The sequence below is a fragment of the Parendozoicomonas callyspongiae genome (genome assembly GCF_023502345.1).
Lineage (GTDB): Bacteria > Pseudomonadota > Gammaproteobacteria > Pseudomonadales > Endozoicomonadaceae > Sansalvadorimonas > Sansalvadorimonas callyspongiae.
In genome coordinates this window covers 57672-115047 of the sequence record NZ_JAMFLX010000015.1, presented here as the reverse complement: position 1 = coordinate 115047, position 57376 = coordinate 57672, and the positions used below count along the sequence as shown (strand labels likewise).

General features: G+C 48.2%; 57 protein-coding genes, 3 tRNA genes and 1 riboswitch (2 of these 61 only partly in view). Of the genes, 23 read left to right on the top strand and 37 right to left on the bottom strand.

Going from position 1 to position 57376, the window contains the following annotated elements; all coding sequences use genetic code 11:
* The 3 genes from M3P05_RS12300 to M3P05_RS12290 form a co-directional block, all read left to right on the top strand.
* Positions 1-64: the 3' end of a lysophospholipid acyltransferase family protein gene (locus M3P05_RS12300; protein ID WP_249699972.1), read on the top strand. 551 nt of this gene lie to the left of the window's left edge; 64 of the gene's 615 nt are visible here — the last part of the coding sequence; the start codon falls outside the window, past its left edge; its stop codon occupies positions 62-64.
* 106 nt (positions 65-170) lie between these two features.
* Positions 171-848 carry a response regulator gene (locus tag M3P05_RS12295; RefSeq protein ID WP_249699971.1) on the top strand — a complete coding sequence of 226 codons (678 nt, stop codon included), beginning with the start codon at positions 171-173 and terminating at the stop codon, positions 846-848.
* Between the two features lie 161 nt (positions 849-1009).
* Positions 1010-1510, top strand: coding sequence for a hypothetical protein (locus M3P05_RS12290; protein ID WP_249699970.1), 501 nt, complete (start codon positions 1010-1012; stop codon positions 1508-1510).
* 16 nt (positions 1511-1526) lie between these two features.
* Here the strand turns inward: M3P05_RS12290 and M3P05_RS12285 are convergent, their stop codons facing one another.
* Together M3P05_RS12285 and M3P05_RS12280 are read right to left on the bottom strand one after the other, a co-directional pair.
* Entirely contained in the window at positions 1527-2471 is a 945-nt protein-coding gene (locus M3P05_RS12285) for a GIN domain-containing protein (RefSeq protein WP_249699968.1), read from the bottom strand.
* Between the two features lie 74 nt (positions 2472-2545).
* Entirely contained in the window at positions 2546-2893 is a 348-nt protein-coding gene (locus tag M3P05_RS12280) for a hypothetical protein (protein WP_249699967.1), read from the bottom strand.
* Between the two features lie 133 nt (positions 2894-3026).
* Here M3P05_RS12280 and acs point away from each other — a divergent pair, with 133 nt between their 5' ends.
* Positions 3027-4976, top strand: coding sequence for an acetate--CoA ligase (gene acs / locus M3P05_RS12275; RefSeq protein WP_249699966.1), 1950 nt, complete (start codon positions 3027-3029; stop codon positions 4974-4976).
* Positions 4977-5146: 170 nt separating this feature from the next.
* Here the strand turns inward: acs and M3P05_RS12270 are convergent.
* The 9 genes from M3P05_RS12270 to M3P05_RS12230 form a co-directional block, all read right to left on the bottom strand.
* Positions 5147-5223 (bottom strand) — tRNA-Met (locus M3P05_RS12270).
* A 43-nt stretch (positions 5224-5266) separates the two neighbouring features.
* Positions 5267-5343, bottom strand: a tRNA-Met gene (locus tag M3P05_RS12265).
* Positions 5344-5386: 43 nt separating this feature from the next.
* Positions 5387-5463 (bottom strand) — tRNA-Met (locus tag M3P05_RS12260).
* Between the two features lie 75 nt (positions 5464-5538).
* Positions 5539-6438, bottom strand: coding sequence for a DMT family transporter (locus tag M3P05_RS12255; RefSeq protein ID WP_249699965.1), 900 nt, complete (start codon positions 6436-6438; stop codon positions 5539-5541).
* 96 nt (positions 6439-6534) lie between these two features.
* Positions 6535-7362 (bottom strand): MetQ/NlpA family ABC transporter substrate-binding protein, encoded by an 828-nt coding sequence (locus tag M3P05_RS12250; RefSeq protein ID WP_249699964.1) that lies wholly within the window; start codon positions 7360-7362, stop codon positions 6535-6537.
* Positions 7363-7438: 76 nt separating this feature from the next.
* A complete protein-coding gene (locus M3P05_RS12245) occupies positions 7439-8092 on the bottom strand; it encodes a methionine ABC transporter permease (protein WP_249699963.1) in 654 nt (217 codons plus the stop codon).
* Positions 8082-9116: a methionine ABC transporter ATP-binding protein gene (locus M3P05_RS12240; protein ID WP_249699962.1), complete on the bottom strand. Its 1035-nt coding sequence runs from the start codon at positions 9114-9116 to the stop codon at positions 8082-8084. Before M3P05_RS12240 ends, M3P05_RS12245 begins: the two co-directional genes overlap by 11 nt.
* Before the next feature lie 105 nt (positions 9117-9221).
* Positions 9222-9302, bottom strand: a riboswitch (SAM riboswitch).
* Between the two features lie 191 nt (positions 9303-9493).
* The gene (locus M3P05_RS12235; RefSeq protein WP_249699961.1) at positions 9494-11800 is read right to left on the bottom strand and encodes a zinc/cadmium/mercury/lead-transporting ATPase; all 2307 of its coding nucleotides are present in this window, start codon (positions 11798-11800) and stop codon (positions 9494-9496) included.
* A 112-nt stretch (positions 11801-11912) separates the two neighbouring features.
* Positions 11913-13490: a DUF1810 domain-containing protein gene (locus M3P05_RS12230; RefSeq protein WP_249699959.1), complete on the bottom strand. Its 1578-nt coding sequence runs from the start codon at positions 13488-13490 to the stop codon at positions 11913-11915.
* A 586-nt stretch (positions 13491-14076) separates the two neighbouring features.
* Between M3P05_RS12230 and M3P05_RS12225 the strand changes: the two genes are divergently transcribed.
* Entirely contained in the window at positions 14077-14337 is a 261-nt protein-coding gene (locus tag M3P05_RS12225; RefSeq protein ID WP_249699957.1) for a hypothetical protein, read from the top strand.
* Between the two features lie 23 nt (positions 14338-14360).
* On the opposite strand, the gene M3P05_RS12220 is transcribed toward M3P05_RS12225, so the two are convergent.
* Positions 14361-14681, bottom strand: coding sequence for an ArsR/SmtB family transcription factor (locus tag M3P05_RS12220; RefSeq protein ID WP_249699956.1), 321 nt, complete (start codon positions 14679-14681; stop codon positions 14361-14363).
* A 27-nt stretch (positions 14682-14708) separates the two neighbouring features.
* Positions 14709-15806, bottom strand: a complete 1098-nt coding sequence (gene zapE, locus M3P05_RS12215; protein ID WP_249699954.1) for a cell division protein ZapE — start codon at positions 15804-15806, stop codon at positions 14709-14711.
* A gap of 340 nt (positions 15807-16146) precedes the next feature.
* Here zapE and M3P05_RS12210 point away from each other — a divergent pair, with 340 nt between their 5' ends.
* The gene (locus M3P05_RS12210) at positions 16147-16611 is read left to right on the top strand and encodes a YhcB family protein (RefSeq protein ID WP_249699953.1); all 465 of its coding nucleotides are present in this window, start codon (positions 16147-16149) and stop codon (positions 16609-16611) included.
* Positions 16612-16629: 18 nt separating this feature from the next.
* On the opposite strand, the gene M3P05_RS12205 is transcribed toward M3P05_RS12210, so the two are convergent.
* Both M3P05_RS12205 and M3P05_RS12200 read right to left on the bottom strand, forming a co-directional pair.
* Positions 16630-17991 (bottom strand): hypothetical protein, encoded by a 1362-nt coding sequence (locus tag M3P05_RS12205; RefSeq protein ID WP_249699952.1) that lies wholly within the window; start codon positions 17989-17991, stop codon positions 16630-16632.
* Positions 17992-18084: 93 nt separating this feature from the next.
* Positions 18085-18963 (bottom strand): DUF4097 family beta strand repeat-containing protein, encoded by an 879-nt coding sequence (locus tag M3P05_RS12200; RefSeq protein WP_249699951.1) that lies wholly within the window; start codon positions 18961-18963, stop codon positions 18085-18087.
* 204 nt (positions 18964-19167) lie between these two features.
* Between M3P05_RS12200 and M3P05_RS12195 the strand changes: the two genes are divergently transcribed.
* Positions 19168-19917 (top strand): TIGR00266 family protein, encoded by a 750-nt coding sequence (locus M3P05_RS12195; protein ID WP_249699950.1) that lies wholly within the window; start codon positions 19168-19170, stop codon positions 19915-19917.
* An 80-nt stretch (positions 19918-19997) separates the two neighbouring features.
* Here the strand turns inward: M3P05_RS12195 and trxB are convergent, their stop codons facing one another.
* A complete protein-coding gene (gene trxB / locus M3P05_RS12190) occupies positions 19998-20951 on the bottom strand; it encodes a thioredoxin-disulfide reductase (RefSeq protein ID WP_249699949.1) in 954 nt (317 codons plus the stop codon).
* A gap of 169 nt (positions 20952-21120) precedes the next feature.
* Here trxB and cysZ point away from each other — a divergent pair, with 169 nt between their 5' ends.
* From cysZ to M3P05_RS12170, 4 genes are all read left to right on the top strand, one after another.
* Positions 21121-21879 (top strand): sulfate transporter CysZ, encoded by a 759-nt coding sequence (gene cysZ, locus M3P05_RS12185; protein WP_249699948.1) that lies wholly within the window; start codon positions 21121-21123, stop codon positions 21877-21879.
* Positions 21880-22053: 174 nt separating this feature from the next.
* Positions 22054-22731, top strand: coding sequence for a hypothetical protein (locus tag M3P05_RS12180; protein WP_249699947.1), 678 nt, complete (start codon positions 22054-22056; stop codon positions 22729-22731).
* 170 nt (positions 22732-22901) lie between these two features.
* On the top strand, positions 22902-24620 hold the full coding sequence (locus M3P05_RS12175) for a proline--tRNA ligase (RefSeq protein ID WP_249699945.1): 1719 nt from the start codon (positions 22902-22904) through the stop codon (positions 24618-24620).
* 47 nt (positions 24621-24667) lie between these two features.
* Positions 24668-25222, top strand: coding sequence for a transglycosylase SLT domain-containing protein (locus tag M3P05_RS12170; RefSeq protein ID WP_249699944.1), 555 nt, complete (start codon positions 24668-24670; stop codon positions 25220-25222).
* Positions 25223-25241: 19 nt separating this feature from the next.
* On the opposite strand, the gene M3P05_RS12165 is transcribed toward M3P05_RS12170, so the two are convergent.
* From M3P05_RS12165 to M3P05_RS12150, 4 genes are read right to left on the bottom strand one after another with little or no spacing between them, the layout of a single operon-like run.
* Complete coding sequence (locus M3P05_RS12165; RefSeq protein WP_249699943.1) at positions 25242-25511, bottom strand: DUF5062 family protein; 270 nt, start codon at positions 25509-25511, stop codon at positions 25242-25244.
* 30 nt (positions 25512-25541) lie between these two features.
* The gene (locus M3P05_RS12160) at positions 25542-25814 is read right to left on the bottom strand and encodes an acylphosphatase (RefSeq protein WP_249699942.1); all 273 of its coding nucleotides are present in this window, start codon (positions 25812-25814) and stop codon (positions 25542-25544) included.
* 16 nt (positions 25815-25830) lie between these two features.
* A complete protein-coding gene (locus M3P05_RS12155) occupies positions 25831-26328 on the bottom strand; it encodes a TlpA family protein disulfide reductase (protein WP_249699941.1) in 498 nt (165 codons plus the stop codon).
* Positions 26325-27599 (bottom strand): YihY family inner membrane protein, encoded by a 1275-nt coding sequence (locus tag M3P05_RS12150; protein ID WP_249699940.1) that lies wholly within the window; start codon positions 27597-27599, stop codon positions 26325-26327. The genes M3P05_RS12155 and M3P05_RS12150 overlap by 4 nt, the downstream gene beginning before the upstream one ends.
* 71 nt (positions 27600-27670) lie before the next feature.
* On the opposite strand from M3P05_RS12150, the gene arsC reads away from it, so the two are divergent.
* Genes arsC through M3P05_RS12135 form a run of 3 tightly spaced genes read left to right on the top strand, consistent with a single transcriptional unit; the run spans position 27671 to position 28995 of the window.
* Positions 27671-28027, top strand: a complete 357-nt coding sequence (gene arsC / locus M3P05_RS12145; protein ID WP_249699939.1) for an arsenate reductase (glutaredoxin) — start codon at positions 27671-27673, stop codon at positions 28025-28027.
* Complete coding sequence (wrbA, locus tag M3P05_RS12140) at positions 28027-28620, top strand: NAD(P)H:quinone oxidoreductase (RefSeq protein ID WP_249699938.1); 594 nt, start codon at positions 28027-28029, stop codon at positions 28618-28620. The genes arsC and wrbA overlap by 1 nt, the downstream gene beginning before the upstream one ends.
* A gap of 6 nt (positions 28621-28626) precedes the next feature.
* Positions 28627-28995 (top strand): DUF2069 domain-containing protein, encoded by a 369-nt coding sequence (locus tag M3P05_RS12135; protein WP_249699937.1) that lies wholly within the window; start codon positions 28627-28629, stop codon positions 28993-28995.
* A gap of 53 nt (positions 28996-29048) precedes the next feature.
* On the opposite strand, the gene M3P05_RS12130 is transcribed toward M3P05_RS12135, so the two are convergent.
* The 4 genes from M3P05_RS12130 to M3P05_RS12115 all read right to left on the bottom strand — a co-directional run bounded on the left by M3P05_RS12130 (position 29049) and on the right by M3P05_RS12115 (position 34587).
* Entirely contained in the window at positions 29049-31232 is a 2184-nt protein-coding gene (locus tag M3P05_RS12130; RefSeq protein ID WP_249699935.1) for a hypothetical protein, read from the bottom strand.
* Between the two features lie 381 nt (positions 31233-31613).
* Entirely contained in the window at positions 31614-32321 is a 708-nt protein-coding gene (hda, locus tag M3P05_RS12125; protein WP_249699933.1) for a DnaA regulatory inactivator Hda, read from the bottom strand.
* Positions 32322-32363: 42 nt separating this feature from the next.
* Positions 32364-33428 carry an AI-2E family transporter gene (locus M3P05_RS12120; RefSeq protein ID WP_249699932.1) on the bottom strand — a complete coding sequence of 355 codons (1065 nt, stop codon included), beginning with the start codon at positions 33426-33428 and terminating at the stop codon, positions 32364-32366.
* A gap of 40 nt (positions 33429-33468) precedes the next feature.
* Positions 33469-34587 carry a DUF2066 domain-containing protein gene (locus tag M3P05_RS12115; RefSeq protein WP_249699931.1) on the bottom strand — a complete coding sequence of 373 codons (1119 nt, stop codon included), beginning with the start codon at positions 34585-34587 and terminating at the stop codon, positions 33469-33471.
* Between the two features lie 211 nt (positions 34588-34798).
* Here M3P05_RS12115 and purM point away from each other — a divergent pair, with 211 nt between their 5' ends.
* From purM to gloA, 4 genes are all read left to right on the top strand, one after another.
* Positions 34799-35851, top strand: a complete 1053-nt coding sequence (gene purM / locus M3P05_RS12110) for a phosphoribosylformylglycinamidine cyclo-ligase (RefSeq protein WP_249699930.1) — start codon at positions 34799-34801, stop codon at positions 35849-35851.
* Positions 35848-36531 carry a phosphoribosylglycinamide formyltransferase gene (gene purN / locus M3P05_RS12105; protein ID WP_249699929.1) on the top strand — a complete coding sequence of 228 codons (684 nt, stop codon included), beginning with the start codon at positions 35848-35850 and terminating at the stop codon, positions 36529-36531. The genes purM and purN overlap by 4 nt, the downstream gene beginning before the upstream one ends.
* Positions 36528-37292 (top strand): DUF3108 domain-containing protein, encoded by a 765-nt coding sequence (locus tag M3P05_RS12100; RefSeq protein ID WP_249699928.1) that lies wholly within the window; start codon positions 36528-36530, stop codon positions 37290-37292. Before purN ends, M3P05_RS12100 begins: the two co-directional genes overlap by 4 nt.
* 121 nt (positions 37293-37413) lie before the next feature.
* Complete coding sequence (gloA, locus tag M3P05_RS12095; protein WP_249699927.1) at positions 37414-37821, top strand: lactoylglutathione lyase; 408 nt, start codon at positions 37414-37416, stop codon at positions 37819-37821.
* 255 nt (positions 37822-38076) lie between these two features.
* Here the strand turns inward: gloA and M3P05_RS12090 are convergent, their stop codons facing one another.
* The 6 genes from M3P05_RS12090 to M3P05_RS12065 form a co-directional block, all read right to left on the bottom strand.
* Positions 38077-38517: a hypothetical protein gene (locus tag M3P05_RS12090; RefSeq protein ID WP_249699926.1), complete on the bottom strand. Its 441-nt coding sequence runs from the start codon at positions 38515-38517 to the stop codon at positions 38077-38079.
* A gap of 200 nt (positions 38518-38717) precedes the next feature.
* Positions 38718-39428 (bottom strand): purine-nucleoside phosphorylase, encoded by a 711-nt coding sequence (gene deoD, locus M3P05_RS12085; protein ID WP_249699925.1) that lies wholly within the window; start codon positions 39426-39428, stop codon positions 38718-38720.
* A 90-nt stretch (positions 39429-39518) separates the two neighbouring features.
* Entirely contained in the window at positions 39519-40745 is a 1227-nt protein-coding gene (locus tag M3P05_RS12080) for a phosphopentomutase (RefSeq protein WP_249699923.1), read from the bottom strand.
* A 236-nt stretch (positions 40746-40981) separates the two neighbouring features.
* Positions 40982-42304: a thymidine phosphorylase gene (gene deoA / locus M3P05_RS12075; RefSeq protein WP_249699922.1), complete on the bottom strand. Its 1323-nt coding sequence runs from the start codon at positions 42302-42304 to the stop codon at positions 40982-40984.
* A complete protein-coding gene (gene deoC, locus M3P05_RS12070; RefSeq protein WP_249699921.1) occupies positions 42304-43077 on the bottom strand; it encodes a deoxyribose-phosphate aldolase in 774 nt (257 codons plus the stop codon). The genes deoA and deoC overlap by 1 nt, the downstream gene beginning before the upstream one ends.
* 175 nt (positions 43078-43252) lie before the next feature.
* Positions 43253-44482, bottom strand: a complete 1230-nt coding sequence (locus tag M3P05_RS12065; protein WP_249699920.1) for a NupC/NupG family nucleoside CNT transporter — start codon at positions 44480-44482, stop codon at positions 43253-43255.
* A 589-nt stretch (positions 44483-45071) separates the two neighbouring features.
* On the opposite strand from M3P05_RS12065, the gene M3P05_RS12060 reads away from it, so the two are divergent.
* Positions 45072-46019: a LysR substrate-binding domain-containing protein gene (locus M3P05_RS12060; protein ID WP_249699919.1), complete on the top strand. Its 948-nt coding sequence runs from the start codon at positions 45072-45074 to the stop codon at positions 46017-46019.
* A 285-nt stretch (positions 46020-46304) separates the two neighbouring features.
* Here the strand turns inward: M3P05_RS12060 and M3P05_RS12055 are convergent, their stop codons facing one another.
* Positions 46305-47420 (bottom strand): protein kinase family protein, encoded by a 1116-nt coding sequence (locus M3P05_RS12055; protein WP_249699918.1) that lies wholly within the window; start codon positions 47418-47420, stop codon positions 46305-46307.
* A gap of 215 nt (positions 47421-47635) precedes the next feature.
* Here M3P05_RS12055 and M3P05_RS12050 point away from each other — a divergent pair, with 215 nt between their 5' ends.
* Genes M3P05_RS12050 through M3P05_RS12040 form a run of 3 tightly spaced genes read left to right on the top strand, consistent with a single transcriptional unit; the run spans position 47636 to position 51122 of the window.
* Complete coding sequence (locus tag M3P05_RS12050) at positions 47636-48334, top strand: hypothetical protein (protein ID WP_249699917.1); 699 nt, start codon at positions 47636-47638, stop codon at positions 48332-48334.
* A gap of 20 nt (positions 48335-48354) precedes the next feature.
* On the top strand, positions 48355-50394 hold the full coding sequence (locus M3P05_RS12045; RefSeq protein ID WP_249699916.1) for a fumarate reductase flavoprotein subunit: 2040 nt from the start codon (positions 48355-48357) through the stop codon (positions 50392-50394).
* Positions 50391-51122, top strand: coding sequence for a fumarate reductase iron-sulfur subunit (locus M3P05_RS12040; RefSeq protein WP_249699915.1), 732 nt, complete (start codon positions 50391-50393; stop codon positions 51120-51122). The genes M3P05_RS12045 and M3P05_RS12040 overlap by 4 nt, the downstream gene beginning before the upstream one ends.
* A gap of 171 nt (positions 51123-51293) precedes the next feature.
* Here M3P05_RS12040 and M3P05_RS12035 read toward each other — a convergent pair whose 3' ends face one another.
* The 5 genes from M3P05_RS12035 to M3P05_RS12015 form a co-directional block, all read right to left on the bottom strand.
* Positions 51294-51800: a GNAT family N-acetyltransferase gene (locus M3P05_RS12035; RefSeq protein WP_249699914.1), complete on the bottom strand. Its 507-nt coding sequence runs from the start codon at positions 51798-51800 to the stop codon at positions 51294-51296.
* Positions 51801-51910: 110 nt separating this feature from the next.
* Positions 51911-52408 (bottom strand): GNAT family N-acetyltransferase, encoded by a 498-nt coding sequence (locus tag M3P05_RS12030; RefSeq protein WP_249699913.1) that lies wholly within the window; start codon positions 52406-52408, stop codon positions 51911-51913.
* Between the two features lie 622 nt (positions 52409-53030).
* Positions 53031-53369, bottom strand: a complete 339-nt coding sequence (locus tag M3P05_RS12025) for a hypothetical protein (RefSeq protein ID WP_249699912.1) — start codon at positions 53367-53369, stop codon at positions 53031-53033.
* Positions 53370-53634: 265 nt separating this feature from the next.
* The gene (locus tag M3P05_RS12020) at positions 53635-54102 is read right to left on the bottom strand and encodes a GNAT family N-acetyltransferase (RefSeq protein ID WP_249699911.1); all 468 of its coding nucleotides are present in this window, start codon (positions 54100-54102) and stop codon (positions 53635-53637) included.
* A 12-nt stretch (positions 54103-54114) separates the two neighbouring features.
* Complete coding sequence (locus tag M3P05_RS12015; protein WP_249699910.1) at positions 54115-54537, bottom strand: VOC family protein; 423 nt, start codon at positions 54535-54537, stop codon at positions 54115-54117.
* 171 nt (positions 54538-54708) lie between these two features.
* Here M3P05_RS12015 and M3P05_RS12010 point away from each other — a divergent pair, with 171 nt between their 5' ends.
* The gene (locus tag M3P05_RS12010) at positions 54709-55857 is read left to right on the top strand and encodes an alpha-hydroxy acid oxidase (RefSeq protein ID WP_249699909.1); all 1149 of its coding nucleotides are present in this window, start codon (positions 54709-54711) and stop codon (positions 55855-55857) included.
* A gap of 201 nt (positions 55858-56058) precedes the next feature.
* Here the strand turns inward: M3P05_RS12010 and M3P05_RS12005 are convergent, their stop codons facing one another.
* Positions 56059-57376: the 3' portion of a hypothetical protein gene (locus M3P05_RS12005; protein ID WP_249699908.1), read on the bottom strand. The gene runs 1196 nt beyond the window's last position; the window shows 1318 of its 2514 coding nt (coding positions 1197-2514); its start codon lies beyond the right edge, outside the window; the stop codon is at positions 56059-56061.

Below are 57376 nucleotides of genomic sequence, written 5' to 3'. Positions count from 1 at the left end.
TGGCCGTCGCCAGGAAGAAGAGACTCCTCTCGTCACTACCCTGACCGCAGACCCTCAGCAATAGGGTTAAGGGCTATAGTCGAAGAAGATTGCGTAACGGCATGGAAGTTGTTGCGCCACTCTTTTGACCCAGAGCCTGTTCCAGCTCGCTTTCAGGGAAGACAAGCGCCATGGATACCCAGATTATCATTGCTGAAGACCACCCACTGTTTCGTACAGCTCTGCAATCGGCGCTGAACCAGGCGTTGGGAACTCCCAAAATCACCGAAACAGATTCCATTGCTTCTCTGCAGAATGCTCTGGATACAGCCAGCCCTGATCTCGTTCTTCTTGATTTGAATATGCCAGGCGCTCACGGCTTTTCAGGTCTGCTCTATATGCGTGGCCAGCACCCCAATGTTCCCGTTGTTGTGATCTCAGCCCAGGAAGATGAGTCTGTTATCCGCAAGGCCATTGGCTATGGAGCTGCCGGGTTTATTCCCAAGTCATCCTCATTAGACGTTATCAAGAACGCGGTTAAAGACGTCCTTCATGGTAAGAATTGGATTCCTTCCAATATTGATATGAACGTCAAGATGGAAGGTGCCGATAGTGAGATGGAAAAGCGTATTGCCTCACTGACACCTCAGCAGTTCCGGGTTTTAGGGATGATCAGCGAGGGAATGCTGAACAAACAGATTGCCTACGATCTGGATGTTTCCGAAGCCACTATCAAAGCCCACGTGACCGCCATTTTCCGCAAACTGGGTGTAAGAAACAGAACTCAGGCGGTTATTGCACTTCAGCAGCTGGAACTTGAAGAGCCAGGCGGAGCCAAATCTGATAACTCTGCCCCCACTTCCGAGTAACAAACTTCCAGCATCAGGCCCTGCCTGCATTGCCTGATGCTACCTGATAACTGTCTGGGCAGTGCCCTGCCTCAACATATTGATCCCGTGATAACATGCACGACAGAAAGCAAATAACTACACATGATGTGCACAGAACAACAGATCGGGGCAGATATGGTATGAAGCGAGTCACCAACCTGCTTGCCAAAATAACTTACCGGCTCACCAGCTTCCTGCTTCTCGTGGTTTTGACCGCTCTTCCAACATCTCTTTTTGCCGCATGGCAGGTGAAGTCATTTGCCACAGGAAGTTTTAAACACCATATCGCAGCTGCCGGAACCAATAGACACAATGCAGAACTGGACCTGTTCTGTGATAATTTTGATACCAGAATAGCTGCGGCTCTCTATCTTCCAGATCAGAGATTCATGCAGCGGGAAATTATCAAGGTCAATATGCGGGTTGATAAGCAACAACTTTGGTCATTTGACGCAATGCGTCATTCCATGTCCGTTGTCATTCCTGAAGTACCTGAGCAACTTCTTATTCAGCTTGCCAAAGGCAACCGGGTTTTAATTACATACCCCGTGGCGAAGAATAAAAACAAGACTGAGCAGTTCACCCTGAGGAGTTCAGCCAAAACGCTATCCTCACTCAAAAGCAACTGCAGCAGTCTTTGACAGGGCGTGTCACCTGTCATCTGGCAGCGGTTTCTTCTGAAACATCGTCACCATCATCCGCATCACTGGCCTCTTCCGACTGAGGACAGGGGCCTACGGTATAGCTGTTACTGGGAACCGGAATAATCTCTCCAGGCTTGCCTCCCGCGTAGCAGACATAGGCATGGCGATCCACACTGGGTTGAAGTACCGCACCTTCTGCATTCACTTTGACAACAGAGCCTCTACCCGCTCGAACCAGTAGTTCCTCATTAACCTTCAACTCTTCCAGGTTGACTGCCCCCCGATCCGCAATCAGGTTAAGAGTTTTAACCTTTCCTTTAACAACCAGAGAACCACTTTGATCATTGGACTTGATCAAACGTAACCTGTCACCACTGACACCACTGACTTCAACCTTGCTCCAGGTCTTGTGATGCAGCGCATCAAGTGCCGGCAGGGTCAGAGTCAATCTGATAGGTTCACCGGCTTCAACCTGATTTTTGAACAGGAACACCAGATCACCATTTTCTGCTATTGAAGGTTCTATCTGGGAAATAATATTACTCTCGCCCTGAACAGACACTCCCGGCACAGAATCAGGATCAACAACAACATCCAGCAGAATTGGCTGATCCAGTTTAACCCTTCGGGGAAGAGCTCCATCAGAAAGAGGCAGTGGCAAATTCAGAGTCACAACATCATGATTGCCATAGATCGGGTGACTGGCATACCGGAGCCCAGAAACAGGCTGGGGATCACAGCTGTCTTCCTCATGCACAAGCCTGCCATTCCTGAGAAAACTGAAGTGCCACTGATGAGTGGAAGTATCCAGATTACGTAATGGCTCCAGCCAGGAGTCCACCAGTCTCTGCGAACCAATATCATGATACCCATGGGCATACAAAGGCCCGGCAATCACTGACATACCGAAACATAAGGCCAGCAATTTCTGCCGGCCAGGTTTACTTTTTTGAACCATATGAGTACTCCTCCCCAAACTACCCACAATTACTTGCCTAGAATCACTGCCGCACCTGATTTAACTGAAAATCACTATAGACGGCTGAACCAGCTAATATCCGTTTCCGGGTTAAATCGAAGTTTCCCGGCCACAGGATCATAGTTGATATATCCGCCATAGAAGCCGTCAAAACGCCTTTGCCCATATCGGGAGTAAAACCTTAGTATGAAATGCGCATAATTGAAGGCCTGAACCTCGACATTGGTTTTTCCCTGACCAACTCCGGTATAACTTCCGATCCAGTGGGTACCACGCAGCCAGCCTGGCACATCACTCATGCCAGCCTTCCATACCATGTCGAAGACCAGCAAAACCAGCAGCCAAACCCGCTCTGTCAGACTGATTTCTGTAGACTTTTGTGAGCAGGAACTTCTGCTCAATCCAGGCGTCAAACTCTGTAATTTTTTTCACTGAGCCTGTTTCAGAGAGTGAGAATAGAAACACCAGATATTTGCCTCCACCTCCCCTGTCTATACTTCCCGACCCTGCCGTTCAGAGCATTCAGGTAGCGAGATGGCCGAATACAAAACAATTCCAGTCAGTGACGACCTTGCCAGCAACGCCTGGGCTGATGATGCCCTTTACAGAAAGATGTACCAGGAATCCGTTATTAACCCGGAAGGTTTCTGGCGTGAACATGGTGAGAGAATTCACTGGTTCAAACCCTATACCCGGGTGAAAGATGTTTCATACGACGATCACCGTATAGAAATTAAGTGGTTTCAGGACGGTACAACCAATGTGTCCTGGAACTGCCTTGATCGGCACCTGGAGGAGAAAGGAGATCAGGTGGCAATCTATTGGGAAGGTGATAACCCCAAACACAGCTCCCAGATCAGTTACCGGGAACTGCATGAACGGGTTTGTCGATTTGCCAACGTTCTGAAATCGCAGGGTGTGAGGCGTGGCGATGTTATTGCTGTTTATATGCCCATGGTGGTTGAAGCCAGTATCGCGATGCTGGCCTGCACCCGTATCGGCGCCATTCATTCTGTAATTTTTGCCGGTTTCTCACCGGAAGCTGTTGCGGGAAGGGTTATCGATAGCCATGCCAAAATCCTTATTACAGCTGATGAAGGCGTTCGGGGAGGGAAAACAATCCCCCTTAAAGCCAATGTTGATGAGGCACTGACACATACCGGCGTGAAATCCATCGAAAAGGTGATTGTCTTCCAGAAAACTGGAAACAGAATTGCGTGGTACAAGCACAGGGATATCTGGTGGCACGAGCTGGAACCACTGGCTTCTCCACACTGTGAAGCCCGGGAGATGGACGCAGAGTCGCCTCTTTTTATTCTGTATACATCTGGATCAACCGGGAAGCCCAAAGGTGTCCTCCATACCACCGGTGGCTACCTGGTATACGCCTCAATGACCCATCAATATGTTTTCAATTACAAAGATGGAGACGTGTACTGGTGCAATGCCGACGTCGGCTGGATCACTGGCCATTCCTATGTAGTTTATGGGCCACTTTGCAACGGCGCGACCATTGTTATGCATGAAGGGCTGCCTAATTATCCCTCTGTCAGCCGAATCAGCGAAATTGTCGATAAATACCAGATCAATACTCTCTACACAGCGCCAACAGCGATTCGCGCATTGATGGCTCACGGTCAGGACGTTATTAAAAACACCAACCGCACCAGCCTTAAACTTCTGGGCAGTGTCGGCGAACCGATCAATCCGGAAGCCTGGATGTGGTACAGAAAAACAATCGGTCAGGATAAGTGCCCTGTTGTAGACACCTGGTGGCAGACAGAGACCGGAGGCATCATGATCACCCCTCTTCCGGGAGCAACGCCGCTGAAACCAGGTTCAGCAACCAGACCTTTCTTTGGCGTACTGCCAGCTATTGTGGACGGGCTTGGCAATATCCAGGAAGGCCCATGTGAAGGCAACCTGGTCATGATCGACAGCTGGCCTGGGCAGGCTCGAACTGTTTACGGCAATCACGACCGTTTTGTGCACACCTACTTCAGCAAATTTAAAGGGATGTACTTTACCGGCGATGGTGCCCGCCGGGATGAGGACGGCTACTACTGGATAACCGGTCGGGTTGATGACGTACTCAATGTTGCCGGACATAGAATGGGAACCGCAGAAATAGAAAGTGCCATGGTCTCGCACAGCCATGTGGCAGAAGCGGCAGTTGTCGGATATCCCCATGAAATCAAAGGTCAGGGTATCTATGTCTATGTCACCCTTAACAAAGGAGTGAGTTATTCCGAAGAGCTGGCTGGCGAACTGCGTGACTGGGTCAGAAGAGAAATCGGTCCGATCGCGACACCGGATATTATCCAGAATGCGCCAGGGCTGCCAAAAACCAGATCAGGTAAGATTATGAGACGTATTCTGCGTCAGATTGCCGCAGGCGAGTTCGAAAATCTTGGAGACACATCAACACTGGCTGATCCCTCTGTCATAGATCAGTTGATTGATAACCGGGAGGCTGCGGGCTGATATTACGGTAAGGGCTGTTAGCATCATTGACGGCCCGACTTTTATTTTTCAGACAATCTTCAGTAGCAAATAATAATACTGAGCATCAAATCAATTTAATTTGAGTGGAGAATAAAACTTTGAGAAAAATTTTGAAGGGAGATATAGAGGATATAGATAAGAAAGTAAGTTGGTAGCGGGGGCCAGATTTGAACTGACGACCTTCGGGTTATGAGCCCGACGAGCTACCAGGCTGCTCCACCCCGCACCAATATTTACACACTGCTTTCTCAAGGTTTCCCAAGAGAAGTTGGTAGCGGGGGCCAGATTTGAACTGACGACCTTCGGGTTATGAGCCCGACGAGCTACCAGGCTGCTCCACCCCGCACCAATATTACGCACTGCTTTCTCAAAACTTTTCCAAGAAAAGTTGGTAGCGGGGGCCAGATTTGAACTGACGACCTTCGGGTTATGAGCCCGACGAGCTACCAGGCTGCTCCACCCCGCACCAGATGAGAGATGCGCATTATAAAGAGAGGCTGCCTTAAGTCAATGTGATTCATCCAGAATACGCATAAACACTCTATGAACTTACAGGCTGTCCTCTCAGCATCTGTCTAATACGGCGCAAACCTAACTGAGACACAATCATTCCGATCAACATCAAGGCACAACCAATTAATGCCTTGCCTGAAAGGGTTTCATTAAGAAACAGATAACCGGCAATAACGGCAAAAACAGTTTCCAGACTGAGAATAATGGAGGCATGAGAAACGGGAGCAGTTTTCTGCGCGATAATTTGTAACGTATAAGCCACACCAACCGACATAACGCCCGCAAATGCCAGTGAACCCCAGGCCTGCTTAACCTGAATAAGTTCAAAGGATTCAAAAACACCGGCAACCATAAAACTCAGCAGTGAACAGGTAATAAACTGAACAAAGGCTAATGCAATTCCATTATGACGAGGTGCAAGCCAACCAATCAGCATCAGGTGAAGCGCCCAGAAAATCGCCCCAACCATTTCGAGAATGTCACCTTTATTTAGCGTAAGATTGTCTCCCAATGTCAGCAGCGCCAGCCCGGGCAGAGCGAGGCAAATTCCTGTCCATGTATCCCTGCTGGTGCTCTGTCCAATAACCAGGCCGAACAGCGGAACCATAACCAGATACAATCCGGTAATAAAAGCTGCCTTGCCAGCGGTTGTATAAACGAGGCCAACCTGCTGCAACCCAGCCCCAATCATTAATACAAAACCCAGCAGCATTCCGCCCAACAATGTTGTGCGGGTAAAAAGTGGAGTTGCACTCCTTTGGGATAAAAGGAGGGGAACTAAAGAAAAAGCGCCAATAAGAAACCTGCACGCATTAAACGCCCAAGGTTCCATAAATTCCATTCCCAACCGTTGGGCTACAAAAGCAGAACCCCATATTAAAGCGGCCAGCATAAGCAAGCCGTCAGATGCAATCGTGCGTTGATTCATTAGTATGTTTTCTTTCTATATGTTCTATACGGCAACTCGCTATTATTAACCGGCAATATAGCTTATTACTATCAGCATTTTATTTATACGGGAAGATTACCAACCCTTAACAGCACCGCCTTTGAACAGGTCCGTGGCAACACTGGCGACTTCATCACTCTGGTAAGCGGCAACCAGCTGGGCGATACGCGGGTCATCCTTGTTATCTTCACGGGAAACAATAATGTTCACGTAAGGTGACTTCTTGTCTTCAACCAGTATGGCTTTGTCCAGAGTCAGACCGGCAGGAACTGCAAAGGTGTTGTTGATAACTGACAGATCAACATCCTGCAGGGAACGAGGCAGAAGCGGAGCTTCCAGCTCAACAAACTTCAGGTTCTTCGGGTTTCCAATAATATCCTTTGGAGTTGCTTCCAGGTTGCCTGGGTCTTTCAGAGTAATCAAACCAGTGTTGTGCAGCAGAATCAGGGAACGGCCTTCGTTGCTGGGATCATTAGGAATGGAAATTTTTGCACTGTCAGGCAGCTCATCCAGCTCATCAAATTTTTCGGAGAAGGCTGCAATTGGATAAACAAACGTGTTACCAACAATTGTCAGCTTGAAGCCACGGTCATTAACCATGCTGTCCAGGTAAGGCTTATGCTGGATAGCATTCACATCAATACTCTTGTCAGACAAAGCCACATTCGGAGTAATGTAATCCTGGAATTCCACCAGCTCGGCTTCCAGACCACTGTCTTTTTTCGCCTTTTCCAGAGCCGCCTTCATCACATCGGTTTCCGGACCGGAAATCACACCAATTTTCAGTGGCGCTGATGCAGCTTCTGTTGCTGTATCTGAAGATCCTCCGCAACCGGTTAGGATCAGAGCACTTGCTGCCAGCGCAGCACCAAACAGCTTTTTCAAATTCTTAACGGGTTTCATACTTCTTCTCCCACTTTATCTAGTAGCTCAGGGCTTTATTAATAAGCTCAGGGCCTATCAATTAGCTCATGGCTGTTTATTTATGTTCACAACGAGCTTGTAATTTTTCACCGGCTGACTGAATCAGCTGGACTACGACCACCAGCACAACCACCGTGGCCAGCATGATGACCGGGTCAAACCGCTGGTATCCATACCGGATCCCCAGGTCACCCAGACCTCCTCCACCAATGGCACCCGCCATGGCTGAATAACTGACCAGAGTCACCAGGGTCAGCGTCATTCCATGAATCAATCCCGGCAAAGCCTCAGGCAAAAGAACCCGGGTAATGATTTGGAAAGGTGTAGCCCCCATCGCTTCTGCTGCCTCAATAAGACCCCCCGGTACTTCATTGAGGGCACCTTCAGCGATACGGGCCACAAACGGGATGGAAGCGATACTCAAAGGTACAATCGCGGCGGTTGTACCGATTGATGTTCCTGCCAGCAGTCTGGTCAGAGGAATAATCGCCACCATCAAAATAATAAAAGGAACAGAACGTGCCGCATTTACGACAACACCCAGCACCCGATGCAACACCGGGCGTGCCAGAATCTGGTCAGGCCGGGTGATATGAACAAGTACGCCCAGAGGAATACCCACCAGCGCACTGATTGCACCGGATACCGCCACCATATAAATGGTTTCCAGCAGGGATTCCCAAATCAAAACCCAGGATTCAGCAGACATAACCGGCTACCTCCACTTGCAGATCATGTTTTCTCAGGAAGGCCTGAGCACTTTTGGCATTCAATTCATCACCAACCACTTCAACCGTGAGAAAGCCCATGGTTTTGCCATGCACCGTCTCCATATCCGCCTGGATAATGCTGAAGTCCAGATTGAATTGACGGGCTGCCTGGGTAATCAGCGGCTGCACAGTACTGTTGCCCAGGAAAGTGATATGCAGCACCGGATGGCTGCCTTCTGTCTGTTCTTTCTGAATACCTGCTGGCAGATCTTCAATCGGTTTTTCATGAACCGCCGCCCGAACAAACTCCCGGGCCAGATCGGTCTGGGGATTCAGGAAGAAGGACTCCACATCATTGTGTTCAACCACCTGACCGTCACTGAGGATAGCCACCTGGTCACAGATGGATTTCACAACTTCCATCTCGTGGGTAATCAGAAGAATGGTCAGCCCCAGTTTTCTGTTAATGTCCCGCAGCAGATTCAGGATAGAAACTGTCGTCTTGGGATCAAGAGCCGAGGTCGCCTCATCGCAGAGCAGAACCTTTGGCTGGCTGGCCAGAGCACGGGCAATAGCAACACGCTGTTTCTGACCACCAGACAGCTGGGAAGGATAGCTGTCGCGCTTGTCTTCCAGGCCAACCAGTTCCAGAAGCGGGGCAATAGTTTCCTCAATCCGCGCAGCCTTTTCGCCAGCCAGTTTGAGAGGCAAAGCAATATTTTCGTAGACTGTGCTGTTAGCAAGCAGGTTGAAATACTGGAAGATCATGCCGATATCCCGGCGGGCATTTCTCAGATCAGCCGGTGAAAGCTGTACCAGATCACGACCATCAACAACAACCCGGCCAGCGGTTGGCCGTTCCAGTAGGTTGGCACAGCGAATAAGCGTGCTTTTACCAGCACCACTCGAGCCGATAACGCCGTAGATTGAACCCTCGGGGATCCAGAGTGAGACATCATCCAGTGCTTTTACGGTTCCCGAAGAGCCGCGAAACACTTTACTGACTTTTTCAAATCTGATCATTTTAGCTCCGCGTACTACAAACTAATTTATTATCAGCGGGCTAAAGAGAAAGAGGCAGGTACAAAAAAACCACTCTTCCTTCGATAGAGTGGTTTTGCATATTCTTGTAGCGCAAACACATTCTCTTTAGCGGTATTTATTTAAGGCGCCCGCAAGCCGAAGTAACAAATCAGCGCCTGTAATGTGCTGTTCAACATACGGCCATCAGCCACGTTCGTCAATCTTTAACAAGTAAGTATTTATAACTACAGCGTTACCCATAACTTGCTGTCATGTACGCATAAATGAAATACAAAAATACGCCCAAACCAAAACCACAAAATGCATTTATCAGCACCAAAAACGCTAACAAATGCATCCATATTCAGCAAAAACAACTACTTGTATTTACTTTTTTTCTTCAGCAACCTAAGGGAATTCAAAGTGACCAGCGCTGTAGACCCTGTATCAGCCATTACTGCCAGCAATAACCCGGTAACCCCCAGTAAGCTAGTCATAAGAAAGATAACCTTCAAGCCAATTGCAAAGATCACGTTCTGACGAATAATGCCCAATGTAGCCCGTGACAGATCAATCATATTGGCCAGATCAGTCACTTTCTCATGGGTCAAAGCGGCATCAGCGGTTTCCAGAGCCACATCTGTTCCATTACCCATGGCAATCCCGACGTGGGCACTCTTAAGAGCAGGGGCGTCATTGATACCGTCTCCAACCATGGCAACCGGTGCTTTAGCCTGCAGCTCACGAACGGTTGTCACTTTATCTTCAGGAAGTAGGCCGGCGCGATAATCTACCCCTATGCGGCTGGCAATAGCGGCGGCGGCACGAGGGTTATCACCAGTCAGCATAATGCTGGTAATACCCAGCTTATTCAGACTTTGAATGGCCTCTTCAGCATCTTCACGAAGCGTATCGCTGATAGCGATAAGACCAATCAGCTCGCCATCAAAGACGACACCGACAACAGTACAACCCTGCTCTTCCAGTCCTTCAATACCTTGAACTGCATCCTTAACATGTCCGATCTCATCTTTAAGGTGGCTGGGAGAACCAACGACAACAGCCTTTCCATCAACCAGACCGCTGACGCCTTTACCAGCCGATACAGAGACATTATCAGCCTCACCAAACTGAATACTCTTGTCATCAGCATAACGAACAATCGCCTGAGCAAGTGGATGACGTGAGCCTTTTTCAACTGCTGCTGCAAGTTGGAGAACAGTTTCCTGACTCTCCCCAAAGGTCACAATATCGACAACCTGTGGACGACCTTCTGTCAAAGTCCCTGTTTTATCGAAGGCGATCTGCTGAATGTGACCCAGTTGCTCAAGTGCTGCACCACCTTTAATCAGCAGACCTTGCCGGGCTGCACGGGCAAGGCCAGAAGTAACAGCTGCAGGTGTTGAAATCACCAGGGCACAGGGGCAGGCGATCAACAGCATGGCCAGACCACGATAAACCCAGGTACTCCACTCACCACCCAGCAACAGGGGAGGAGTCACGATAACAAGCGCTGAAATCACCATCATCAATGGGGTGTACCAGCGACTGAAGCGGTCAACGAAACGTTCGATGGGAGCCTTATTCTCTTCAGCTTCCTCAATCAGCTTCAGAATCCGATCAATGGCATTATGGCCAGGTTCAGAGAGAACCTTGAGACGGGCTACACGGTCTGCTGCCAGACTCCCGGCCATCACCTGTTCACCTGCAATACGATCCACAGGCACGGATTCGCCCGTCAGGGCGCTTTCATCAAAGCTTGCCGTTGCCGTTAGTAGCACACAGTCTGCCGCCAGACGATCCCCTGGAAGGATTTCAATCAGATCACCAGGACGAAGCTGACTGGCCAGAACAGTTTCCTTGCTCTCACCATCAGGGCCGGACGTTACACGAACCGCTTTATCTGGGGTCAAAGCCATAAGGCTCTTCACCCCCTGACGTGCCCGGGAAGCAGCCAGCCCTTCCAGGTGCTCTCCGATCATAAAGAGCAGCAGCACCATGCCCGCTTCGAAGTATTCTCCAAGAGCCAGAGCACCGATAGCCGCAACAGTCATCAGTGTTTCGATACCAAAAGGCGTGCCAGAGCGCGCCTGTGACCAGGCCTGTTTTGCGATAGGGATCAGACCCCAGACACAGGCCAGGATCAGGGCAATGGAACCAGCTTCCGGGTTAAAGCTCTTAGCCAGGATTCCTGCTCCCATCAGGGCAGCAAGAATGAGAATGGAACTGTATTTCTTGAAGAAACCGGGTTCTTCCTCTTCAGGAGGTGCTTCATCAAAGGAGGATAGAGAAAATCCCAGATCAGTAATCGCTGCTACCACACCCGCTTCATTATTTTGACCCGGAGCATACTGAACCTGAAGACGCAGGGTGGAGAAGGAAATATGGGAACTGATAACACCGGAAACACGGCTTAGGGCATTTTCGGCTTTTTTGACGCAGGCCGGACAATCCATACCGGCAATGTTCCAGATCTGACTATCGCCTCCTTTAGAGGCTAACGGCTCACTTTCCTCATCACCCGGGTCACAACAACTTTCACCGGAACAGCAACTGTCTGGCTTATCGGGAACAGAGGCTGAAACAGTTGTGACGCCAGCACCCTGTACCTTGAGCTGACCACAGCTGTCTTCACCGTGAAAGTGGTTGGTATTGCAACCTTTGCTACTGCAGCAGGAACTCATGACATCCTCCTCAAGCTGGATGACGACTCAATATATGAATTTATATTCATATATTAGATCCAAAGGCTGCCAGTAGCAATGATTTTCAGACCGGGCTCAGGAAACTATTGATTCACCGACGATTAATCATGTCGAGGATATTCTGGTCACGTAATCCACTGAAATATTTCTCAAGTACCCCACTAAAGACCACTGAGTCGTCTGCCGCTGCTTCAAAAAACGTCATGGAAGAGTACAACTTTGTTGCATCAAGAGAGGTTCCCATAATGTCCAAAATCGATCGATTTTCCACATTCAGCAATGCCTGAGAGCACTCCCTGAGCCTTGAACCAAGTATTGGGTCATTAAGATAATCCTTAGCCTGCTGGATGTTTCGAATACCGTAGAAGTGTGAACTACGGCTGACTCCAAGCCCTTCAAGCTGGGGGAAGATATACCAGATCCAGTGTGAGACTTTTCTGCCATTCCTTAACTCACCAAGGGCTCGCTCATATTGCCCACTACTATTTTGCGCATCAACAAAATGCGACAGATGAACTGCTGTTCTGGAAGACATTGTGAACCCTTCCTCTGTGGAGGCCTGAAGACTGCCTGGTGGACGTCCTTGCCGTTCATCCTCAACAGACTGCCTCAAATACTCCAGATAACGGATAAAGAGAGTTGATATACCCTGATAGACCAGTGAACGTGTGCTTTCCTGTGCCAGTCTGGTGAACCCTCTGGTAGCAGCTGGACCACGCATCCATTCCAGCTTATTAACCTGCTGTGAATACTGCCTTCCTAATCCCTGCCCTGTGTTTAACCAGATTTCCGGGAGTTCGTACCCCTGCGAGGGATAATAATCAAACAACCAGTAGCCATTCTTTCCCGCAGAAATCACCGCCAGATTTTGCCAGTCACCAACATGTTGCTCTGAGAGGTTCAACCTGCAGGGTTCTATCTCATCATCGTTTACAACTGAAATTAATTGCTGAAGACTGCATTGGTTGATTGGGCTGAGCAGAGTTTCTCGCCCGGCCAGCTTTCTTAACTTCTTACCTGCCAGAGCCACTGCCCACCAATAGGCTTTTCTATTGCCGGAGAATACTATTGGCAGCATGACCTGCTTGAGACTTCCATCAGAAAAGGTCAGATTTGCCTCAAGAGCAATAGAGTCTGTGCTCAATGGCAGTAGCTGAATTTTTTCAACGCCAGCCTTGAGTCCTGCACTATGTAATTGAACCAGCTGCTGCTCCATCGGAGCAGCCATCATATAACCAATAACCTTATTATCTTCAAAGATAATATCCAGCCCAGGCGCGTCCTGCTGCCAGCGATATTCATTGTCAGGCGTGGCGTAATACATCCGGAACATCTGGTGAATAAACGGATTCATAAAGCGTATCGGGACTTCACCCTCATAACGAGGCTGAAACCCAAGCCAGATATCCGGCACAGTCTCTTTTAACAGCCAGAATTGCGATAATAAAATGCGGCTGACCATAGCCATCGGAGAATCGTAGGGAGCAAGAACAGTAGAGGCAACATTGACAGCACTTCGCCACACAAAATCCTGCCAGCTTCCCGCTAGCAGGGCATCTGAGAGTGCAAATGTTGCCAAGATGGTAGCCAGCGAAGTCTTCCTGCCAAGCAGTTTTTCTGCAAAATAAATTGTCCCGGATACAGCGCCAGCATACCCAGCCGCTACCATGGCTCTGGCAGTTTCATGCCTGACAAAATCCTCTCCCCACTGCAGCCATGTATAGGGATACCTGCGAAATTCACGACGCTTTCCATCCGGAAAAGAATCAGCATTCAGCGTCTGATTCTCTTCCTGAAAAAAGGGGCTCCTTTCTGCGCTGTACCCATTTGGTATAGCAAGAGCGAAAGCCAGCAGGATGGCAGGAATTATCTGTCTGTGAATCAGCTTGGCTTACCAGCTTCGAATTAACGAAAGCGTAAAAATAGTCAAACCCAATGGCTTAACAACCGGAACCGAAGCCCATAATGTTAATAACCCCATTATTTTACCATGGAAATGCCCACTGCATTTTCATTTTTCGGGGTGGGCATTTCCCGCTCATGGCTGTTTGAAACAAAATGCTTATTATGAGTAAGTAATCCTTTGCTTTAGCAGCCATGGTCACTTGATGAGAATAATTGCGGGACTTTTGTTACTGATTGAGGCAGTTATTTGCTTCGGCCCCCTTTTCTTTATTTATTGCATAGGGCTGTTGTTCTATCCGATCTCTGCGATTAACTCCATTATTAACCAGGATTTAAACTCGCTGCTCCACATGTCTCCCATGCTTTTCATGGTGACAGGAGGAACTTTCGGCATTATTGGTCTTGGAATGACATTAATCCAATACACCTTCCAGAATGTTCATTTGATATCTGTGAGAGTGTTGAAACTGTTTACTCTGTTTGGTCTTCTTGCACTTTTGTCTTTCGGTATACCCATGCTGGGAAGTGGTTCAGACTGGTTCTGGTTTACCTTAATTCTTCCCCTTTTGGCTACAACACATATCTACTGGGTAGCCCTTAAAAACACATAGAAATAACTCTTGTTTTGTATACCTCAATGCGGCTCCCGTACATGCACAATCATATCCTGTAATACACAGCGAATATGATCATCATCCAGCTCATAAAACATCTGTCGTCCCTGGCGCCGTGACTTCAGGATCCGCATATCCTTTAATGCTCTCAAGTGGTGGCTGGTCAAAGACTGGGATAATCCCGCAATTTCCGAGAGACAGCAGACCGCTCGGGGCTCATTCATACAGGCCAGTACAATTTTCAGGCGTCCTTCATCCCCCAGCAGTTTAAAAATTTTTGCCAGATTGGTGTGCTCATCATCACTCAGATACATTGATATTGATTCTTGGGCAGCGTCCATACAGTCTCCGCTATAAATCCGCCGGTTTTATGGGCGGTGCTCTCTGGCCAGGTATTCATGGGACTGCATCTCCTGCAGTCTGCTCAGCGTGCGCTGAAACTCAAAGGTAAGTTTCCCATCCGTGTAAAGATCAGGCAATGGTTGTTCACCCGACATAATCAGCTTGACCCCTCGATCATAAAACTCATCAACCAGGTTGATAAAGCGCCGGGCCTGATCATCCATTCCCTGAACCATCTGGGGAATATCTGACAGTAGAATGGTCTGGAACTCCCGCGCCAGCTCAATATAGTCATTCTGGCTGCGCGGGCCATCACAAAGTGCCGTAAAGGTGAACCAGGCCAGGTCTTCACAGACTTTGACGTAGGGAATCGGCCGCCCTTCAATCTCGAGTTCATGATTGCTTCGCGACTGACATTTATCCGGAGCAAGAGCGTAAAAGCTGGCTTCCATCTTCTTCGAAACATCATCCCCAAGAGGATGATGGTACAGTTCAGCCTGCTTCAGCACCCGCAGCCGGTAGTCGACACCGTGATCAACATTCACCACCTCGGTGTACTTTTTGATCAACTCAATCGCTGGAATAAAGCGGGCTCTTTGCAGGCCATCCTTATAGAGTTCATCCGGAACAATATTGCTGGTTGCCACCAGGCTAACGCCATTTTTAAACAGCTCATTGAAGAGCCCGGCCAGAATCATGGCATCGGTTATATCGGTGACGAAAAATTCATCAAAGCAGATAATCCTTGTCTCACTTGCCAGCCTGCGGGCAACGGTTACCAGTGGATTCTTCTGACCATCAAGCGTTTTCAACTCCTCATGCACACGCTTCATAAAGCGATGAAAATGGGTGCGCATTTTCTCTTCAAAAGGCAGGCAGTCGAAAAAGGTATCAACAAGATAGGTTTTACCACGCCCAACACCGCCCCAGAAATAAAGCCCACGACAGACAGTCTTCTTCTTTTTACCCAACCCCAGAAAACTCAGCAGCCCCGAAGTTTCCTGCTCTGCAGCCAGTAAGTCATCATAAAGCCTCTGAAGGTGACTGACGGCCATCTCCTGGGCTGGATCATGAACAAAACCTTCTCGCTGCAGATCCTGCTGATAACGCTCACTTGGGGTCATACAGTTCCCTTATTTGGTATTGCTCTTTCAAACTTCCAGAATAGAACGCCTGTTGTTTCTACCCTGTAGAAACCTTCTCCAGTACGGGAGGAAGCTTTGTACTTATTGACCGTAATTTTTATTGATCTTCTGTCAGGCTGCATACTCTAACCTGTTCTAGGCTCTTTTGAACAGAACCTACAGTTGGTTACTGGAAACCCCTATACAGTGGCAGGAAAAGATTATAAGTTAGGTTCTGTTGATTCATGCTAAAGCGTTTCACGCCTTTAAAAACTACGACTTCATCTATACATATAGAGAATCTGGACAACTGACGTTTCATCCAAATTGAGGCTGGATTGTGGAAATATCGAACCTGCTGTGGACAACCGGAGGCATCGCCTTTTTTACCGGTCTTGTGATCGGTATCGTGTTATACCACTTTCTGGCAGGTGGTCGCCCCGCAGGGAATCTGCGCTCACGGGTCACCGAGCTGGAAGCTGAACTGAAAGAATATAAAGACAAGGTGGCTGATCATTTCAGCACAAGTGCCCACCTTGTGAACCGATTAACTGATACCTACCGCGATGTTCATGAGCATCTGGCCACCAGCGCCAATGAACTCTGTGTTGATGAACTGACCCGCCACCGCTTGAATGATGCTCTGCTGGGCAGCAGCGCCATCCATCACAAAGGTGAGAAAACAACGCCACTGGAGCAGCCGAGAGATTATGCTCCCCGCAAGGATCCGGAAGCTGAAGGAACTCTTTCCGAAACATTCCGGGTTAACAAGGGAACTCCACAGGAATCTGATCCTGCTGCCTGATTGCCTTTTCTGACTTGTTTATAGCTCCGCTTTGATCCCTGATCTTGGCGGAGTTTTTGTATTCACTTTCACAGGCTCAGTGCCAGGCAGGATGTTTATGGAATAAGCCCAGTTGCCAGAAGTCCTGCCAAAACTCGGCACTTCCAGCAGCCTTTTCCACTCAGTCTTTACCGGAGATAAATAATCTCCACCATATCCAGATGTCTGGCTCTTCCGATCAGATCTGTGAGTAATAACCAGCCACCGGGGACGATCATTGACTTTCCCCTCCTTCAGATCCTCCTCATCATCCAGAGTGGCTGCTGCCATAACAAGACTGCCATCAAAGCAGGCCATCAGATCTCTGTGGGAAACATCATCAGATCCCTGCAATCGATAGATATTATCTCCAGAATGATCCGGGGCAGGTGTTGCTATATCCGAATAAGGGTCACTAAAAACCATCAGGTGGTTATGATGCCCGCGGAATAACAGTTCTTGAGTGGAGGAGTCCGCGCAGAGAGACTTTATATCACCATTGTTATATTTCTGGGCTTCCCAATGACTGCTCTGGTCTTTTTCAAAATCAATACCCAACCCCTGGGTTCTTTCTGCGACAGGAAGTCTTTTCCAGGATTGGTCCTCCGCAGTTAATTCCGAGTAAAACATCCAGACTTTGCGCTGGAGATCCCTTGCCTTCTTTCTTTTTAAACGATCCATGGAGGCAACAACTCTTACACTGGCTTTATCAGCTTTGTGCCCAACCAACAAAGTCAGGCCACTGGGATAGAAATCTAAATCGTTATCAGAAATTAGCTGGTTTTTGCCTTTTTCAGGATAAGGCTGAACAGCTGTCGGGCTTCCGGTAGAAGACAGCTCGTCAAGGTTCAGAGTAAAAACCCTGTTATCAACCAAAAGAAAAACGGTCTTATGACCATTAAGCTCTATCTCATCACTGATCTGAACAGGTGAGAAATCAAAACGATTACTGACAGCATAAGGTTTGTACCAGGATTGTTGTGCCTTGGTGTGGAACCCAAGAACTCCCTGATCCAGATAGACCATTTTCGGGATGTACTGCCCGGTAGCCTCCTGCTTAATATATATTCTCAGGTTGCCGTTATGATCGACAAACAGATGCCTGCCTCCACTTAGAGGGCGATGAAATGTTGTGAAATGGGAATGTAACTGGAGATTGCCAAAACCAAAACTGAGCTGTTCCCAGTTGGCCGTCTCTGCCTCTATAGCAGGTATATCCAGAGGAAGAGAGAACAGCACAGCCTGACCATCACTGCCCTGGCCTGCAACATAGACCGTATCTACCGCAGCAGCATTAACTACTACCAGCAGGCCAAACCAAACCGCTTTGACATAGTGCTTGAATAAACCCATGAACTCCATATCCAGCATCCTCGAGTAGAGCTTGATGGCTGTTAGACCTTTTAAAATAGTCTGAGTTCATGGGTCTGAAGCTGTATAAGCTAGCCTTTGGTCTTATTTCACGCCACGGACATCCCCGGTTACTCCCTGAATATCAACCTTGCCGGATTTATCCGATTTCAAATACAGATCGCCCACCACATCCCTGATTTGAATATTTCCCCTGCCATCCTTGAGTTCAACATTGCCTTGAATTGAAGCAAGCTGGATATCTCCGGATGTATTAGTGATTTTTACCCTTCCCTTAACACTCTTGACATCAATATGCCCTGAGGAATCTGAAATCCTGACCTGCCCGTTAATGCTTTCAGCAATAACATTGCCCTTTTTATCATTGACCACCAGCTCTCCCTGGTGATTGTGAATCTCCATATCATCATTCAGGTCATTAATTTTCAGCTTACCGCTGGTATCAAACACACTGACATGCCCCGAGCCGTCATTCAGCGTCAGCGGACCATGGCTGCGCTCAACTCTTAAATGGCCAAGTCCATCAGCAACCCTGCCACCTTTTGCCAGACCGGAAATAGAGATATCTCCATCCGTATCACGAATATCAAGGAACAGGTTATCTGGCATGGTCACAACCAGATCAATGGTTGCCTTTTTATCCCGCTTTTTGATTTTTTTTAGATAACCGGCCTTCAAGGTCAGCTTGGAGCCATCTCGCCTCAAATAACGATCCATCTTCTGTTCAACATGCTTTTCGGCCTGTCCCTTGCTTCCGGGATATGAAATCACCAGGTCTGCGGTGACTTCATTCATCCCGGATCTTGCATTGACCTGAAGATCCCCGGGGCCGGCAAAGATAATTAACTTGGTCACCCCATTTGTTTTGTGGGAGAGCTTTTCAGACCACTCCTCAGACCAGACTACAGAGCTGAGTAGAGTTAACATACAGAGCGTGAGAACGCCCCGAAAAAGATGACTCACTGGAATGTCCTTTTTGTTATTAATGAGTTTGCACGGACCAACAACGAAAGTTGTCATTTCAAGCCGAAGGAATCAAGTGAATCTAAAATGAAGTCATTTTTCCCAGATTCTATTAACGGTACTGACGAAGTCCGGGGCAGAAGTGCCTTCTTATCAAAACAGGAGTAATCTGTTGCGTATTTTCAGCGGACAGAAAAGGACAGAATGATGAGAAGCCACGAGGTGGACTACAAGATTATCGGTCACGATATGCAAATGGTCGAAATTGAACTTGATCCATCCGAAACCGTTATTGCTGAAGCCGGGGCTATGACCTGGATGGATCAGGGCATCCACTATGAAACACGGATGGGTGATGGTTCCAACCCGGATCAGGGTTTTCTGGGCAAGCTCTGGGGGGCTGGAAAGCGTATGGTAACGGGTGAGTCACTGTTTATGACCCACTTTACCAACCAGGATGCCGGTAAACAGAAGGTTGCTTTTTCGGCTCCCTACCCCGGCTCCATCGTTCCTATTGATCTTGCCGAGATTGGCGGTGAACTGATTTGCCAGAAGGATGCTTTTTTATCAGCAGCCCTCGGTACACGCATTGATGTGGCATTAACGAAAAAGTTTGGCGCCGGCTTCTTTGGTGGTGAAGGTTTTATTCTTCAGCGGCTGGAAGGCGACGGCATGGCCTTTGTTCATGCAGGTGGCACTGTACAGAAAAGAGAACTAAACAATGAAACCCTGCGCCTTGATACCGGCTGCCTGGTTGCTTTCAGTCAGGGTATTGAATACGACATCGAAATGGCCCGAGGCCTGAAGAGCATGATGTTTGGTGGAGAGGGTCTGGTTCTGGCAACACTGAAAGGAACAGGAACTGTCTGGATTCAGAGCCTGCCTTTTGCCCGCCTTGCGGACAGGATTCTGTCGCAAATGCCTAAACGCACGGGTGAAGGATCCGCAGGGTAAAAAACGATCTGCAAATGATATGGCAAATCGAAAATACTCACAGGGGTTCACTTTCACGTGACCCCCTGTGCGGACACCAATTACTCTTGGGAATCCAGATACTTCTCAGCATCCAGAGCGGCCATACAGCCAGTTCCGGCAGAGGTAATAGCCTGACGATATACATGGTCCATCACATCACCAGCCGCAAACACACCTTCGACGGAGGTCTGAGTGGCATTACCCTCTGAGCCACCCTGAACTTTCAGGTAGCCATCTTTCATATCCAGCTGATCGACAAACAGTTCGGTATTCGGACTATGGCCGATAGCGATAAACACGCCATCAACAGCAATATCCTTGGTGGAACCATCCTGAGTGCTCTTGATACGCATACCGGTTACACCGGCATCGTCGCCCAGAACCTCATCCAGAGTGGCGTTAAGCTCCAGCTTGATATTGCCGTTCTCAACCTTGTCCATCAGCTTCTTCTGCAGAATCTTCTCGGCACGGAATTCTTCACGACGGTGCACCAGAGTTACGCTATCAGCCAGATTGGAGAGATACAGAGCTTCTTCCACAGCAGTATTACCACCGCCAACCACGGCGACAGGCTTCTTGCGGTAGAAGAAACCATCACAGGTTGCACAGGCAGAAACGCCCTTGCCTTTAAAGGCTTCTTCACTGTCCAGCCCCAGATAACGAGCGCTGGCACCAGTGGCAATAATCAGGGCATCACAGGTGTAAGTGCCACTGTCACCTTTCAGTACGAAAGGACGCTGCTTGAGATCAGTCTTATTGATATGGTCGAAGATAATCTCAGTCTCGAAACGTTCTGCATGAGCCTGCATACGCTGCATAAGATCAGGCCCCTGCAGACCTTCCACATCACCGGGCCAGTTATCCACATCCGTCGTGGTGGTCAGCTGCCCCCCCATCTGCATACCGGTGATCAGCACCGGATTCAGATTGGCACGTGCAGCATAAACAGCGGCTGTGTAGCCGGCAGGTCCTGAGCCCAGAATCAGCAGCCGGGCATGCTTGGTTTCACTCATTATTTACTCCGTTCTTTTTCCTACCCAGATGCGGCCTTATTGAAATGGCTGATCCGCACCTGTGTCTAAAACTGTTTGCACTGTTATGTATGCTGGTTGTCCGACATAATAACCAGTTGGAATTTTTTGAACCAGTCAAGAATCTCTATTACCGCCATTCAGGCTTCATATGAAACAGCAATTACAAACCACCAGCCAGGGCATCGATTTCTTTCTGAACGGTCTCAAACGCCTTCCCGAGCCGGGTATCAGAGCTTTTGTACTGATCCCGCTGACTATCAACATAGTGGTCTTCAGCCTTCTGATCTGGCTGGCCACCAAACAGTTCTCTCACTGGGTTGATGCTATGGTCGGATGGCTGCCCGACTGGCTCAGCTTTCTGACCTTCATCGTCTGGCCACTGTTTGCCGTAACCATACTGTTGGGGCTGTTCTTCGGTTTTACAATCGTAGCTAACCTGATTGCTGCTCCTTTCAATGGTTTTCTGGCAGAGAAAATCCAGAAGGAGCTGGATCCTGGCTGTATGCCAGACGGCGGCTGGAAAGAGCTACTGGCCCTGATTCCAAGAACCCTTGTACGAGAGTTACAGAAACTCTGGTACTACCTGCCCCGGGCTCTGATCCTGCTAATACTGTCATTTATTCCAGGTATTAACCTGGTGACACCTTTCCTGTGGCTGTTTTTCTCTGCCTGGATGATGGGCGTTCAGTACTGTGACTATGGAGCGGATAACGAGCTGGTGAATTTCAAAGTCATGCTTAACCGACTGGCTAACCCCCGTATGCAGACTGTGGCATTTGGAGGAATAGTCTCCCTGTTTACCATGATCCCACTGATAAATCTTATCGTTATGCCAGCCGCTGTGATTGGTGGAACAGAGCTCTGGGTAAGACGACGGGGCTTAAGCAGTAAAGTGAACAAATCGTAATGCATTCACAGCACAAAGCCACCTCCCCACGTTAAAAACAGTTATTTTCACCAACATTAACGCAAGTTTCACTAACCGAAAAATCCGCTTCTTGCGGAACTTTTCCCAAAACGGAAAATCTTAAATGGAGTGCGCCATGATTAAAATGATACGGAGTTAATTATGATACGGAATATGAATTCTACACCCCCTCTGCCCTTACGTGTATTGGATGACTGTGAGGGTTATATCTTTCAGGCCGCTTGCTGGCTGGGAAGGGCTGTTTCACTCACACTTGGCCAGCCACTCGAACAGTCGAACCTGAGCCAGCTCATTGAAGATGCGCTTGCGGGAACAGAAAAAAAACTCGAGCAGTACAAACCGATAAGCCAATCTTCTTCAAGCAACGGAGTTTATCTGATAAAAAACAGACAACAGCCTCCCGAAACCAAAGTGAAATCACCAACTCCTGACATCAAAAACAAAGTTACCCAGGAGACGAAAAGCAAAATTAGCAGTGTGGTAAGTAACTTTTTAAGCAGTGATTCGAATGGGGGTGAAAGCTTCCAACAGGGCTCTGTTTCAGGTAAAAGTAAAAAGCCTCGTAATAAGGCTAGGTGGCATCGGCATCCATACATTACAGAAAAATTGGAACAAAACTCTCATGGGCGTCTCAAAAAAGCGCATTCAAGTAATAGCACAAACACAGCCTTCCAACAGATTGTTTCATCTGTAACAGGTTCTCTGATTCGGGATACCCTGATGGACGATCCCGAGCTTGACGCCGATGCTCTGGTAAAGGCAGCAGAAAAGAGGCTCAGCTCTAACGATTACTATTCATGCCAGGCCCAGCACATAGCGATGTACCAGTAAAAAATGTCTACAGAGCAGGAAAAACATAATCACTACAGTGAATACTGACCGAAGGCATGCTCTCTGTCGGCCCCGAACGGAGCATGCCTTTTTCCTCACTGAAATCGCTTGCCTATCCCTCTACGCGCCTTAAAATATGGCGTTTCCATAATAAAACCTGCTGTAAATTCATGCGCACAAGCCAATATTTTCTGCCAACCCTGAAAGAAACGCCTGCCGATGCCGTTGTTATCAGCCACCAGCTGATGCTGCGTGCCGGTATGATCCGCAAACTTGCTTCTGGCCTGTACTCCTGGCTCCCGGCGGGCAAGCGCGTCCTGAACAAGGTTGAGAACATTGTTCGTGAAGAGATGGACCGTTCCGGCGCTCTGGAAACCACCATGCCGGTTTCCCAGCCGGCAGAGATCTGGCAGGAAAGTGGCCGCTGGGTTGAGTACGGCCCTGAACTGCTGCGTTTCCAGGATCGCCATAACCGTGATTTCGTTATGGGTCCAACCCATGAGGAAGTGATCACTGATATCGTCCGTAACGATATCAGCAGCTACAAGCAGCTGCCTCTGAACATGTACCAGATTCAGACCAAATTCCGTGACGAACGCCGTCCTCGTTTTGGCGTTATGCGTTCCCGTGAATTCCTGATGAAGGATGCCTACTCCTTCCATATTGAAGCTGAATCTCTGGTCAATGAATACCAGAATATGCACGATACCTACTGCCGTATCTTTGATCGTCTGGGCCTGGATTACCGCCCGGTTGAAGCAGATAACGGCTCTATCGGTGGTACCGGCTCCCAGGAATTCCACGTTCTGGCTGATTCCGGCGAAGACGATATTGTCTTCAGTGACAGCAGCGATTACGCCGCCAATATGGAGAAGGCAGAAGCCCTGGCCCCGGCTGATAATCGCCCTGCTCCTTCCGAGGAGATGACCCGCGTTCCAACTCCAAATGCCAAAACCATCGCAGAACTGGTTGAACAGCACGGTCTGCCAATCGAGAAGACTGTTAAGACCCTGATCGTAAAAGCTTCCGAAGAGTGTGAAGCTGATCTGGTCGCACTGATGGTTCGTGGCGATCACGAACTGAATGAGATCAAGGCTGAGCATCTGCCTGAAGTCGCTGCTCCTCTGGAAATGGCTGCCGAAGAAGAGATCCGTGCTGTTATGGGTGCGGGCTGTGGTTCCCTCGGCCCTGTTGGCATGACCATTCCCTGTATTGTTGACCGCACTGTAGCCAAGATGGCTGACTTTGGTGCTGGTGCCAACAGCGATGGCGAGCACTTCTTCGGTGTGAACTGGGAACGTGATGCAACTTACACTCGTGAAGCAGATATCCGTAACGTCGTTGAAGGCGACCCAAGCCCATGCGGTAACGGCAAGCTGTTTATCAAGCGCGGTATTGAAGTGGGTCATATCTTCCAGCTGGGAAAGAAGTACAGTGAAGCCATGAATGCCACCGTTCTTAACCAGAGCGGCAAGGATGCAGCCCTGTTCATGGGCTGCTACGGTATTGGTGTAACCCGTGTCGTTGCTTCTGCCATTGAGCAGAACCACGATGATCGCGGGATTATCTGGCCTGACGCCATTGCACCTTTCCAGATCGCCCTGGTACCTCTGAAGATGGAAAAATCCGAAGTAGTACGTAAAACCTCTGAAAAACTGTACGCTGAACTGACAGCAGCCGGCTATGACGTTCTGATGGATGACCGCAAGGCCAGCCCGGGTGTTAAGTTTGCCGATATGGAACTGGTTGGCATTCCTCACCGCATTGTTATCAGTGACCGCAGCCTGAGCGAAGGCAATGTTGAGTACAAGCACCGTCGTGGTGGTGATGCAGAAACCTTCCCTGTTGACAGTATTGTTGCTGAACTCAAGCAGAAGGTGACTATCTGATAGTCTCTGGTTTTCAGAATATCCGGCAGGCCCTGCGCCTGCCGGTCTTGATTTCACTTCTTAATCTTTTTCCTTCTCCCACGGTCAATAGCCAGTCTCAGGAACTGGTTGATGACAGCATGCGCCAATATCTGGCTGATGCCATCAATGAAGCCAGTTCTTTTAACAACCGTTACGCTGCTGAAGTCTGGCTGGTCGATATGTCATTACGTCTGGCACCCTATATTGGAGATCAGCTGGACCGCATAGAACTGCTGCAGACAGTTCACCGCGAAGCATCCCGCACAGGTCTTTCCCCAGAATTGGTTCTCTCTGTGATTCATACCGAGAGCACGTTCGACCAGTATGCTGTCTCCCGCGCCGGAGCCCAGGGGTATATGCAGATTATGCCTTTCTGGAAGTTCGAAATCGGTCAGGAGGATGACAACCTCACCGATATGGAAACCAACATTCGCTATGGCACCAGCATCCTGAGTTACTATATCAAGAAAGAGGAAGGTAACCTTGATCGGGCACTGGCCCGATACAATGGCAGCTATGGGAAGTTGTGGTACCCGCGCAGAGTAATAAAACGCTGGGATAAATTCTGGCGGGTTCCCTGATTGAGATAGTAGACAGTGGTTAGTTATCTTGCCGTAAAGGATGGTTGTCAGGTAGTTGTCTGGAAATCCACAATGCTAATTTATGCTTCATTTTAGGCTCTGTTTCTTCACCTTTTGCTAACGGCTGAATTAGCTTGTCCTGAACTAATAGATGATAAAGAAATCGAATTTTCAAACCAGCAGAATGTGTACCATCAAACTCACCGGCCCCTCCGCGTTTTTGCAGGTAAATCGCTCCAATACGAAGTGCTTCTTTTACCAGTGCTGCTTCATTCTTCAGTTTCTTCACGCAAATCCCTCTGGTTATCCAGATAAACCGTCAGCCAGTGGTAAAGCCATTAATTGACTGCATACCACACTCTTCCACCTGAACCTTATTTACTACAGCCATGGGCGGACCTTCATGCAGCCATTCACATAACAGTTCAACTGCGGTGACTTCTCCACACATCATGACTTCCACACGCCCATCCGGACGGTTTTGAGCCCAGCCAGTCACGCCCAGCTGCTCTGCACGTTCCATGGTTGAAGCACGAAACCAGACACCCTGGACCCGCCCCTCAACCAAAGCTTTTCTGCATACTTTGGACATAATACCGTTTTCCTGACTATTTCTGTTCTGCTTTTAACTCAGCAGCTAATTCAGCAACTGCCTGCTCAAGACCTTTTTGAGTCTGAGGACCGAGAAGTTTTTTCTTCAACTGTCCCTGAGCATCAAGAATATAGGTAGCAGGCAGAACAGGAGGCAAGTCAATTCCAAGGTCAGCAACAGACACAGGCGATACAACGGGGAAGTTAATACCAAGAAGACTGACATTATCATCAAGATCAGCAAGGTGTGCCGGTGGAGAGGCATTATCAAAATCAACACCCCAGACCCGAATACCATTATCAGCAGCAGCCAGGGCATTCAGCTCAGGAACCTCTTCACGACAGGGATCACACCATGTGGCCCAGTAATTGACTACAAGCCAGGATTGATCTTTAGCTTTAAGGTGCAAAGGGTTGCCATGAAAATCTTCAAGCTGTACTTCTTGACTGCAACCCGACAGAAACAACACCCCGAGGAAAAGAAACCATAGTCTTTTGGGGAAAGCTGACCTCATTCCTGAAATGACTCCTGATCAATATGGTTATTCATTTGACGGTCAATCAGCAGTGTGTCGAGCGAATGGGAAAACATGCTTTCACGCTCAAGATTCAATTCCCGTATTGCTCCGATCAGCGATCTGAACCATTCAGGTTTATTGACCAGTTCCAAACGGCTAAGTTCTTGCTCACCAGGCATCGGCCAAGGGCATATCCCCATCAACTCTGCCAAGGATATAGCTTGAAAAGACTTCGCAGGTACTAAAGCACCACTGCTGTTTCTCCCCAAAACACCTTCTGCCAGTAGCCAGGAGGTGACCTGCTCCCAGTAGCGTTGCCCAACAGGCCAACCCTCTTCCTGAACCTGTTCCAGTGCTGTGGATTCCCCTGAATTAAACCGCTTCTGAAACACCGCCAGGATAGCCAGCATAGACAATACCGGGGAAAATTCTCCTTCCGAATGCCCCAGAGGCTCTCCCAGAGAGTGAACCAGCTCAGCTCCGAGCAGCACCAGCAACCAGCTAAGATAAATCCACAGAAGGAAAACAGGAACTGCTGCAAAGGCCCCATAAATAAACTCATAGGTCGGAGAAAATGTCAGGAATAATGTAAAGCCCCATTTGCTCATTTCAAAAAGCAGTGCCACCACCACACCACCGACCAAGGCATTCCGTACCCTTACCCGCCGGTTGGGAACCGTCAGATAAAGCAGGGTGAAAGCAAGAGCACTCATAAAAATGGGCATAACGCGGAGCAGAACCCCCTTCACGCCCAGAATAGTTGTCGCATCATCAATCAACTTGATGGTGGCAAGGTAGGAGCTGGCAGCAAAACCAAGACCAAGCAACATCGGTCCCAAAGTGAGAATGGCCCAGTACAAAAGAAAACTGGTCACGGCCCGGCGTTCAGAACCCGTGTGAAAAATACTGTTTATCGCGTGGTCAATTGTCCGCAACATTAACAAAGCTGTGACCAGAAGAAACCCCATACCTACAAGGGTTAAATTACGGGCCTGATTGGAAAATGATGTCAGCCACTTGCTGACCGTCTCACCAGCGGAGGGGACAAAGTTGGAGAAAACAAAGTCCTGCAGCTGTCCGCTCATTCCCTGAAAAGAGGGAAAAGAAGCCAGCATGCTATAAGTCACCGTGAGAAGAGGCACTATCGCAAACAACGTTGTGTACGTCAGCGCGGCTGCATGATTCAGGCAGCCATCCCCCACAAAACGTCCCAATGTCATTCCCACCACGCGCTGGAACGTTACAATCTGCGGTGAAAGTCTTTTCATTATCGGTATACCCTTATTCACCAATCCAGATAGAATACACATCACAGACACATAACTAAATGGGGGACGTTGTGTCCGATTCTGCAGTCACTATCTATCACAATCCTCGCTGTTCAAAATCCCGCCAGACTTTGCAGATTCTGGAAGAAAAAGGATTAAATCCAGAGGTTGTTCTTTATCTCAAAACACCACCAGACAGTGAAACGCTCGCAGAAATCATCCGAGCCATGGGTATCACTCCCCGGGATCTGCTGCGAATGGGAGAGTCAGCTTACGGAGAAAACAGACTGCAGGATCGCAGCCTGAGTGACCAGCAGTTAGTTGATGCCATGGTTGCCAACCCGATTCTGATTGAACGACCCATTGTGCTCGCCAATAGTAAAGCCCGGATTGGTCGGCCACCGGAGTGCGTTCTGGAGATTCTCTAATGGATCAGCCCTATGTGCTTGTACTTTATTACACCCGTCATGGAGCCACCAGAGACATGGCCCTGGCTATAGCCCAGGGCATTGAACAGGTAGCTGGTATATCAGCGCGTCTGCGAACTGTGCCACCTGTTTCCACAGTCTGCGAAGCAACTGAGCCTGATATTCCTGATGAAGGCGCGGTGTACTGTACTGAAGACGATCTGCGCAACTGCAGCGGGGTTGCACTTGGCACCCCGACCCGCTTCGGGAATATGGCAGCTCCGATGAAGTATTTTCTGGACGGTACCAGCAACCTATGGGTTACCGGCGCCCTGATTGATAAGCCTGCAGCTGTTTTTACATCGACAGCCAGCCTGCATGGTGGCCAGGAAAGCACCCTGTTAAGCATGCAGTTGCCTTTGATGCATCAGGGGATGATTATCTGCGGGTTACCGTACAGCGAGCCGGAATTAAACAAAACAACAACGGGCGGCACTCCTTACGGAGCCAGTCATTTTGCTGGTCAGGATAACAAACCTCTATCTGGCAGTGAAAAAGAACTCTGTATTGCCCTGGGTAAACGTGTTGCCACACTGGCACAAAAATTGGGTTAACCATAAATGATAAAAACCATTTCAGGGATGGACCAAAAAGTCCGTATCAGCTGGAGTGTTTCCGCTCTCCTGTATTTGATTCTGATCCTGAGCATAACCCTCGAACACTGGGTGATTGATCCGCCCAGCGTTGATTCGCCCTTACTGATCTGGTTCTTGCGGGTTCTGCCTCTGCTGATCTTTCTTCCGGCCATCATCAAGGCCTATGCACGAGGGTTTGCCTGGCTGGGGTTTGTAGTTTTGTTTTACTTTACCAGCGGTGTTGTTGATGGCATGACAAAATCTGAATGGATGGGCTGGCTGCAGGCTGGATTGAGCATTGGGCTGTTTTCCAGTTCGATTTTTTATGTGCGTTGGTTTTATCAGCGCACATAAAAAAGCAGCACCTCAACGGTGCTGCTTTTCATGACAAGTATGAAGAATTACTCTTAATCTTTCTTGTTCATTACTTTATCAAAGTCACTATCAGCGAGGCTTTGAGGGTTTGAATCATCCTCCTCTAATGAGAACGGATTATATTTCCTATTCATTACCCTTTCGAAGTCATCGTCAGCCAGGCTTTGTGGATTTGACTCAAACCCCGCTGTGGAGAATGAATCAGTTTCTGGCAGTGGGTTTGACATAGTTTCCGTGGAAGAGAAATTATCATCATATCCCAACTTCTCCTCAGAAACTGGTTCTGTCGTTCCACCAAGAGCCTGATCTTGTGCTTTTCTTTGCTCAGCCAGTTCAGCCACCCTTTGAGCTCGTGACTTCCTGCCTTTGTTAAGCTCTGAGGTCTGCTTTTCAAGAGCTTCTTTCAACTGAGCAGAACCTCTTTGAAGTGCACGCTCATTTCGCTCTTCCCGATACTCCTGCATCCGCTTCTCATCAGATACTTTCTTGTACTCGGCAAGCGTTCCATTAAGCTCTTCAAGCAGCTCATCAGCGCCAATTTCTTCAGCCATTTCCTTAGCTGCAACAACTCTTGGAGTCTGCACAACAATAGCTTTCGCTTCTTCAACAAGCTTGGCCATATCATCACAAACTTCTCTAAAGCCAGCATCAATGACTTTGTCATTCTTCAGCAGCTCAGTATGCATCTCACGCTTCTTGCGAACTTGCTGGAGGCTCTGATCTGCAAGATCCCATGAAAAGACAGACATTCCTGCATCCTTATCAAGACCTTCCCTGGTAAAGACAGGTCTAGGTCTGAGACCCGTCTTGTACAGTGGACGAAGCTCTTCAGGAACAGATACAGTTCCATCTTCACCAATGGTGACCATACCACTGCTCATCTGCAGATTTTTGCGCACCGAAACAACTTTATCTGTGCACTGCACAACGCGCTTCTTAAGAACACGCTGACTAAACCAACTGGCAAGACCGAGCATCAAAGCAGTTTTAGCAGCAATAAGCTTTCTACCTTTGACATGCTTAACAAAGTCCTTGAAAGAGCTTCTCATAGTTTCTCTCATAGTACTGAACTTCACTGACAGCTCACCCAGCTCGCGCTCAAGATATCCAAGACGTTCAGCATTCACAGACCAGTTTGTACGCCCTTCTAAAGCATCCAGCTGCTTTTGGATTCGCTCCTGTGCTTCTGGAGTATTACGCTTGGCAACAGCAGCCTGCAATTGTGACTGCAAGTTGTCTTTGAATGAATCAACAGCATGGTCATGTGGCTGAGAAGAGGTCACAAACTCTGAACGAGCTTCGTTAAGCATCTTCAACAACAGCTCAACATGCTTGGGTGAGCTGGCATTCTTGGCCTGAGCCGTCATGACCTTATGCTTTTTCATCATCTGGCGGTGGATAACCTTCAGATCTTTTACTGATCCTTCAAAGCCTTGTCCATCGTGATCAAGATCAATCTGATGACCTAAAGCCCTAATCGCATCTTGCTGCTTACCAATTACATCATTCTGCGCACGCATAACCGCAGTTTCATTGTTAACAGCTTCCTGAAGAAGATCAACAATGACTGTTCTCATCTTCATTCCAAGCTCAGCACGATTCTCTTCGAGCTTCTGAACCTGAGGTAATTCTTCCATCTCCTCCAGAAGCTCAGAATATCTGGCAGCTAACTCAGCACGACGGGCAGAACCAGATTGTCCCTGTGCTTTTAATCGCTCCATCTCGTCTCTGAGTTTTTTGATGTCTTTGTTGGTGGCTTCAACATAGCGACAAACGTCTTCCAGCATGTTCACTTCTTTTTCAACTGCTTCAAAACGAGGATCGTTATATACAAACTCAGCCATCAAAGCAGAGCTGTAAGCTTTGTCACTGGAGCCCTTATCGAGTTCCTCCAAAGAGGCACCAGATCTTTTCAGCTCAACTCCACCAGAATTAATCTCGTCAACAACACTACCAAACTTTTGTATGTTGACCATTTTGCCCGCAGCTTCCTGGTGCTCTGGGGTATTTCTCCAAAGTTGATCAGTCCGCTTCTGTGTAACTTCGAACTGTCTCAGAACATCATCACTCACGCCGAAATGCTGTTCCCCGCTTTCTTCCTGAGAAACACTTCTTGTAAACGCTTTACCAGTTACTACGCTTTTTACGCCTTCATACACTTTGCGCAGCATGCCAACATCTGTTGGTCCTTGGGGTCCTTGAACGCCTCCAGACATGGTGTACCTCCTTGTACATTTAACTCTGTGTGCTCTAGCCGGACATATCTTTGTCCGTGATCCCAACAATACGGAGAAAGTTCCGAAGCGTCTGTTCGACATAAGTCTCTCAGACCTTTGTCAGGTTCAAGGAAGGGTATCCAGGGAGGTTGAGTGGAGTGCAGATAAGGTCTGGCTACTACTGCACGACAATCCACCTGTCCAGCCAGAGATATTCCTTAACCATCACCATAGAAGGTTCTGGGATAAACAGGAGGAGAGATAATGAAAAAGGAGCTGTACATGACCAGAAAACCAGTGCTAATGCTTATGATTTTCTGATCAGGCAGTATTCTGACGAAAAAAAGCCACAGAAGGGCCAAAAAAAAGAGAAACCTGAGGCTACCAGCCCATGACCTCTTTCACAAAGGGAATACTGAGCTTTCTCTTGGCTCTCAGGCTAGCACCATCCAGACGGGCCAGAACCCCGAACAGATCCTGCATAGTCCGTGGGCTGCGATTCAGGATAAATTTGGCAACCTCCTCGGATAGTTCCAGACCTCTGAGATGAGCCCTCAGGCGCAAAGCCATAACCTTGTCATGATCAGACAGAGGCATAACCTGAAACACTACCCCCCATGAGAGTCGTGATACCAGATCAGGCAACTCCAGAGGAAGCTGACGAGGCGGGCAGCTGGAAGCGACAAACAGGCGCTTGCCTCTTTCTCTCAGCTCATTGAAGAGGTTAAAGATTGCCTCTTCCCAGGCAGCATTGCCACCTATAGCCTCGATATTGTCCAGGCATACCAGTTCCATGGCATCAAAGCCTTCTATCACCCTCGGGGGATAATCCACCATTTCATCCATGGGAAGATAGGCAGAGCGATAACCCAGGCGATCGACCTGATGACAGGCGGCCTGCAGGAGGTGGCTACATCCAACACCGGATGCTCCATATAAATAGAGGAAGGATTCGGGGGCAATTCCGTCGGCACACCGATCCGGGTCCAGCATCTTTACCAGAGGCTCGTTTGGACCGGGATAGTAATTGGCGAAAGTCGCGTCATCCCTCAACTGCACACTTAGCGGTAATTGCAACGGCTGACTCATGTATCCGCTATGAATCCACGATTGAAGCAGGTTACAACCATATCACGACTTATCACTCGCATGATACAGGTGACTGCCCTTATAGTTGCCATACAAATGCACAAGCAACACCATAATGACAGCTGCTACAGGCAGTGCCAGAAGAATTCCGGCAAAACCAAACAGCTGTCCCCCTGCCATAATGGCGAAAATAACAGCAACCGGATGCAGACCGATACGATCCCCAACCAGAAGCGGCGTAAAGACCATTCCCTCAAGAGCCTGCCCAACGACAAAAACTCCCACGACAGAGGCAATCTGCCAGAAAGAGTCAAACTGGAAAACAGCCATAACCATGGCGATGCCGATTCCAACAATAAAGCCCATATAAGGAACGATACTGGCAAGGCCTGCTACCAGACCAACAAGGAGGGCAAACTGTAAACCAACCATCCACAGCCCCACTCCATAGGTCAGCCCGAGCAGAAGCATAACCATCAGTTGTCCTTTCAGAAATGCTCCAAGCACTTCATCACACTGCTTGGCAAGTCCAATCACTGTTGGAGCGAGGTTGCGAGGGATCATTAAACCAATATTGTGAACCATATGGTCCCAGTCCCGAAGCAGATAAAACGTCACAACAGGAACCAGAAAGGCATTGGCAAGAAAGCCAGCCATGGCCATGGTTGATCCACTGACTGCATGACTGACCTGCTTAAGCACACCGCCACCCTCATTCCAGTGGCCACTCAATCGGGTGCTGAGGTCTTTGAGGTTAAAGAGATCAGGAGGCAGATCCGCATATTCAGAAAGCTTTGGTACCAGAGTTGCCTGCATCCAGTGACCTAGCGTTGGTAACAGTTCTATGGCAATACGCACCTGCTTGACCAGTCCTGGAATAACTACCAGCAAAGCCACAATAAAGATCAGACTGACCAGCAGGAAAACAATGCAGACAGACAAGGTTCGACCCAGCCCCCGGCGTTCCAGCCAGTCAACAATCGGATCACCAAGATAAGCCAGAACCATACTGACAAGAAAAGGAGTTAAAACAGGTCCGAGCAGGTAAATTAAAAAGCCCAGTACAACCAGAACCCCCAGTAAAAAGCCTCGCTGCGCCACTGTCATTTTTTCTGTCTCCTGATAATCCATCATCTTATACTTTTCATCAGCGCCAGCGGTACTGCAGGTCAGACGTCCCTTTAATCTGTGACGGATCCATACCCTTTGGAGTTGAGTAAGAGCTTGAAACAGCCAGCTTACGGCCCAGGCTGATGGCAGCATCCAGCTGATCCATGGAGCCATCAATAACAACATCGAGCATTATCCGGCTGCCTTTTACCTTTACTGGCATAACACTGCGCACTGCCGTCAGGCTCTCCAGGTAACGGATCAAGTCAGCATAATCTGACACATTGGCAATATCATCAACCTGAATCCGAATAGGACGCCCATCAGCACCCTCGGGAGCAACTGCGTAAAATGCAGCCATTTGGCCCGCAGCCTGCGCTACCAGTTGTGATGAAAGCTCATTAGGCTGAACTCCCTGGAAATCAAAGCTCATAACCTGACCACGGAATATAAATAAAGCCCGGCCATTAATCAGCTGATCTCCGGCAGGCCAGATACGAACAGCCATCACTGCATTCACCCCGTAACGACGGGAAGCATTCAGGATAGGATCAGCAAACAGCCCCCACATATCAGAAATACTGAGAGCCAGAGAATCTTCAAAATCAAACAGCGGGTAAACCAGTGGCAGCCCCCATTCCTGGGCTTCACGATTCATATCACTGCGAAGAAACGATGGAGCCTCAGGGCTGACAAACTCCCTGCGCCCAGTGTTTTCCTGCGCCAGCCAGACAAGAACAGAAGGTCGGGTTTCTCCCCAGATTGGAAGGTGATTTTCACGAAGAAGCTGGTTAACAGCACTCTGACTGAATCGAACCCTGAGCAGGTACTTATTGTCATCGATCAGCTGCTGCTCCGGAATATCACGATAATCAAACCGGCTGACCAGTTTATTTGCCTGCCTGCCAGCTTCCGCTACCGATGGCAGACGTCTCAGGTCAGACTGCCCTGTCAGGCGTTGAAGAACAACTTCCAAACCTCTCTGAAAACCAGCCTGGCGTGCCGCTCCCCCCTGACTTTTTACAGGAATCTGGGTCTCATAAAGGCTGTCACTGGCCTGTACTGGTAATACAATTACCAGCACCATCATCAGCACGCAACGCAGTCTGCCAAGCATTTTTCCGCTGAAATACATCTTCATGAATTGATTAGCCACTCTTTCCTGAATATCCCGGAAACCATCAAACCAGTAACACTATGTCAAAATCACCATATTGTGCCATAGCCTGAAGCAATGATATGCCCGTCAGTTTGTTTCGGATAGCCGAAATTCCGTGTGACTGGTACAATTCAGTTCCCTGAGCCTCGTCCTGTAATCTTTGGTAACAAGACTTGGTAATAAGCAAAGCGGCAAACAGACTTCAGGCATGACCAATAAAAAACAATCGCTCAGTTATCGTGATGCCGGTGTTGATATAGATGCCGGCAATGCTCTCGTTGACAGAATCAAACATATCGCCCGCCGTACCCGCCGCCCCGAAGTGATGGCCGGGCTCGGGGGATTTGGCGCACTTTGCCAGATTCCCGCTGGTTACAAAGAACCTGTTCTGGTCTCTGGAACCGACGGCGTAGGCACCAAGCTGAAACTGGCTATGGATATCAACCGCCATGATTCCATCGGCATTGATCTCGTAGCCATGTGCGTTAACGACTTGATTGTCTGTGGCGCAGAGCCTCTGTTCTTCCTGGATTATTATGCAACCGGCCATTTGAATGTTGATATTGCCGCCAGTGTTGTTGATGGCATTGGCAGAGGCTGTGAACTTTCTGGCTGTTCACTTGTTGGCGGTGAAACAGCCGAAATGCCCGGAATGTATCAGGATGAAGATTACGATCTGGCCGGGTTCTGTGTTGGAGTTGTGGAAAAATCACAGATTATTGATGGCAGAAAAGTTCAGGCTGGTGATGCTCTGATTGGACTGGCATCCAGTGGCGCCCACTCCAATGGTTATTCACTTATCCGCAAGATTCTTGAGGTTAATAACACAGCACTGGATTCAATGGTCAACAATCAGAAACTATCAGACCTTCTGCTTGAACCAACCCGTATTTACGTCAAACCCGTCCTTAATCTGATAAAAGAAGGATTGGTACATGCCATCAGCCACATTACTGGTGGTGGGCTTCAGGAAAACATCCCCCGCGTTCTTCCGCAAGGTACTCGTGCGGTTATTGATACCAAGAGTTGGCAGATTCCTGCACTTTTCCATTGGCTGCAGGAAAATGGCAATGTGAAACCACAGGAAATGTACCGCACATTTAACTGCGGCGTGGGCATGATCATTGCTGTTCCTCATGAGAGAAAACAAGATGCCATTCAGCTGTTAAGTGAAGCTGGAGAAACAACCTGGGAGATTGGTCATATTGATACCTTGTCTGATCCAAAGCAGGATATGGTGGAACTGGCTGGGCTGTCATGACAACAGTGAACAAACCTGCAATACCCATTGTCGTTTTAATATCTGGAAGTGGCAGCAACCTCCAGGCACTGATCGACACTCAGGATGACACCAATATCCGGATTGCTGCGGTTATTAGTAACCAGCAAGGTGTTCGTGGACTGGAACGAGCACAGGAAGCTGGTATTCCTGCAATTGTGCTGAATCATACAGAGTACGATTCCAGAGAAGCATTTGATCAGGCGCTTATCAGTGAGATAGACAGTCATCAGCCGGAACTGGTTATCCTGGCTGGTTTTATGCGCATTCTGACGCCGGAAATGACCAACCATTATCATGGCCGGATGATGAATATCCACCCGTCCCTGCTGCCAAAATACAAAGGACTTCATACTCATAAGCGTGCATTAGAGGCTGGTGATAATGTTCACGGAGTAACTGTTCACTTTGTTTCCAGCGAACTGGATGGAGGTCCTCCCATCATTCAGGCGCGGGTTCCGGTAAAAGCTACGGATAATCAAGAAAGTTTACAAAAACGAGTACTGTTGCAGGAACATATCATCTATCCTGTTGCCGTTGGCTGGTTTGCTGCTGGTCGACTGAAACTGGATGGCGATACGGCAATACTGGATGATCGGCCACTGCCTCCAAGTGGCTTTCAACATATTAGTCAACATACCAGTATTTCAACACCATTATGATTTCGTTCTTCCAACGCCTTCTAACGCCAGTCAGTCTGGCGTTATTTGTTTTTACCCAACAGTCATTTGCTGAAATCAAAGCGACTGAAGTCAAAAAACTTCAGCCCTACAAAGCCTCCTACAGCGCGACGCTGAGCAACATACCTGTCGATGGTAAGGCAGTTCGTACCCTTACACAAAATAAGGATGGAAGCTGGATTCTTACCTTCAAGGCTGACATGCTGCTCTACAGTTTTTCTGAAGAGTCACACTTTCGTTTTAAAGATGGAGAAATCCAGCCCTTCAGCTACCTCAGGGAAAAGGGTGCCCTTGGAAGAAAAAACACTTCCGAGATAACTTTTGACTGGGGCAAGAAAATTGCTGACAGCCGGGAGGATTCTGATCGCTGGAAAGTCACTCTCAAACCTGAAGATCTCGACCGCATCAGTTATCAGCAGCAGCTGCAGTATGACCTGAGCAACGGCAAGAAAGAATTTACTTATAACGTGATCAATGAAGATGAACGTGACCAGTACACGTTCAAGATTGAAGGCGAAGAGATTCTGGAGACTCCTGCCGGGCGGTTTGCAACTGTAAGACTAAAAATGGTTCGCGACAATAACAAGCGCCAGACTTGGATCTGGCTGGCCAAGGACTGGGATGATCTGCTGGTACAACTCAAGCAGAGAGAGAAAAAGAAGGACTATGTCGTCTCTCTCAGGCAAGCCGAGATTGCGGGCAAAGAAATTACTCCCTTACCCATTGAAACTACAAAGAAGTAGCCCAACTATGTCTGTCAGTAACCTTTTACCATGAAAATCCCTTTTTCATCCCAGGGATGACAAAAAAGGGATTTCCCGCTCATGGCTGTTTGTAAAACATAAACCGTGAAGAGATTCTGACATGCAACTTCTGCACACTATGATCCGTGTTGGCAACCTTGATAAATCCATTGCCTTCTATACAGAAGTACTGGGTATGAAGCTGCTGCGCAAATCTATGAATGAAGAATACAAGTACACACTGGCATTTGTTGGTTACGGAGATGAAAAGGATCATTCCGTTATTGAGCTGACCTACAACTGGGGCACTGAATCCTACGATCACGGCAACGCTTTTGGTCATCTGGCGATTGGTGCCGAAGATATCTATGCCACTTGCGAAGAAATTCGCAGAACTGATGCGAAGATCATACGTGAACCAGGCCCGGTAAAAGGCGGTACCACCCATATAGCTTTCGTTGAAGATCCCGATGGCTACAAAATCGAACTTATCCAGATGAGCCATGCAGGGAAAGGACTGGAAGGCTAACTCTCCTTTCATGTTTTCACCGGTACCAGCAACTTTCACAGACTTAACTTACCTAAAGCCAACAAAGCTGGCTCGCCATCATTCTCAATCCTAAAACCACCTCCTTTGGAGGTGGTGATCATTTGATGATGTCCTCAAAGTGCTTTGGCGCAACTAACAGCCAAGATCTAATCGTGATCTTGAATCCAGCTTTCCCCTTAGCTGGCTCATTAAAAACTTATGCAAGCCCTCTCGATGTATCTGGGGGGGGGAGCGTTACCAGTCGCTATCTTCCCAATTATTGGTTTCAGCATTAACACTTTCAAAGGCCGAAAGAAGCTCTTTCATAAAATCATTACCATCATCTTTAGAGAGTCTTCCTGTAAAAGGTCTCGTGAGAACCCTGTAACCAAGAGGAAGTTGCTGACTATCGGCTTCCTTCTTTACCTTATTCGTTCCAGCTTTATGCGATGCTTCAACGCTAACAGCAGACCGCTGAAAAATTGACTTCACACAGCTCGAAGAAAAGCTCGAAGAAAAGCTCGAAGAAAAGCTCGAAGAAAAGCTCGAAAGCATCTCCATAGAGGCCGAAAGGTACTTCTTACCCACAAAGTAAGGCTGTATAGCTCGCCCCCAGCAGCTGGATATCACTTTTCGAAGTGCAGCACACGCTTGTGAAAAACAAGTCTGGACGGATGATGTTACTGATAATGACATAGCTGGTACCTCCCTGGCTAACAACATAGTTACCCATTAGAGGGAGATAAAAGGGCCAAATTCCCTAGGTGTTAGGAATACTAACAATACCGTTAGATTACCTAACAGACTGTTTTTATTGTTTTTTTATGAATTGCCGCGAATAAAACAAACAAGAAGGGGGGGGGGAAGGAAGGGCCTAAAGCCCTTCCTGAAAATGATTAGAACTCCAGAGCAGCATCCAGAGCGATCTCAATCATTTCATTGAAGGACAGCTGACGGGCGTCAGAGTCCAGAGCTTCACCAGTACGGATATGGTCACTGACGGTGCAGATGGCCAGACCTTTAGCGCCAAACTCAGCACATACGCCGTACAGGCCAGCAGCTTCCATTTCCACACCCAGAACGCCATGCTTCTCCATAACGTCAAACATAGTGCCGTCAGGGGAGTAGAACAGGTCTGCAGAGAACAGATTACCAACCTTGATGGAAACACCACGAGAACGTGCAGCTGCAACAGACTTTTCCAGCAGACCGTAGTCAGCGATAGCGGCAAAGTCGTGATCCTTGAAGCGGATACGGTTTACCTTGGAATCGGTGCAGGCACCCATACCGATAACAACGTCACGGACTTTAACGTCTTCGGAGATAGCGCCACAGCTACCTACACGAACCAGGTTCTTCACGCCGTACTCGGTGATCAGCTCCTTGTAGTAAATAGATGCAGATGGGATACCCATGCCAGAACCCATAACGGAAATCTTCTGACCCTTGTAGGTACCAGTGAAGCCCAGCATGTTACGAACGTTGGTGACTTCCTCAACATTCTCCAGGAACGTCTCGGCAATGTACTTGGCGCGCAGAGGATCGCCAGGCAGCAGAATAGTGTCAGCGAAAGCACCAGCGGGAGCGTTGATGTGAGGGGTTGCCATTAATCTATCCTCCAGTTGTCAGGCCCTGTTCATAGGGTTTGGGGGCGACAGCAGCCTGACAGGTTGCAAAAAACAAAGAGCAAAGACGATTTACAGAATGTCTTTAAGAAAGCTCTTGCCGTAATCCAGATCAGGCAGAGAGAAATGCTCAGCCAAAGTCTGGCCAAGGTCAGCAAAAGTTTCTCTCTCACCAAGATCAACTGGCTTCACGCCAGGACCGGCAAAAATAACGGGGACATGCTCGCGGGTATGATCAGTGCCATGCCAGGTTGGGTCACAACCATGGTCAGCAGTCATGACCAGCAGATCACCGGGCTGGAGTTTTTCCAGCAGCTCAGGCAGACGCGCATCAAACTCTTCCAGGCCTGCAGCATAACCTGCAGTATCGCGACGGTGACCCCAGGCAGAGTCAAAATCGACAAAGTTGGTGAATACCAGCGTGTTATCGCTGGCACGTTCAACTTCTTCCAGAGTGGTATTGAACAGCGCATCCAGACCAGTGGCCTTGACCTTGCGAGTAATGCCCTGATGGGCAAAGATGTCGGCGATCTTGCCAACACTGACAACTTCACCGCCATTATCCGCCAGACGATCCAGCAGGGTTGGAGCAGGTGGCAGAACGGAGAAGTCACGGCGATTTCCGGTGCGGGCAAAATCACCGGCACAGGTACCAACGAACGGACGAGCGATAACACGACCAATGTTGTATTCATCCAGAAGTTTTCTGGAGATCTCACACAACTTAATCAGATTATCCAGGCCATAAGTCTCTTCATGGCAGGCAATCTGGAACACACTGTCGGCAGAGGTATAAACAATCGGCTTGCCAGTGCGCATATGTTCTTCACCGAGATCAGCAAGGATCTGGGTGCCGGAAGCGTGACAGTTACCCAGAACACCGGGCAGGTCCGCTTCTTCGATCAGCTTGTCCAGCAGTTCCTGCGGGAAGCTGTTTTCATGCTCAGAGAAGTAGCCCCAGTCAAACAGAACCGGAACACCGGCCATTTCCCAGTGACCACTTGGAGTATCTTTACCGCTGGACAGCTCACGGGCATAACCGTATGCACCAGCAGTAACAGGAACTTCAGGCATGCCAGCCGCCCACTTGCCAGTGGAGTTACGGTGGGCATGTAACAGTCCCATCTTGGACAGATTGGGCAGATTCAGAGGACCGCTGCGTTCAACATCAGCACGACCGGCCGCACACTCTTCTGCAATATGACCCAGAGTGTCGGAACCTACATCACCGAACTTATCAGCATCAGCGGTGGCGCCTACACCGAAAGAGTCCAGCACCAGAACTATGGCTCTTGGCATCCCTATTCTCCTTTTAACCCAAAAACCCCAAATAACCCAGAAATGCCTGACGGCATTCAGCTCAGGGCTGTTAACCTTTACTGATGCCTGCGGCATCAAACTCAAGGCTGTTCACCTTGGAAATGCCTCTACCCAAATATATGGGGTTAAAAGCACTTCAGCTCAAGGTTGTTATTGACTGAAGAACTGTTGCTTCACTTATATAGAGCAACAGCCCTCCAGTTGGACTGCAATCTTTAAGCAGTAATGCGCTCGTAGATAGTAGGCAATGCTTCCGGGCGTTTCTCGCCCATAGTGATTGCACCACGTACCATACGGGCCGCTTCTTCCCAGGATTCTTCAGAGTTGGCGTGAATCATAGCCAGAGGCTGGCCAGCTTCAATGCTCTGACCCAGTGCGCAAACCTGAGACAGACCAACACTGTAGTCCAGAGCATCACCCGGGTTGGCACGGCCACCCTTCATCTTCACCACAGCCAGACCAAGGTCACGGGCATTGATTTCTGCAACGAAACCAGACTGCTCGGCCAGAACCGGCTTGATGATATCAGCCTTAGGCAGGTATTCAGCGTAACGCTGAACGAAATCTTCAGGGCCGCCCAGGCCGGCAACCATACGACCAAAGACTTCTGCTGCCTTACCGTTGTCCAGAACGTCCATCAGCTTGGCACGGGCCTCTTCCAGATCAACTGCCAGGTTAGAAGACACCAGCAGTTCAGCAGCCAGGGCTACAGTCACTTCCAGCAGACGTGGAGTACGGTGTTCACCAGTCAGGAACTGTACAGCTTCGGCAACCTCAACAGCATTACCCGCACTGGAAGCCAGGCACTCGCTCATATCGGTCAGCAGTACAGTGGTCTTCACGCCAGCACCGGTCGCAACCTTGGCGATGCTCTCAGCCAGTTCGCGGGATGCTTCATAAGTTGGCATGAATGCGCCACTGCCAACCTTCACATCCATAACCAGAGAGTCCAGACCTTCAGCCAGCTTCTTGGCCAGGATGGACGCAGTGATCAGGTCGATGGATTCAACAGTCGCGGTTACGTCGCGGATAGCGTAGATGCGCTTGTCAGCGGGAGCCAGTTCACCGGTCTGACTGACGATAGCAACACCAGCTTCCTTAACAACCTTGCGGAAAGTGTCTTCGTCAACGGAAGTCTGGTAGCCAGGAATAGAATCCAGCTTGTCCAGAGTACCGCCAGTGTGACCCAGACCACGGCCGGAGATCATGGGAACATAACCACCGCAGGCCGCCAGCATGGGGCCAAGCATCAGGCTGACAACATCACCAACACCACCCGTGGAGTGCTTGTCGATGATTGGGCCTTTCAGGCCTTCGTTATCCCAGTTCATGGTCATGCCGGAATCACGCATGGCCTTGGTCAGGGCAATACGCTCATCCATTTCCATACCCTGGAAATAGATTGCCATCGCCAGAGCGCCAACCTGACACTCGGCAACGGAACCGTCGGTTACACCCTGAATGAAGGAATAGATATCCTCTTCAGACAGGCGTAGGCCTTCACGTTTCTGGCGAATGACTTCTTGTGGCAGAAACATTAATAGCCTCCGTTATCCACGTGGTCGTCTTTCAGGTCCAGAGTGTTCAGCAGGTTAGGCAGCAGGCTGGAAGCACCGAAACGGTAGTGATCAGAGTTGATCCACTCTTCGCCCAGGATTTCTGCAGCCAGATCCAGGTGCAGCTTGGCATCGTCAGCAGTACGCACACCACCAGCAGGCTTGAAGCCAACATCTTTGCCGCTTTCCTTGATAGCAGTCAGCATAATGCGGGCAGCTTCAGGAGTTGCATTAACAGGAACCTTACCAGTGGAGGTCTTGATAAAATCAGCACCAGCACTGATGGAAATATCGCTGGCCTTGCGGATCAGGGCTTCTTCTTTCAGCTCACCGGATTCGATGATCACTTTCAGCTTAACGCCGTTACCGCAGGCTTCCTTGGCAGCCTTAACCAGATCAAAACCGATCTTCTCATCACCTTCGATCAGAGCGCGGTAAGGGAATACTACGTCAACTTCGTCGGCACCCAGAGCAACAGCTTCTTCGGTTTCACGACGGGCCAGTTCTACGTCAGCAGCACCTGCAGGGAAGTTGGTTACTGTAGCAACCTTAACATTGGCCAGACCCAGTTCTTTCAGAGTCTTCTGGGCAACGGGAACAAACTTGGGGTAAACGCAGACAGCGGCGGTATTGCCTGCGGCAGTCTTCGAGGATTTGCACAGCTCAACGATACGCTCAGCGGTGTCATCCAGATTGAGGGACGTGTTGTCCATCAGCTGCAGAGCGAGCTTACTTCTGGTGTTGATATCAGACATAACTACTTCTCTTTTGTACACCGGGCCACATGCAATATCGGGCGACACCGGCGGAATACAGGAAAAACCGGTCAAGGGAAAAAGCCTCGACCGGTTCGCAACCATGGTTGTTTTTTTATTAACTCAAGTAATAAAAATTGCTAACACCCACTCATGGTTGTTTTAAATCAGCTAATTATAGAGCCAGGAATAGACCGGCAATGGCAGCACTCATCAGGTTAGAGAGGGAGCCAGCCAGTACAGCCTTCAGACCCATGCGTGCGATATCGCTGCGACGGCTTGGAGCCAGGCTTCCCAGGCCACCCAGCAGGATAGCGATGGAAGACAGGTTAGCGAAACCACACAGTGCGAAGGTAATAATTGCCTGGGTGTGCGCAGACAAGGTTTCCTTCATGCCTACAAAGTCGATGTAAGCAACAAATTCGTTAACAACCAGCTTCTGACCAATCAGGGAACCAGCCTGCAGAACTTCACCACTTGGGATACCCAGAATGAAGGCCAGAGGTGCAAAGATGTAGCCCAGGATCATCTGCAGGGACAGGTTGTCTACGCCGAACCAGCCACCGACACCGCCCAGCAGACCATTAACCATGGCGATCAGGGCAACAAAGGCCAGCAGCATTGCGCCAACGTTGGCAGCCAGCATCATACCACCGGAAGCACCAGCTGCAGCAGCGTCCAAGACGTTAGCAGGCTTCTCTTCTTCAGTGGATTCCAGCAGATTAGTCTTGGAGTCAGTGTTCTCTTCAGTCTCAGGCTTGATGATCTTGGCCATCAGCAGACCGCCCGGTGCAGCCATGAAGCTTGCAGCCACCAGGTACTTCAGATCAACACCCAGACCTGCGTAACCGGCCAGTACGGAACCGGCAACGGAAGCCAGACCACCAACCATGATCGCGAACAGCTCAGACTGGCTCATGTGCTTGATGAAAGGCTTAACCACCAGAGGAGCTTCAGTCTGACCAACGAATACGTTAGCGGTAGCAGACAGGGATTCCGCACGGCTGGTGCCCAGGAACTTCTGCAGCGCACCTCCGAGCAGGTTAACAACAAACTGCATCACGCCCAGGTAGTACAGAACAGCAATCAGAGCAGAGAAGAATACAATGATTGGCAGTACGTGGAACGCAAAAACAAAACCAGCTGAACCAGCAGGGCTGCCCAGGCCACCCAACAGGAAGCCAATACCGGCATTTGCGTAATTGATAATGTTCTGAACACCACCAGAGATGGCTGTCAGAGTCGCCTGACCTGCAGGAATATAAAGTACGAATGCACCCAGTCCAGCCTGAATGGAGAAAGCTCCACCAACGGTCCGCCAGTTAATTGATTTTCGATTGTCGGACAACAGCAGCGCAAGCCCGAGAAGACATGCAATACCCAACAGACTGTAAACTATTTGCATTAAATACCACCCCGATCCAGTTCCCGGATCTCAATCAAAGTTGTGTTAATTTCGGCGCAGAAGCTCTGAATGGTCGCACAAAAGCAAACCATTTCAGTGCACACGGAGGCAGCGCAAAACAGTTCATCTTTAAGAAAAACTGTTCGAGATTTACACAGTAAAAAGACAGTGGCGTATTCTGCATAAACAAAAGCAAACGCATTTGACCTACATCAATCACACAACAGTTTTAGAGGAATAAACTGATTAGTTTTTTTACGTATTTTTTAGGTAAAAAAAACCCCCACCTAAAAAAGGCAGGGGTTATACAATCAGGTATCGCTCGCTCAACCTGTCATAGCAGCTCCTATAGCAAGGTACTGTCGGTGGAGAGATTCACCCAAATCTCAGAATCACCGATTCGACAGGCCGCTCGTTGTCCTGAGCAACGAACAGTTGCTATGCTAGTAACACTCAACGCAAAAGAGAAACTGTTTATTTTGCACGACCATTCAAATATTTTGATGGCTTAGGTTCTGTTGACATAACCTACTTCTTTACAGAATAAAAGTCTTATCGAGTACCTAGAAGTTTCAGGTAAGAAGTACTGATGATCCAAACCGAAGCGCTGCAAATCATTCAAGCCGTTGCTCACTTTGGCAGCTTCGCCACCGCTGCCCGCCACCTGCACAAGGTTCCATCCGCTATCAGCTATACGGTGCGCAAGGTAGAGGAACAGCTGGATGTACAATTGTTTTTTCGTGACAGCCGCAAAGTAAAGCTGACCCCTGCCGGTGAACACTTTGTTGCAGGCGCTGAAAAAGTTCTCAATCAGCTGCATAAACTGGCTGACTCAACCTGCCAGGTTGCCACTGGTGTGGAATCCGAAATCTATATTGTTGTCGACAATATTGTTAACCAGGGTGGTATCCACTCCATGGTGGCTGCCTTTAAAGAGAAGTTCCCGGATGTCACTCTTTATATAACCCCGGAAGTCTATATCGGCTGCTGGGATGCGCTGTACCATGACCGCTGTCAGCTGGCGATCGGCGCGCCAATCACCATTCCGGAAGAAATTGAGTGCAATAACCGCTTTGAGTGGCGGACAATGGGGCACTTGGAATGGCACCTGGTTATGTCCCCAGATCATCCTCTGGCCGCTGATCTGGAAACACCTCTTACAACGGATGATCTTGCCGACTCTACGACTATCGTTGTTTTAGATACCTCGCGGGTCCTTCACCATGGGGGCGACAGCCTTGCCAACTATGGCAAGAAAATGATTGTTCCTGACTTCCGCCAGGCACTGGCCTGCGCCAAACAGGGTATTGGTGTCACCATGGCACCGACTCACTTCACCAATCACTTTATGAAAGAAGGCAAGCTGGTAACTCGATCAATTCCACTGACCTACAATCAGGAATGCCTGATTGCCTGGAACCGTGAACATATTGGTGCAGGCCTGCAATGGTGTCTTGACTGGCTGGGCAGTGAACAAACTCTTACAGATCTATGGCTGACTTATAGGGAAGGAAATGCTGCGGTTGATATCTCGTGAGCTGTAAGCCTGATTTAAAGAGTTTGGTTATTTTGATCGAGCCCAACGCCTTTCTTCGGTTGGGGGGGATGCCTGATGGCAGGCCATTTTTGACAACAAACTCCTCACATCGCTGTTACAATCACCTCCGAACAGTGCAAAACACTCAGGCATCACTACCCGTTCGACACAATCATTTAAATACGAAATTAACGACTCAGCCAACAGCAAGTTGCCCTGCATATCTGAGCCGGGGCACATCTGAACGACGGCTACTGTGATTTTTTCACTCACTGCCCTTAGTCTCTAAGGGCTACCCCTCGATAATGATGTAAAATACCCTACCAGTTCAGTTGAGGATGCACGCTCCTTTGAGCTTAAGTGCAGACATTGAGTAATTTTTAACAACAATTCCTTTACTTCACACTTCTGACCAGGATAATCCGCATCTCCTGAATCAGTCAGACTTACAACAACCCGGTCAACCTCTCTTTCAAGCTTCCCGCTACAAGCTGTATTTTTTGCCAAAACTCCTATCCATGATTGATCTCGACCGATTTGCCCTGCTTGATCATGCTTGATTACATTGGCAAAAAGCAGGCGGATAATCATTGCTGCAAATGACCAACTATCAATGGCTGCATCTGCGACTGGCTTGGACTTTGGCCTAGCCATTTCTGGAAAAATTTCCTTCCAGCAAGCCGCAACCTCTGGTGGAAGATAATAACGTTGCAGCATTCTCCCTTTTTCTCCAATATGTCTTGATTCAGAGAAATCCATAAGCTTGAAAAACAGGCATCCACTTTGGTCAGTTTCATATAGAACGTTTCCATCATGGAGATCACCGTGCATTAATTTTACTTTTTCATGCAAGTATTGGAGTCCTTGTGAAACCTGACGACCAACTTCACTTAACTGCCCAAGACTTAATCTATTATTTGCCTGTAAGGAAAGAAGATTGCTTAGATCGCCTGCCATGAGCGATTGAAGCATAATAAATCCTTCATCAGAATGCTTAAAAGAACCAATAAAAGGGACAATATTTTCATGCTCTAAAACCTGGTGTATAGAAGCTTCGCGCAGCAATAAGCGCTGGGCATCCGTAAAGTCGTCTTGACTTCTACGATTGGAACCCGATTTAAAGGTTGCCTTTGCAACAAAGGGACACAACTGATCACCAGGCTCAGTAACTTTCCAGATTCTTCCATTATAAGTTGTGATATTACACTCTCTGGACGTTAAATGCTTACCTGCTGCGTCAACATAACCTTGTTCTGGTTGACGTAGGATCTGGCTACCTACAGGACTCCGTTGTGCCACCCTATGGGAAAAATGCGCTATAGCTCCACTTATTCGCCCAACGGCTCCAATTAGAACACCCACTCCGTAGTCTTGATTACTAGTTCCTATCGAGTACGCCATCAGCCCCCCCAAAAACAAACCCAACAAATAATTTTCTTTAGACCCCCATAAAAGAAAAAGTTAGTACTCCTGCGGTAACAAAGCAGTTATTACGCCCTATCTCAAGCCTTCGCTGATTCAAATCAAAACGATCGTACGGTATGCAGTCGGATAATGGGTTCACAATCCATAGAGATTGCTATGAATGCCTGACAAACCCTTGAGAAATACACAACATGCAAAGGATAAAACTCAGACAGGCGGGTTGGCTGGATCGCTGGCAGAGTCTATCCGGTGCCATTCTTGCCGGATTCCTGTTTATTCATCTTCACCTTGAATCCAGCATTCTGCTTGGAAAAGATGCTTTCTATAAAGTTGCCCGTATGCTGGAAGCCGGTTTCCTTGATCCCAGCGGTCATGGCTACCCGTCTGTTATTGTTGTTTTCGGCCTGGGTCTGTTTGCTGTTCTAATGGTTCATGCCATTGCTGCAATTCGTCGCTTCCCAACTAAATACAAACAATGGAAAATCCTCAAAGAATTTTCCAAAACCGTTCCCCAGCGTGAAACCAACCTCTGGCAGCTCCAGCTGGTTTCCGGTTTTGTCCTGTTTTTTCTGGTCCCTGTGCACCTGCTCGGTATTGTTATGAATCCGGGTTCGATAGACCCGAATCTGTCAGCCTTCCGTATCGTGGAACAGGGCTTTGGCTTTCTTTATATGGCCCTGCTGCCCGTTGCCGTTATTCATGCTTTGATCGGTGTTTACCGGCTGGCTATGAAATGGTTCGGCGACAAGCTGCCACGGGAAAAGATTTTCAAGGGTGCAACAGTTGTGACCTGCTGGCTGATCCTGCTGGGCACGACCAGCCTGATCGTATGGTACTACACCGGCATAACCTCACTGCCAACACCTTTGACTCCTTATAGTCCTCTGTAAACTCTTGAGAGCGTGTTGATATGAAAACTGTTTATACCGATGCCCTCGTGATAGGTGGAGGGCTGGCAGGTCTCAGAGTTGCTATCGCAGCCAAAGAGCGCGGATTTGAGACTATTGTCCTGTCATTGATTCCCGCCAAACGTTCCCACTCAGCGGCTGCCCAAGGTGGTATGCAGGCCAGTCTGGGCAACAGCGCAAAAGGTGAAGGTGATAATGAAGATGTTCACTTTCACGATACGGTGAAAGGATCTGACTGGGGCTGTGATCAGAAAGTGGCGCGTATGTTCACCCATGTAGCTCCCAAAGCCATTCGGGAGCTGGCTTCATGGGGTGTGCCCTGGAACCGGGTCAAAGCGGGTGATCGCCAAGCCATTGTTAATGCCAAAAGAGTCACCATTACTGAACCTGACGAAGCCCATGGCCTGATTACAGCCCGTGACTTTGGTGGCACCAAGAAATGGCGCACCTGCTACACCTCTGATGGCACTGGCCACACCATGCTTTATACCCTTGGCGACCAGGCTATCAAACGGGACATTTCCATCCATGAGCGTAAAGAAGCAATTGCACTTATCCATGATGATGAACGCTGTCATGGTGCCGTGATCCGAGACCTGGTGACTGGCGAGCTCATTGCCTACCTTGCCCGGACAACAACTATTGCCACGGGCGGTTATGGACGACTGTGGTCTGTTTCCACCAATGCCATTATCTGTGAAGGCACAGGTCAGGCTATCGCCATGGAAACCGGCAAGGTTGCCATTGGCAATCCGGAAGCCATCCAGTTCCACCCTACAGCAATTGTTCCCGCAGGTATTTTGACCACTGAAGGCTGTCGCGGTGATGGCGGTGTTCTTCGTGATAAAGACGGCCATCGCTTTATGCCGGACTATGAACCAGAGAAAAAAGAGCTGGCCTCCCGTGATGTGGTCTCCCGTCGTATGACCGAACATATGCGCAAGGGCAAAGGCGTCGACAGCCCTTATGGCCCCCATCTGTGGCTGGATATCACCCTGCTGGGGGAAGAACATATTCACAAGAATCTGCGGGAAGTTCAGGAAATCTGCCAATACTTCCTGGGTATCGATCCTGCCAAAGAGTGGATACCTGTTCGGCCAACACAGCACTATTCCATGGGTGGGATCCGCACCAATGAAACAGGCGAAGCTCCCCACCTGAAAGGTCTGTTCTCCGTTGGCGAAGCCGCCTGCTGGGATATGCATGGCTTTAACCGCCTGGGGGGCAACTCCGTTTCTGAAACAGTGGTCGCCGGTATGATTGTTGGCGAGTACGTGGCCGATGCCTGCCAGACATATTCCATGGGAGAGCGCTCACTGGCTGCCAGCTTTATCAACAAAGAGCACCAGGCCATTGAGACACTGCTTTCACGCCAGAAAGGTGAGAACGTCTACGAGCTTCGCCATGCCATGGAACAGGTGATGATGGATAAGGTTGGCATCTTCCGTTCCGGCCCGGTTCTCCATGAAGCCGTTGAAGAGTTGAAAGTCCTTCAGCAGCGAGCGGAAAACATTGCCGTTAAAACCCGAAAGAAACATGCCAATCCGGAACTTGTTGCGGCCCTGCGACTAAGAAAGATGCTGAAGATTGCACTGGCCGTTGCAACCGGAGCAGAAGCCCGTAAAGAATCCCGTGGTGCTCACTCGCGTGAAGATTATCCACAGCGCAATGATGCAGAATGGTTGAACCGTACTCTGGCATTCTGGAATAAGGATGACACTCTGCGGCTGGAATATGAGCAGCTGGATATTATGGAAATGGAATTACCACCAGGCTATCGAGGTTACGGTGAAGACAACTCGATTCCTCACCCGGATACAGCTAAACGCCAGCTGGAAGTGAATCAAATTGCTGAGCACAGCAGAGATCGCTTTGAAAGACAGAAAGCGACCATGCCTTTTGATCTGCCAGGCAAGTATCTACCTAAAAACCAGCGTCGTGTTGCAGAGCCTGCCCCTGCCGCACTGCAGAGTCCCGCCAAATCACCGAGTGAAGAGAAGGCTTCTGCCAAAGTTGAAGAAAAAGCAGGAGAAGCCGCATGAGCCGCCAGCTGACCTTTAAAATATTCCGTTACGATCCACTGCAACCAGAAATAAAACCCTATACACAGGAATACCAGCTGGAGGAAGCCAGCGGTATGACAGTGTTTATCGCACTCAATCTTATCAGGGAGAAACAGGATCCATCCCTGCAGTTTGATTTTGTTTGCCGGGCGGGTATCTGTGGCAGCTGCGCCATGGTTATTAATGGAGTTCCCACACTGGCATGCCGAACTCTTACCAAACAGTATGAAGATGGCATTGTAACACTGTTGCCTTTGCCTGGTTTTGGGTTGATTGGTGATCTTTCTGTCGATACCGGCAAGTTTATGCGTTCAATATCTGAACGTCTGCAGGCCTGGCTGGAACCCAAAGATCATGAGGTCGATATCCACTCTCTGGAAATCCCCATGGAATCGGAGGAAGCGGAAGCCATTTATGAGGCTGATCGCTGTATTGAGTGCGGCTGCTGCGTTTCTTCCTGTGCAACAGCGCAGATGCGTGACACCTTTGTGGGTGCCGTTGGCTTTAATAAGGTGGCACGGTTTGCACTGGATAGCCGGGATAGTAGAGAGGTAGAAGATTTCTACCATATTATTGGGGATGAGGACGGCGTCTTCGGCTGCATGACTCTGCTGGGCTGCCAGGATAACTGCCCGAAAGATCTTAACCACCAAGGGCAGATAGCGTATCTGCGCCGTAAGATCAGCATGAGTGATCGTATTATCTAGATCATCTAGCCAGTATCCCCTACTAAGTGGATACTGGCTATCTCATCAATCAGGCTTTCTTATCAGGGCGAACAAACAGAATATGAGGTGGATATCTATGACTGGCCATACACAACCTTTTTCTCTGTTATATGAAAAAACTTCAGTTCGTTGCCAATTGGCATATACGCTCTAAACCGTTCCCAGCGCCTTTTGAAAAAAGACGAAGTCCACGCTCTGTCCGTTTAGAACGTAGGCATCTTTATCCCGATGGGAAAATTCAAAATCGTTTTTTAAAAGGACTGACTGCGATGCCACATTATTATCTGTGGTGATAGCATTAACCCGGTTGATGCCGTACTTGTCCCTGCACAGATCGAGAACACTCTTTACAGCCTGAGTTGCCAACCCTTGACCAGCAACCCTCTGACAAACCCTGTAGTCAATCTCGGCCACACCCTGCTGGATATTGGTGATATTCACACGGGCAATAATTTCATTATCCCGGTAGACGACAAACATCAGAAGCTTCATCCGCTTCTGTTCAGCCAAATGTTCGCCAACATGCTCTTTGAAATCATCAAAGAAAAAGTATCCCGGTTCGCGGGGTGGAACAAAACGCTCAAACCAGTCTTTATTTCTATATTCGAAGTCATACAAATGACACAAGTCATCCGATGACACCACTGTCAGGTACATCCGAGCATTATTCCCTTCCGAATACGGATTTTGACGCACTCTAACATGAAACACCCCCTCCATCACATTTGGTAACAAAATGCTTTGGAAGGGACTGCCGTTCTGAAAAATTAAACTGTAATTTCGTAATACAGATAATTGATACACTCACCATTGAACTCAACAGTTTCGGTATCTGTATGAGACTGGGTAAATCTGTTTTTCTTTAGAACAGCCTGTGAAGCTTTGTTCACATTAGACGTTTTAGCATTGATCTTTCGTATGCCATGGGCTTCACGACTGATATTCAGCACCCGCGCCACGGACTCTGTTGCCACACCTTTACTCACAACACTTTGGCAGACACGGTAACCCAGATCTGCCACACCATCCTCAATATTGGTGAGATTAATACGAGCAACTATATGGCTATTCTCGTACGCCACATACATATGGATTTTGCCACGACTTTGCTCCTCCAATAATTCTCTGATAATTTCTTTGAAGTCTTCAAAAATAAAATACCCCGGACTACGGGGAGACACAAAACGCTCAAACCAATCCCTGTTCCGACACTCAAAATCATAAAGATGGTTTAAATCATCAGTGGACAACAGTTTGATATCCATAGACACCTTCTCCTTTTATTATCAGTATCGGTTTGCCATTCTTTCTTTGGGAACACCAGGCAGTTATAACTTCTGTTAGTTTCTAATCCAGACCTCCCACCGCTCCCATTCCTGGAACACAGGGACAGAGCTGGACACCGCTTTCTCCTCAATCCGGCTAAACTTCTCAGCAATATGAATTTGGGAGTCTGAAACGACGTTAACATCATGACTACCAACACCTGCAGGTAGTGTAATAAAAGAAGACAGTAAAAAGGCCGTTCTCAATATTGGTGTTATCATCACGCGCCCCTAAACAATCATTTTATCTTTACGGCTGTCACTACAATAAGTGAACTGCCAGAAACATGATCAATTTGTAAAACCGTATTACATTTCAATAAGTTAAAGAAGGCACTCAAACGCGAAATAAAATACCAATACGTCCGTTAATGTTAACCAGGATCAATAATTAAAAATCAAAATAAAATCAAAAAGAAAACACAAAAACTTTTAGATAAAATTGATTATAGAAACCAAGCAAAAATAATTTAACCACAATACAAATAAATTAACTCAGCATGTGGCCATTTAAATTAAACAGAGAAATAGCCACACACTAAACTTTCACTCAAATTTTCATCTAATCAGTGAGAACTTTTATTTCTTGAGGTTGATTTCCAACTTTGGAAAACGCGAAATTATAGAGATAGTCGCCAACGTAAAGGCCCTGATAATCTCCCTGTACCATCAGCCGCTCGATAGCTCCATCTCTAATAATGACCAAACCGCTAATACCATCCTTATTCTCTGCGACATAAGTATGATCAAGCAGTCGTCTGCATTCGTTCTCCAACTCGCCGCTTTGGATGATGGATAGAACATCATCTCTGCCAATATAATCAGTCCGGTTATCGGTGCTGTTATCCATCCAGATAGACATAATCTGGCTCAGGTCACTCTCAACAGCCATTCGGATCATAGCGCCTCCCTCGGGATATGCTCCCATCAACTGGCCCGGCCTGTCTTTCTCAAATGAAAGACCCAACCAGGTTGTTTCCTTTTTTATTATCAGGGCGTATTCAGATCACACCAGTAACGCGATATGTGCTCCTTACTAATTTCTCCATAGATTGTTGACTCAAAATGACCTCCATTATTTTCTATCACCTTCCTTGAGCCAGTATTGCTGGATTCAAGCAATAAGTGCAATCAATTGCATCATGTTTCTATTTCATTGTTCCTGATCAAATTGTTTTCGCCATAATGCGTGACTGGATTTCATAACCACCAGCTGCATAGAAATCCTGGGCACTCTTGTTGAACTCCATGACTTCCAGACGAATTTCACTGGCCTTTTGCTGCTTTGCCCATTCCTCAACAGCCCCCATCAACATCTGCCCTACACCTTTTCCACGGCATGAATGATCCACCACGACAGTATCGATACGGCAGACAGGGTGGTTTGCAATAAAACAGAGTTCTGAGTTTCTGGTGATGTGTGCCGTAATCAATCCGACTATCTTCCCTTCAACCTCTGCCACATAAAAGACATCACTATCAGAGTTTACTTCTTCCGCCCAGAATGCTCTGTTTTCTGTCTCTTCAGGAATAGAAAAAACATTTGGGGCATGGGAAAAATGCATGCTGTTAATCTGCCCAGATAAGGAGCAGATGGCATTCAGATCCTCTGTTAGTGCAATTCGAATTTTCACAACGTCCTCAAATTATTTTTGTTCATCACCATGCTGCCAGGGGGCATAGCTTAAACCAATAAGAACACCTTCCGGACTAATAAACCTGGCTAAGGTCTGTCCCCAGGGCTCCATGCGAACATCATGAACAAAGGTGTAACCCTTTTCTTTCATCTCATTCACAGCATCCGCGACTGCCTGGGTATCTCTGAACTCAAACTCGATCGTGGTCTGCGGCACTGGCACGTTATCCGGCCACAGTTCTGTTCCATAGCAGGCATTGGCTGCATCATTTAACGACCAGATACCAAAGTGCTTGGCTCCATCAAGCTGATTGGTATAGCGGTAATCATCCTCGGTCTTCATATCCAGACCCATCACATCACAATAAAGGGTGGCGCTGGATTCAGTATCCGCAGAAATAACAGCCATTCCGGCTACAGAGTGAATATTCATATATGGTACCTGTATAAGTTTCAGACAATATTTATTTGAATGACCAACTCGAGAATATAGCCCTTGCTTCTGATTATTGCCCTGACTCAAGAGTATACCTATGTGGATTGAACTCAACCGAATTCTTGCTATAAATCAGAATCAAACAAATAGCTGCATCACTGGTCCTCCATGAAATTGAAAGATTGTCACTCAACCTATGACTTTCGTGAACTGGCCAGGAGAAAGCTTCCATCTCCCATTTTTCACTATATCGATGGAGCAGCAGATGATGAGATGACCTGCCGCCGCAATACTGAGGCGTTTAACTCTTGCGACCTGGTTCCCAGTGTTCTTGCCGGTGTTGAAGAGGTTGACCTTTCAACAACAGTCGTTGGGCAGAAAATAAGCATGCCGCTGCTTCTCTCTCCAACGGCACTGCAGAGACTGTTTCATTTTCATGGTGAGATGGGGGTCGGTAAAGCTGCTGAGAAATTTGGCACCATGTTCGGGCTTTCATCATTAGGAACAGCCAGTATCGAACAGATAAGTGCTGCCATTCATACTCCCAAGATGTTTCAACTCTATGTTCATAAAGACAAAGGGCTAACCCGCAATATGATTGATCGCTGTAAAAATGCAGATTTTGATGTTTTGACTATTACCGTTGATACCTCCGTGGGAGGTAATAGAGAGCGAGACCTGGCGACAGGGTTTACGGTACCCATTCGCTTCACCCTGAAAAGCCTGCTCAGCTATGTCATTCATCCGCTTTGGGGAATCAACTATTTACGCTGTGGCGGGTTTCACCTGCCGCAACTTGAAGGATATGTGAAAGAGGGTTCCAGCATTCCACTTTCTGTTGCCAATTATTTCAACACCATGCTGGATCAATCCATGAACTGGCAGGCAGCCGAGGAAATCATTCAATACTGGGGAAAGCCATTGATTCTCAAAGGGATCATGTCGGTTGAAGATGCCCGAAGAGCTGTCGATATTGGAGCTGCCGGAATTATGGTTTCCAATCATGGCGGCAGGCAGCTGGATGGCTCACGCTCCCCCTTTGACCAGCTCGCAGAAATTGTAGATGCCGTAGGGGACAGAATCGATGTAATTTGTGACGGAGGCATACGCCGGGGTACACATATTCTTAAGGCCTTATCCCTCGGGGCAAAAGCCTGCTCAGGAGGAAGGCTATACCTGTATGCGCTGGCAGCTGCTGGTCAGCCTGGCGTGGAGAGAGCGCTTCAGAATCTGCAGAATGAGCTGATTCGGGACATGAAACTGATGGGGTGCAGGTCAATCTCTGACCTTAAGCCGTCCAACCTTCGTTTTCGTTAAGCGCAATCGGAACCTGGAGAAATTCCGTGAATGAAGGATGAGTAGATACTGTTTACTCCAGAGGGGTTCTATGAGCAAGGTCAATGATCACAAGATTTCCACAAGAAACGATAGCAAACCCACTGTAATGCATTTAGATACTGAAAAGTTGTTTGATCCTTTTCATCAACTAGCCAGAAGAGCCTCAACCCAAAAAAATCTCTATATATTTAAACGAAGCCCTGACAAACAGACACTCATAACTCTTCGAACCTCTACGTCTCCACCACTAGCTGGAAAGTAACTGATGATAAGCTCCCCAAGTCTCTCAAGAGACTCAATGTCATCGGCACTAATACCCTGGTACCCAAGATCACTAACTATTTTTTTTATAACTTTCGGCAGATCGTCCTTTAAAACTTGCTGCTGCAAAAAACCCAGCAGCACAGGAATTTCTCCTGTCCCAAAATCACCCTTGGTGAGGATCAGTTCAATCAGCTTCGTTATCAAGGCATGATAATAAAGCAGTGCTTGAAATTGATAATCTCTGGCAAGAAACATTAATCCTGCATCTCTGTATACTTTCTGTACTTCTCTTTCTAATGTTCTCGCCTTACTACCAAGCATAGATCTCGCCCCCCTAAAATACTTTTCTTCCTGAACAATAGAATTGAACAATATCACCAGCTGCTGAACTTGCTGATCAGTAAACATAGGTTGACACTTGCATTTCTCATACAAGTCTAAGGCTTTCCGGTACCACAAATCTGCACGTTTATTCATGTCTTTATATAAACTTAACAAATTCTGTAAGCCTTCATAGGTTTGCAATGAAATTTCACCAGAATGAAATATAATTTTAGGGCTAACTCTTTTGATTTCCGCAAAAATTTCATTAGAAAGATTTACTTCCTTAATGACTTCCGCCTCAAAATCAGGATGTCCAGATTTAAGAGCGGATAAGGCTTTTTTATGTTCCAGTACTTTTGATTTATACCAACTTTGGAAATCTGTTCGCATAGTTTCAAGAGCATCACGAGAACGCAGCCCAAGAAGGTGGAGGCTATAAATATCAGCAGATTCGACAAAATCATCAGTTATCTGTTCTTGTTTATCTGCACTGATTACACTTACACCCCGAATGGCTAGAAGCTTGTTATCAAAGTGCATTAACCTGACTGTTTCAGCAGATGAATCAATATCAGCCTGAAGGCCTGAAAACACTGGTGCACAAAACTGATCTTGAGGAAGTGCTTGTTCTTTGTTACTGGTTGCCAACAAGGAAGATTGATCTCTAGATAAACGCCTCTTCATGCTTGCTCTGTCAGCATTCAGTAAGCTTTGGCTTGAGCTATTCGTCTTACTTCTCGTCCTATCCCTTTGAGACCTCCTTCCCTTTTCAGTATTTGTGAAATGACTGGACAGATGAACCCCACTGCATCGAAGTGCCCTATTACTACCTTCGCCGCCAGCAAAGTCGTACTCTAGCTGCAGAGTACTGACAACATTAGCATCACTGACTCCCAAATCTCCCGCTGTA

What these genes read in the sequence shown, in the direction of transcription:
- M3P05_RS12295 (WP_249699971.1), top strand. Translation starts at nt 171, where the DNA reads ATGGATACCCAGATTATCATTGCTGAAGACCACCCACTGTTTCGTACA.
- M3P05_RS12290 (WP_249699970.1), top strand. Translation starts at nt 1,010, where the DNA reads ATGAAGCGAGTCACCAACCTGCTTGCCAAAATAACTTACCGGCTCACC.
- M3P05_RS12285 (WP_249699968.1), bottom strand. Translation starts at nt 2,471, where the DNA reads ATGGTTCAAAAAAGTAAACCTGGCCGGCAGAAATTGCTGGCCTTATGT.
- acs (WP_249699966.1), top strand. Translation starts at nt 3,027, where the DNA reads ATGGCCGAATACAAAACAATTCCAGTCAGTGACGACCTTGCCAGCAAC.
- M3P05_RS12255 (WP_249699965.1), bottom strand. Translation starts at nt 6,438, where the DNA reads ATGAATCAACGCACGATTGCATCTGACGGCTTGCTTATGCTGGCCGCT.
- M3P05_RS12250 (WP_249699964.1), bottom strand. Translation starts at nt 7,362, where the DNA reads ATGAAACCCGTTAAGAATTTGAAAAAGCTGTTTGGTGCTGCGCTGGCA.
- M3P05_RS12245 (WP_249699963.1), bottom strand. Translation starts at nt 8,092, where the DNA reads ATGTCTGCTGAATCCTGGGTTTTGATTTGGGAATCCCTGCTGGAAACC.
- M3P05_RS12240 (WP_249699962.1), bottom strand. Translation starts at nt 9,116, where the DNA reads ATGATCAGATTTGAAAAAGTCAGTAAAGTGTTTCGCGGCTCTTCGGGA.
- M3P05_RS12235 (WP_249699961.1), bottom strand. Translation starts at nt 11,800, where the DNA reads ATGAGTTCCTGCTGCAGTAGCAAAGGTTGCAATACCAACCACTTTCAC.
- M3P05_RS12230 (WP_249699959.1), bottom strand. Translation starts at nt 13,490, where the DNA reads ATGGTAGCGGCTGGGTATGCTGGCGCTGTATCCGGGACAATTTATTTT.
- M3P05_RS12225 (WP_249699957.1), top strand. Translation starts at nt 14,077, where the DNA reads ATGTCTCCCATGCTTTTCATGGTGACAGGAGGAACTTTCGGCATTATT.
- M3P05_RS12220 (WP_249699956.1), bottom strand. Translation starts at nt 14,681, where the DNA reads ATGGACGCTGCCCAAGAATCAATATCAATGTATCTGAGTGATGATGAG.
- zapE (WP_249699954.1), bottom strand. Translation starts at nt 15,806, where the DNA reads ATGACCCCAAGTGAGCGTTATCAGCAGGATCTGCAGCGAGAAGGTTTT.
- M3P05_RS12205 (WP_249699952.1), bottom strand. Translation starts at nt 17,991, where the DNA reads ATGGAGTTCATGGGTTTATTCAAGCACTATGTCAAAGCGGTTTGGTTT.
- M3P05_RS12195 (WP_249699950.1), top strand. Translation starts at nt 19,168, where the DNA reads ATGATGAGAAGCCACGAGGTGGACTACAAGATTATCGGTCACGATATG.
- trxB (WP_249699949.1), bottom strand. Translation starts at nt 20,951, where the DNA reads ATGAGTGAAACCAAGCATGCCCGGCTGCTGATTCTGGGCTCAGGACCT.
- cysZ (WP_249699948.1), top strand. Translation starts at nt 21,121, where the DNA reads ATGAAACAGCAATTACAAACCACCAGCCAGGGCATCGATTTCTTTCTG.
- M3P05_RS12180 (WP_249699947.1), top strand. Translation starts at nt 22,054, where the DNA reads ATGAATTCTACACCCCCTCTGCCCTTACGTGTATTGGATGACTGTGAG.
- M3P05_RS12175 (WP_249699945.1), top strand. Translation starts at nt 22,902, where the DNA reads ATGCGCACAAGCCAATATTTTCTGCCAACCCTGAAAGAAACGCCTGCC.
- M3P05_RS12160 (WP_249699942.1), bottom strand. Translation starts at nt 25,814, where the DNA reads ATGTCCAAAGTATGCAGAAAAGCTTTGGTTGAGGGGCGGGTCCAGGGT.
- M3P05_RS12155 (WP_249699941.1), bottom strand. Translation starts at nt 26,328, where the DNA reads ATGAGGTCAGCTTTCCCCAAAAGACTATGGTTTCTTTTCCTCGGGGTG.
- M3P05_RS12150 (WP_249699940.1), bottom strand. Translation starts at nt 27,599, where the DNA reads ATGAAAAGACTTTCACCGCAGATTGTAACGTTCCAGCGCGTGGTGGGA.
- wrbA (WP_249699938.1), top strand. Translation starts at nt 28,027, where the DNA reads ATGGATCAGCCCTATGTGCTTGTACTTTATTACACCCGTCATGGAGCC.
- M3P05_RS12135 (WP_249699937.1), top strand. Translation starts at nt 28,627, where the DNA reads ATGATAAAAACCATTTCAGGGATGGACCAAAAAGTCCGTATCAGCTGG.
- M3P05_RS12130 (WP_249699935.1), bottom strand. Translation starts at nt 31,232, where the DNA reads ATGTCTGGAGGCGTTCAAGGACCCCAAGGACCAACAGATGTTGGCATG.
- hda (WP_249699933.1), bottom strand. Translation starts at nt 32,321, where the DNA reads ATGAGTCAGCCGTTGCAATTACCGCTAAGTGTGCAGTTGAGGGATGAC.
- M3P05_RS12120 (WP_249699932.1), bottom strand. Translation starts at nt 33,428, where the DNA reads ATGACAGTGGCGCAGCGAGGCTTTTTACTGGGGGTTCTGGTTGTACTG.
- purM (WP_249699930.1), top strand. Translation starts at nt 34,799, where the DNA reads ATGACCAATAAAAAACAATCGCTCAGTTATCGTGATGCCGGTGTTGAT.
- purN (WP_249699929.1), top strand. Translation starts at nt 35,848, where the DNA reads ATGACAACAGTGAACAAACCTGCAATACCCATTGTCGTTTTAATATCT.
- M3P05_RS12100 (WP_249699928.1), top strand. Translation starts at nt 36,528, where the DNA reads ATGATTTCGTTCTTCCAACGCCTTCTAACGCCAGTCAGTCTGGCGTTA.
- gloA (WP_249699927.1), top strand. Translation starts at nt 37,414, where the DNA reads ATGCAACTTCTGCACACTATGATCCGTGTTGGCAACCTTGATAAATCC.
- M3P05_RS12090 (WP_249699926.1), bottom strand. Translation starts at nt 38,517, where the DNA reads ATGTCATTATCAGTAACATCATCCGTCCAGACTTGTTTTTCACAAGCG.
- deoD (WP_249699925.1), bottom strand. Translation starts at nt 39,428, where the DNA reads ATGGCAACCCCTCACATCAACGCTCCCGCTGGTGCTTTCGCTGACACT.
- M3P05_RS12080 (WP_249699923.1), bottom strand. Translation starts at nt 40,745, where the DNA reads ATGCCAAGAGCCATAGTTCTGGTGCTGGACTCTTTCGGTGTAGGCGCC.
- deoA (WP_249699922.1), bottom strand. Translation starts at nt 42,304, where the DNA reads ATGTTTCTGCCACAAGAAGTCATTCGCCAGAAACGTGAAGGCCTACGC.
- deoC (WP_249699921.1), bottom strand. Translation starts at nt 43,077, where the DNA reads ATGTCTGATATCAACACCAGAAGTAAGCTCGCTCTGCAGCTGATGGAC.
- M3P05_RS12065 (WP_249699920.1), bottom strand. Translation starts at nt 44,482, where the DNA reads ATGCAAATAGTTTACAGTCTGTTGGGTATTGCATGTCTTCTCGGGCTT.
- M3P05_RS12060 (WP_249699919.1), top strand. Translation starts at nt 45,072, where the DNA reads ATGATCCAAACCGAAGCGCTGCAAATCATTCAAGCCGTTGCTCACTTT.
- M3P05_RS12055 (WP_249699918.1), bottom strand. Translation starts at nt 47,420, where the DNA reads ATGGCGTACTCGATAGGAACTAGTAATCAAGACTACGGAGTGGGTGTT.
- M3P05_RS12050 (WP_249699917.1), top strand. Translation starts at nt 47,636, where the DNA reads ATGCAAAGGATAAAACTCAGACAGGCGGGTTGGCTGGATCGCTGGCAG.
- M3P05_RS12045 (WP_249699916.1), top strand. Translation starts at nt 48,355, where the DNA reads ATGAAAACTGTTTATACCGATGCCCTCGTGATAGGTGGAGGGCTGGCA.
- M3P05_RS12040 (WP_249699915.1), top strand. Translation starts at nt 50,391, where the DNA reads ATGAGCCGCCAGCTGACCTTTAAAATATTCCGTTACGATCCACTGCAA.
- M3P05_RS12035 (WP_249699914.1), bottom strand. Translation starts at nt 51,800, where the DNA reads ATGTACCTGACAGTGGTGTCATCGGATGACTTGTGTCATTTGTATGAC.
- M3P05_RS12030 (WP_249699913.1), bottom strand. Translation starts at nt 52,408, where the DNA reads ATGGATATCAAACTGTTGTCCACTGATGATTTAAACCATCTTTATGAT.
- M3P05_RS12025 (WP_249699912.1), bottom strand. Translation starts at nt 53,369, where the DNA reads ATGATCCGAATGGCTGTTGAGAGTGACCTGAGCCAGATTATGTCTATC.
- M3P05_RS12015 (WP_249699910.1), bottom strand. Translation starts at nt 54,537, where the DNA reads ATGAATATTCACTCTGTAGCCGGAATGGCTGTTATTTCTGCGGATACT.
- M3P05_RS12010 (WP_249699909.1), top strand. Translation starts at nt 54,709, where the DNA reads ATGAAATTGAAAGATTGTCACTCAACCTATGACTTTCGTGAACTGGCC.